We start from the raw sequence: 55,194 nt of genomic DNA on the forward strand, positions 1-55,194 counted from the left end.
TATGGCCTGGTAAGAGGCATCGACGGTGAAGGCCCGGCACAAGTTCTGACCGGACGTGTCAGGGTCGATGACCTGAATACGGAAGCTGGAATCCAAAAGCTCAACCAATTGGCTGAGGTGATAGACCATATGGACAGCGAAAGGCTGAAATTCCTCGGCGGGGCGCTGGCGCTGGAACGAGTTGATAATTTAAATGATGTTCTGCGCATCATAACTGGCCTGGATCAGTACGAAATATTTCCCAGGATCAAGACAGATGAGGACTTGGGGCATTTTTTGGTGGACACCGCACCCATTACCGGGAAATTTTCCTTTCCCGAGGAGACCCAGCCCTATCTGGACTACGCCAAGATCGGCGCGGAACAGCGGAATGTCCTTGGCGGGATGCACACATCCAATGGCTTCATTAAACGGCGGGAACAAGCCCCCGTACAGGCCGAAGCGCCAAAAGCCATCGTCCTGACGCTCATGTCTTTGAAGCAAAGTGATACCCTGATCCTTCCCGCTTCCGAGGAACAGCTGGAGCAGGCAAAAAGGGCGCTGGATGTGGAGGACTTCTCCCAGGCGGTGATCGCCGGCGTTGATTATGTAGTCCCCAGTTTAGACCGGTTGATCCCCAGAGACTGCATCAGTGTGGAGGACGCCAATGAGATGGCCTTTTGTCTCCGGCAGCTAAAGGCACACGGCGAGGTGAACAAATACTGCGCCGCGCTGGAGGTAGAGGAGCCGTCCACCTTCACCGTGGCTCTTGATATGGCCATAGACATCGATGACTATGAGCTGATCTCTGGCAGTGAGCGTGAGTATGGCCGTCAGGCTCTGCGTCGGATCGGTGCGGATGACGAACTGCTGGATACCATAGACGGCTATATGGATTTCGACCAGTTTGGCAGAGCCATGATGGAGGAGGATGGGGTCCGTCAAACCGGATTCGGCCAGGTGCGCCGTTTGAGCAAGCCTTTCCCGCCCGAGCCGGAGTTTGAGCAGATGATGGTGTAAAAAAGCTGGACTTTCCAGCAAAGGTGTGGTATTTGTGATTGCTGCAAAATCTAAGAAAGGAAGTGAATCCATTGCAGATTAACATCTACAAGGACAAACTGCTGGGCGCTCATCTGTTTGGGGCCTCAGTGTTGTACAGTACCAAGCCCATCCCCCGTGAGGATGTGCCCCAGAGCTGGTACTGTTACGACCTACGGGGTACAGCCCGGCATCCGGACGAGCCTCATGCCCTGGTGGACAAGGCAGAGGAAAACCATTTTGGTTCGATCCTCTCCTACCTGCCGCTGAAAAACAGGCGTTCTCAATTCCGGCTGGTCAAAAATATGTTCCAGATGACCGGGACAAGCCCCACTCTGGCAGAGTTTTGCGCTGAGGAAAAAATCCGCTGCCCCGAAACTCCCATCCGTCATCTGCTGCGCCCCGCATCCCCCGAGGATGCGGGGCTTTTGTACGAGTTTTTCAAAAGCCAGGGGACGGTGGTAATCAACGAGGCGGCGGACTTCGCGGGGACAAACGGCTGTTATCTCTACCAGGGCCGGGACGTGCAGGAACGAAAAAACAAGCACCTGAAAGACCAGATCCTTGTGGTGGCCCCCAGCGAGGGGCTGGTATCGGCGGATGTGTGGCTCCGCTGTCGGAAAAAGCTGATGGCGAACACCACGTTCCAGAACGGACGCAAGGCGAAAAATACCTGGCTGGCCGGGAAAGTGAAGTGTGGCCGCTGTGGGTACGCCTTAATGAGCGTAGGGAACCCGTCAGGCGTTCAATACCTGCGATGCTCCAAGCGGGCGGACAACAAGAGCTGTCCGGGCTGTGGGACGCTCCGCACCAGGGAATTTGAGCGGTTTATTTACGGCGAAATGGTGAAGAAGCTGGCACAATTCCAAACCCTGACGGGCAAGCGGGAAAAGGTCAATCCCAAGCTCACCGCCTTAAATGTGGAGCTGGCCCGTGTGGAGGATGAAATTGAAAAGCTGCTGAATACCCTGACCGAGGCCAGCGCGGTTTTGATCTCCTACGCCAACACCAAGATTGAGGAATTGGACGCACAGCGGCAGACGCTGTCAAAGGAAATCGCGGCCCTGTCTGCGGAAACCATGTCGCCGGAACAGATTGAGCGGTTGTCGGTGTACCTGAACCGCTGGGAAGAGATTGACTTTGACGATAGGCGGCAGGTGGCTGACGGCCTTATCTCTCAAATCCGCGCAACGGGTGAATGTGTCGCTATTGAGTGGAAAATCTGATTTTCAACTATCCATCGTACTTGACTATGGGCTGTGTGCCCTTGTCAAGAGATGTAAGTAAGGATGCTTTATTGCCCATATGACCTGGGGGAAGTGAATGGTGGCACAATTGAAATGAATATTAAGGAACGATTAGGCTATAAGGGAATCGCAAAGCCATATGTAGATTTTGACTTAAATATTTCAAAAATTATTTTTGGGGATAAATGTAATAGTAAATTGATAGAGGAATTGAAATCGTACCTGAATGCAAAGGGGATAGGCTATACATATTTATAAAAATGAGAAGACAAATAAATGCAGTAGTAAAACCTCCCAATTCTTACTACGTTTTTACTACGATTGATGGCTTCAACTTGCCACATTTTGCCTCGTTTTGCTCATTCTGTGATTTTTTTAACAATTTTCTTCGGAAAAATAAACCCCGCAAAACGTGCCAAAACACGGCAAATCAACGCATTTCAGGAGGAATTTTTATTATGATTAAGATACTTTTCGTCTGCCATGGGAATATATGCCGGAGCCCAATGGCCGAGTTCATCATGAAGGATCTGGTGAAAAAGCGGGTCTGGAGAGCCAATTTCACATCGAATCCGCAGCTACCAGCACCGAGGACTACGACCAATTCGATCTCCTGATCGGGATGGACAAAGCCAATATCCGGAGCATGTACCGCATCTGTGGCGGTGACTACGACGGCAAGATTCATCTGCTCTTGGAATATGCGGGCCGTCCCGGCGACGAGGTCGCTGACCCATGGTATACTGGGGACTTTGAGGCCACTTGGCAGGATTGCTGGCTGGGTGCCAGGGACTTCTGGAGGTTTTTGTGGGGATAGGAGGGGCGATGTAAATGCGGCTGTTATTCAAACAAAGATTCTTTTCCTGGTTTGACAGCTACGATATCTTTGATGAAAACGGGAACACCGTCTATGTGGTCAAAGGAGAATTGAGTTGGGGACACCGGCTCCAAATTTATGACGCAATGGGAAACCCGCTTGGGCGTGTGCAGGAGCGAGTTCTGACTTGGCTGCCTAAATTTGAACTATACATAGATGAACAGTTCGTTGGCGAAATTCAGAAGGAATTTACGCTGCTTCGTCCCAAGTTTCATCTGGATTGCAACGGCTGGACAGTGGAAGGAAACTTTTGGGAGTGGGACTACGCTGTTATGAACAGAGATCGGGTAGTTATGCGGCTGTCAAAGGAGTTTTGGAATTGGACCGATACCTACAGCATGGATATCAGCCGTCCGGAGGATGCGTTATACTGCCTGATGATTGTGCTGGCTATTGACGCTGTGAAGTGTTCGCAAAACAATTGAGAACCTAAAATATAACGAAAAACGCTAATTGCTGTTTCAGCGGCAATTAGCGTTTTTGCATAGACTTAAAATGAGATAAGGAGCGAAAGAACATGAAGAAGAATAGTTTTACGTCTGTGAAGGATTTGCCGATCATGCTGTCGGTCTCCCAAGTAGCGGCAGTGCTGAACATCTCCCGAGCCAGTGCCTACGAACTGGCCCACTGCAAGAACTTCCCTGCCATGCTGGTGGGCTGCCGGATCGTGGTCTCCAAGGACAAGCTGCTGGCCTGGATTGAGGCCAGGGTCGCTATGAACGAGCTGTGCAGTTAAGGAGGGGAGCAGGATGGCAAAGCGCAGAGCCAGGGGAGAGGGGAGCCTCCGCAAGCGCGGTGATGGCCGCTGGAAGGGCCGGTACACCACCGGACGGGACCCGGAGACCGGGAAGCTGATCTACCGTAACGTTCTGGCGAGGACGTAGACAGAGTGCAGGGCGAAACTCCGGGAAGCAATCAAAAACATGCGAATGGAGCCGGAAGAACTTCTGGCTGAGTCCGTCAAAGAACCGCCTCAGCCTGTCGTCAAGTATACGACAGGGGAGTGGCTCCGCACCTGGTTTGAGATGTACTCCAAGCCGAACCTCCGGGAGGCCACCCAGGATCAGTACACCAATTTTCTGGAAAAGCACCTGATCCCCAGTATCGGCGATGTCCCGCTGGAAAAACTGACCAGCCTTCGGATACAGAAGATGTATCAGGACCTGCGGACCAGTGGTTGCGTCGCTCAGAACAAGCGGGCCGGTACCGGACTGAGTCAAAAGACCGTCCGCAATATCCATATGATGTTCCACATCGCTCTGGACCAGGCTGTGAAGGAGGGCCTCCTAAACAAAAACCCCACCGACGGCTGTATCCCGCCGAAGGTGGAGAAAAAGGAGATGAAGGTCATCCAGCCGGAGCAGATCGGTGCCTATCTCCACGCTGCGGAAGAACACAACGTCCTGCCTATGTTCTACCTGGAGCTGACCAGCGGTCTGCGCAGGGGAGAACTTCTGGCTCTACTGTGGAACGACCTGGACCTGGAACAGCGCACTATTTCAGTGAGCAAATCCGTCTCGGGACGTCACGGAGAGCTGAAGGTTTCCGCTCCAAAAACGAAGTATTCCATCCGCAAGGTGGCCATCCCTCAACAGACGGTGGAACTGCTGTTCCGGGAACATGCGCTCCATCCTGACAGCCCGTACATGTTCCCGTCTCCAGTGACTGGGACCATGTACCACCCGGACACAGCAGGCCGTATCCACAAGAAGCTTTTGCAAGAATCCGGTATAGAAAGTGTTCGATTTCACGATCTGAGGCATACTTTCGCAACAGTTGCCCTGCAAAATGGAGTGGATATCAAGACGCTGTCCCAAATGTTGGGGCATTTTTCTTCTGGCTTTGCTCTGGACACCTACACTCACGTCACCGCAAAAATGCAGCAGGAGGCTGCAGAGAAGATGGGTAGTTTTATGGAGATGACGCTGTAAAGGCCGAACCGTCAAAACGTATCAGCAAAGACATCTTCCAAGGTGATCGTCAGATCATCATATAGGGAGAAGTAGAACTTGGTTGGAACAGCGGCTTTTTCCTCGTCGGACATTTTTTCCATAGGCTGCGTTGTTTTCCACTGAAAGAACCCCCATCATACCTAAAATCGTCCAATACATCCAGCTCCGTCTATCGCTGAATGGGTCACTTAATGGGTCAGATAATGGGTCAAAAAATTTGACTCACTGAAAAAGTTGCAAAAATCCGCTGAAATAATTAAATTTCAGCGGATTTTTGGTCCGAGTGGCGGGATTTGAACCCACGGCCTCTTGGACCCGAACCAAGCGCGATACCAAGCTTCGCCACACCCGGATTTAGTTAGCTAGGTTATTATATTTGTTTTTCCTTCATCTGTCAAGAAGAATATTCCGTATCTTTCCGGAATAGACTGGCAAAAAGAGCAGAGGAGGGACGGTCATGTACAACCAGGGTACACAAGCAATCAACCACAGAAGAAGCGTCCGGACTTACAGCAGCTCGCCAATGCGGAGCCAACGGCAGGGGACATCCAGCCAGGAGCGGGTTCGGCTGCTCCAGCTGGCGGTCTGTCTAGTGCTATTTTTGGCTGTCTCTGTGTGGAAAGGAATTTTTCCCCAAAGGCTGGAACAGGTACGGGATGATCTGCTGTCCCTTATTACTGCTGATCTGGATTTCCAGGAAGCTTTGGCAGAACTGGGGGAGTCTCTGGCTGCTGGGGACACCGTACTGGCCGACCTAGGGGCCTTCTGTATAGAGGTATTTGGTGCGGGCGGACAGGACGAGCCAGTGGAACAGGTTGCCTTTACACCCCCGCCGCTGACGTCGGATACACGCAGTGAAGAACTGCGGTTTCTCAGCCAAGGGGCAGACATTGCGGCTGGTACCATCCACTATGCCAGTACCAGCCAATATGGTTGGGAGGTAACGAGACCCGACACAGAAACGGTACCAGTCCTGGAGGAGCCAACGGATGAAATAGCTGCTCCGGAAGAAGCGCCTTCCGTTCCTGCGGTTGGAACAGTGATTATGGTTTCCGATTATAGTGGCGAGGCTCTGCCCAGCAATTATACAATGGACCAGCTGTCCCTGGGGGAGTTAGAGACAGTTACCCCGGTGATAGGCCATCTAAACTCTGAATATGGCTACCGGGACCACCCCATTAACGGACGCTACCAGTTCCATGGCGGGATCGATATCGGCGGACAAAATGGAGACCCTATTACCGCTTTCGCAGCTGGGACGGTGGAGTACATTGGTCAGGACGACTCCTACGGCCTGTATTTTCAGATAGACCATGGGAATGGAATTAAGTCTTTTTATGCGCATTGCAGCAAGATTCTGGTCTCCAAGGGGCAGACGGTGGAATTGGGGGAAAAGGTGGCCGAGGTCGGCTCCTCCGGTTCAGCTACCGGGCCCCATCTTCATTTGGAGCTGAAATACAATAAGCTGCATTTGAATCCTATCTATTATGTGGACTATCTGGAGCCATGATGAAATTGGGCAGGGTAGAGGTGACGGTTGGCTTTTTAATGATGCTGGCCTGGCTGAACTATCTGGATCGTTCGTTTTTAATCCCCATGGCGCTGACAGCGTGCGGGCTCCATGAGATGGGGCATGTGATAGCCATCCGTCGGCTTGGCGGAGATATCAAGGGAATTCGCTTGACAGCTGTTGGAGCGGAATTGGTTCTGGCTCGTCCGCTTGGCTACTGGCAGGAGGGATTGTCCGCCCTGGCAGGACCTGGAACCAACCTGCTATTTGCTCTTGTCTGCTGCCATGTTCAAAAGGGGCTGAACTTTGCCGGGCTCAACCTGGTGCTGGCGCTGTTCAATCTGCTGCCAGTGGGACGGCTGGACGGGGGGCGGGCGTTGTACTGCACCTTGACTTTGTTGGCCGGCCCTGACCTGGCGGACCGGGCGGGCAGATGGCTGGACTGTCTGTGTACTGCCGGGGCACTGGCAGCAGGGCTGTGTTTGGCCCTTTTTAGGGGGAATATAACCCTGCTGTTGGTGGCTTTTTGGCTGACAGCTGTCTTTCTGCGCCAAAATATTTATCAGTTTCCCAGAAATAAAGCTTGCCAGCGGGGCAGGAAAAAGGTACAATAACCCTTGTGTTTTACTTATGATCTGGGGGTTGCATGATGAACCGTACCTTAGAGCACATTCTGCCGAACGTGCAAAAGCCCGCTCGATACACAGGCGGGGAATATAACGCTGTGGTCAAGGACAGGAGCAAAGTGGATATCCGCTATGCCTTGTGTTTTCCTGACACCTATGAGATTGGTATGTCCAATCTGGGCTGCCGCATCCTCTACGGGGTGATGAATGAGCGGCCTGATATCTGGTGTGAACGCTGCTTTGCCCCCTGGGGCGATATGGAGGAGCAGCTGCGCCGTGAGGGTCTGCTTCTTTATGGGCTGGAGAGCGGCGACCCCGTTGCCGAGTTTGATATTATTGGCTTTTCCTTGGGCTACGAGATGGCGTATACTAATGTGCTCAATATGCTGGACCTGGCTGGTCTGGCCCTGCGCAGCGCGGACCGGCCCGACTTTTCCCCGCTGATTGTAGCGGGGGGGACCTGCTGTTACAATCCGGAGCCCCTTGCCCCCTTTGTTGACTTCTTTGTGCTGGGCGAGGGGGAAGAGGTTACCCTGGAATATATCGACCTGTACCGTCAGGCCCGGGACGAGGGCTGGTCCAAGGCTGAGTTTTTGCAGGAGGCGGCCAAAATTGAGGGTATCTATGTGCCTTCCCTGTATGAGCCAGTGTATCGGGAGGACGGTACACTGCAATCAGTTGACATAAAAGCGGGAAGTGGTGCTCCTGAAACTATCACAAAGCGGATTATTCAGGACATGGATCAGGCCTATTTTCCGGTCAAAACCATTATTCCCTCCACCGAGATCGTCCATGACCGGGTGATGCTGGAGCTGTTCCGGGGCTGTATCCGGGGCTGCCGGTTCTGTCAGGCGGGCTATGTCTACCGCCCTGTCCGCTCCCGCAGCCCGGAGCTGCTGGCCCAATACGGCAAGGCCGCCTGTGAGGACTCAGGCTATCAGGAGATGACCCTGTCATCCCTGTCCTCCACCGACTACCCCGACCTGCTTCCCCTGTGCGACGAGCTGCTGGACTACTGCGCCCCCCGGGATATCGGGCTGTCACTGCCCTCTCTGCGGGCTGACACCTTCTCCATGGGGCTGATGGAGCGGCTCCAGCGGGTGCGCCGGGGCGGGCTGACCTTTGCTCCTGAGGCAGGCACACAGCGTCTGCGGGACGCCATCAATAAAAATTTGCGGGAAGAGGAGCTGCTCCAGTCCTGCAAAACCGCCTTCGCTGGGGGCTGGAGCGGGGTAAAGCTGTACTTTATGCTGGGTCTGCCCACCGAGACTGATGAGGACGTGCTGGGCATTGCCGACCTGGCCCGGAAGGTCTACTTCACCTGGCGGGAGTATTCGCCCAACAAGGCCAGAGGGGTAAGGATTACTGTGTCCACCTCCTGGTTTGTGCCTAAGCCCCACACTGCTTTCCAGTGGGAGGCTCAAATTCCTGTGGAGGAGTACCAGCGGCGGGTAAACCTGCTTCGGGACGCCCTGAAACGGGACAAGTCCATCACCTATAACTGGCACGATCCCCAGACCAGCTACCTGGAGGCCATTTTGTCCCGGGGAGACCGGCGGCTGGCCAACGTGCTGGAGTGGGTATGGGAACACGGGGGAAAGATGGACTCCTGGACGGAATATTTTGACTACCAGCGCTGGCTGGACGGGCTGGCGGCCTGCGGTCTGGACGGGGATTTTTACGCCCACCGGGAACGGCCCCGGGAGGAGGTATTTCCTTGGTGCCGGCTGTCAACAGGGGTGGACACTGATTTCCTGTGGCGGGAGCGGGAGCAGTGCTATGCGTCTCAGACCACACCGGACTGCCGGACCCGCTGCTCCGGCTGCGGAGCCATTAAGTTGATGACAGGAGGTGGCCGCTGTGGCTGACCGGCTGCTGTTTACCAAAACGGGACGGGCCCGGTATATCTCCCATCTGGACCTGATGCGCACCTTTCAGCGGGCCTTTGCAAGGGCAAAGATACCGATCAAGCATACCGAAGGCTTCAACCCCCACCCCTTTGTGTCCATCGCTCTGCCCCTGTCGGTGGGATTTTCCAGCCAGTGCGAGATTCTGGAGTTTGGATTGCTGGAGGGGACAAGCTATGAGGAGGTGCCCCAGCGTCTCACCGCCGCCATGCCGGAGGGGATTATCGTCCACCAGTGCTATCCGGTGGAGCGGAAGCTGAAAGAATTGCGTTATGTCAACTATATCATGACCTTTGACTACCCTGAGGGCCGTCCGCAGGAGACAGAACCCGCCATGGCGGCCCTGCTCAGTAAGGAGAGCCTGGTGGTGAAGAAGAAGTCTAACAAGGCGAAAGCCGGCTTTACAGAGGTAGATATCATTCCATGTGTCCGCAGTTGGCACATTGAGTGTCAAAGCGATACCATGATGGTGGACCTGGTGACTTCCGCCCAGAACCCCGGCCTCAACCCAGAGCTAATCCGAGCCGCTTTTTGCGCGGAGTATCCGGAATATATCCCCGATTTCGTCACCTTCCACCGCCGTGAGGTACTGGACGGGGAGGGGAAGCCGTTTCGATAATTTGGTGAGCAATATGGAGAAGGGAAACCATTACAGAAAAAATTTCTATACTGACCGTTTTGCGCGGCACTGGTATTGCCAGCATGCACGCTTGAATCAGCTGAGAAGAGAGAAATGGGAGGCAAAACGCTTAGTATGGCGGATAAACAAAGATGAGCTGCACAAGCGTGAGATAGAAAACTGGTAGTGGCAAACATGCGGCATATGGAGAGAATTTTATGTATACCTATGAATATGAGAGAATCTATGTTGAGGGATTTATTAACTTAAAAGCAAAAGGCTATGAAGAAGTGATTGCTTGCCGGGCTGAGGATGGCTGGCGCTATGCGGGCTTTCTTCCGGTCGTGTGGAGAAACGGCGCTCTCACAGAACTGGACTTGATTTTTGAAAAGGAGATGTGACAAATGGAAAAACCCACTCAGCACAGTCTAACCTGGACGGTAGACGACACTATGACTGCCAAGCGCATTGGAACGGCGGGATCAAAGATTCTGTCCACCCCCAACATGCTGGCCCTGATGGAGGCCTGTGCCCTGGAGCTGGCCCAGGAGTATCTGGACGAGGGGATGACCACCGTGGGCGCGGAGGCCCACGTCCGCCATCTGGCCCCCACCCCTGTGGGTATGAAGGTGACCGCCACCGCCACCTTGCGGGAGATCGAGCGGCGGAAAATGTGGTTTGATATCCAGGTCCACGACGAGAAGGGCAAGTGCGGCGAGGGCTCCCATCTGAGAATCATGGTGCCCCAAAAAGACCGCAGTCAGGGTTAAGGGAAATTATATGAAAAATTTTCCTTGACAAACGAAATCACCTGTGGTAACATGCCCCATACAACAAAGGGGAGTAGTCGGCGCGTCCTGACCGGCGCGCGGCACCAGTCAACAAGCATGTGCGGCCCATGGAGGCCGTTCTGGCTGTGCCTGAAATGACCAGACCTGCGTTCCGACTGTTCGGGACGCAGGTCTTTTTTGATAGATATTCTAAAACTGGAAAGGATAAAGAAAAAAGGAGTGCATGAATATGGATTTTTCCTTCCTCTGGCAAGGACTTCTGTCCATCACTTGGCAGCAGCTGGTTATGTATGTTATCGGCGGTCTGCTCATCTATCTGGCTATCGAAAAGGGCTTTGAGCCGGCCCTGCTGATGCCCATGGGGTTTGGCGCCATTCTGGTAAATCTGCCTCTGTCCGGCGTCATCAACCAGTTCAGCGCCGGGATAGGGGAGACCCCAGGCATTATCCAGTGGCTTTTTGAAACGGGCATTGAGGCCAGTGAGGCCATGCCCCTGCTGCTTTTCATTGGTATTGGAGCCATGATTGACTTCGGCCCCCTGCTGGCCAACCCCAAGCTGTTCCTGTGCGGTGCGGCGGCTCAGGCGGGTATTTTCCTGACCATCATTATCGCCGTACTGCTGGGTTTTGACCTGAAGGACGCCGCTTCCATCGGAATCATCGGTGCCGCTGACGGTCCCACATCCCTGCTGGTGTCCCAGACCTTGAAATCCAACTACGTGGGCGCCATTGCGGTGGCCGCCTACTCCTATATGGCGCTGGTGCCCATCATCCAGCCTTTTGCCATCAAGTTGGTCACCACAAAAAACGACCGGGCTATGCGTATGCCTTACAGGCCCCAGGGGGTTACCCGGCGGATGCGTATTCTGTTCCCCATTGTGGTGACAGTTATCGCCGGACTGGTAGCTCCCGCTTCGGTGGCACTGGTGGGCTTTCTGATGTTCGGCAACCTGATTCGGGAGTGCGGCGTATTGTCCACACTGTCCAACACAGCGCAGAATGACCTGGCCAACCTGATTACACTGCTGCTGGGCATCACCATCTCCTTCTCTATGAAGGCGGATCAGTTTGTCCGGTGGGAGACCTTTATGATTATGGCGCTGGGCCTGGTCGCCTTTGTGCTGGACTCCGTAGTGGGCGTACTCTTTGTCAAAGTTTTGAATATCTTTACACCCCACAACAAGATCAACCCCATGGTGGGAGCTGCGGGCATCTCGGCATTCCCTATGTCCTCACGGGTCATTGAGAAGCTGGGCCAGGAGGCCGATTCTCAAAATCACCTGCTCATGCATGCTATTGCCGCCAACGTATCCGGTCAGATCGCCTCGGTGGTGGCCGGCGGCGTGGTACTGCAATACTTTGCCAACATAATCTGAGTATAGGAGGGATAGAATATGAGCGAAAATCTAATCCAGGCCTTTGCGATGCTGGGACAGGGAATGCTGGGAATCTTCGTTGTATTGGGCATCATTGCGCTGTTAGTTGTTCTGATGCAGAAGTTTGGCGAAAAGAAGCAATGAACTCCAGGAAAGTACTTTAACTTTACAGCCAATCGGCCACAACGTCGGCAAGTCCGGTGGGACCTACCTGGTTGTCCACCAGAAGGGTCATTAGCTCATCAATGCGCTGGGCGCTGGTGGTGATTCTGGGAATAGAGGTGGAGTCCCCATCCTCTTCGGCAATCCGTACACCGTAGTTTTCACAGAAGAAGCAGGAGGTCTCCTCCTGATCGACGGTGAGAAAATAGTGGAAACAGTGCTGGTTTCCAGTCTGGCCGGTATACCGGCGGGTAGCAATCTTCATTTCCATGATCTAGTAGCTCCTTTCCCGTAAACGGCTTTATGGGCACATTATATAGTGTTTTTCCCGGCAGGAAAAGAGAAAGATATCGCAGAAAAATTCCTCATGCGACTGCCTTCGTCACAGGAAATATCGACAGTTGAAAAATGCAGTCGCCACAGGGCAGAATATCGGGAAAAGTTTTTGGGATATTCCATGCCAGCCTGTAAAGGTTCTTGCTTTACGGATCGAAAATGAAGGAAATACTATTTTTGTAAACATTGTCGAAGCATCTGCAAATTCTTCATCCATTTTATGACAAAACCCGCCGTAAAGAAAATTACTTTACAGCGGGTTTGCTATGTGCTATAGCGTGAAATCTTCCTCAGACAGGCTGCTGGAAACCAGTTTACCGGGACGCGGGGGTACCCGCTTCAACGGATCATAGCGAAAAGACCCGCAATGAGAGCCGGCAGACATGACCCCCTTTTTCGGACAGACGATCTGGCCGTGATCCAATTCCCGTCCCCGGGCGCAGTAGGCGCACCGGGGTTCGATAGATGTTTGAAAGAGATTGATGGCAACTCACCCCCCGCTGTTATAGTTTTCTTGGGGCTATTATACTACATTCGGCCGCCCTTTTCCACTGTTTTTTTGTACCACATAGACGGTCAGCGCCAAAAAGACCAGCCATACCCCCCAGGAGGCCACGGCGGATATGGTGAGCGCCTGATGGAAGTCCAGATGAGCAATGGCCTCTGTCTGTTCAGTCAGGTAGAAGGAGGCCGGACTGCTCAGCGGAATGATTCGAAACAGCAGATGTGCCAGGAAGGCGGAGATACCTCCGTGGAGCAGCTTGCCCGCCACATAGGTGCGGATGGACAGGCCGCTGTCCCCCAGAAAGGCCAGCACCTGGCAGTGGACGGACACCCCTGCCCACCCCAGCATAAAGGCTGCCATGGACAGCCGCCCGGACAGCGTCCCATCGGTCAGGGAGGAGACCCCGGAAGACACCTCCACCAGACCGGTGAGCAGCCGTTCCGCCCAGGTCTGGTCCATTCCCAGCGGGGCCAGCAGAGCGGACAGGATGTGGGCCGCCGTAGTCAGAATACCTGCGTAGGCGAGAATTCGTAGAAATACGGTAAAGAACAGGATAAACGCGCAAATATTTAAGGTGGATTGCAGCGATCCGGCCACAGACGTGGTAAAGGCCTTGGGAAAGCTGGCCGCCTGAAATTCCGGTCCCCGCCGCCGTCTTGTCTGGGGCCGTTCACCGGGCTTGTAGAAACGGAACAGCACCCCTACCATTAGTGATGCCAGCAGATGGGCCAGGTAGAGGAGCAGTCCCGCTGTTCCGCTGCCAAATACTCCCGCTCCCACCACGCCCAAAATGAAGGCGGGGCCGCTGTTGTTGCAAAAGGCCAGCATCCGTTCCGCCTCAGTGCGGGAACATTGTCCGTTTTCGTAGATCTGAATGGCTGTCCGGGCTCCTACAGGATAGCCGCCGATAAAGCCCAGGGCCAGGGCGGCGGCACAATTACCGTTTACCCGGAACAGCGGCGCCATGACCGGCTCCAACAGCCGGCCCAGATAGCGGGACATTCCCAGCTCTACCACCAGAGAGGACAGCACAAAAAAGGGGAACAGGGAGGGCAGAATCACATTGCTGCACAGCTTGAGTCCATCCCGCATAGCACCCATAGCCTGTTCCGGCCACAGGACCAGGGCCATTGTGGCCCACAGCAGCCCAACGCCCAGCAAAATGTCCCGGCACTGGGATTTTCCTACAAGTTTCCCCATGCTGCACACCTCATTTCCCCAAAATGATCTCTGAAACTATATGCGGAAAAAAGATATTCCTTGCCTGTCCAAGAAAAGAATTGCAGAATGGAACATTTTACAGTATAATGGAAGAAATTTGACGTGCCGCCTGAGGCGGCCCACATTTTGACCCATAAGGGGGGGGGATATGGCCATGGAGCAGCACGAGATTACCACAGCCCAGCCTCTACTGGACGAGCAGGGGAACCTGCGGGAGGCGGGATATGCCAAACGGATGCTGCCAATCTATGACAGGAATATGATTAAGGGGGGTGCCCTGCGCATCAAAGAGTGGGACTACTACCTGGTGATGAACGGCCAGTTTGCTCTGGCGCTGACCATTGCGGACAACAGCTACATGGGGCTGGACTCCATTTCACTGCTGGATTTTTGGGAAAATACTCAGGTGACCAAAAGCCCCATGCATTTGCTGCCCATGGGAAACACCGGCATGCCCTCCTCTTCCATGGAGGGGGACAGCGCGTCGGGAGGGAGGGGCTATTCGCTGCTGTTCCGGAGGGAGGAGGACAAACGGTCCCTCTACGCCCACATGGAGCATTTTGACGGCAGAGCCCCTTTGGACGCCTATATTGAGCTCACTGATGAACCGGAGGAGTCTATGGTCATCTGCACCCCCTTTGACAAGCCGGGGCACTTTTACTTTAACCAGAAGATCAACTGCCTGCGGGCCTCAGGCAAGGTGACAGTGGGGGAGAAGGAGTATATGCTGGACCCCTCTGACACCTTCGCTGTGCTGGACTGGGGACGGGGGGTCTGGACCTACCACAACACCTGGTACTGGGCCTCCGCCTCCGGGATGGTGGACGGGGTGCGGTTCGGATTCAATCTGGGTTACGGCTTTGGGGATACCTCCGCCGCCACTGAGAACATGCTGTTCTACGACGGAAAAGCCCACAAGCTGTCCAAGGTGCGTTTCCGCATTCCAGGCCGCCGCCGCAAGCGGCGGTACATGGAACAGTGGGAATTCACCAGTGATGACGGCCGCTTTGAGATGCGCTTTGACCCCATTATGGACCGCGCTTCCTGCGCCAACGCCGGGGTAATCAAGTCAGATCAGCACCAGGTATTTGGAAAATTTACCGGCCTGGCCCTGCTGGATGACGGAACAGAAGTATTTGTCAAAGATTTTTTAGGCTTTGCTGAGGAAGTGGAGAACAAATGGTGACCAAAGGCCTGCCTCAGCTGCGCATGGTGGACACTCCAAACGGGCCTATTACCTATACCCTGACCCGGAAATCGGTAAAAAATCTGAACCTGCGTGTTGACGCCAGGGGAGAGATTATGGTCTCGGTTCCCCTGCGCTGCTCAGTCAAGCAGGCGGACAGCTTTGTCCAAGAGAAGAGCGGCTGGATTCTGGCCGCCATCCGCCGCCAGGACCGGAGGCAGGCGGAACCACTCCCGCCGGTGTCCCGGGAGGAATGCGCCCGCCTTCTGGGTGAGGCTCTGGTGCGGGTCTACCCCTTGGTGGAGCCCTGCGGCGTGGCGTTTCCCTCCCTGAAGCTGCGGGCGCTGAAAAGTCAGTGGGGCAACTGCCACTGGGCCCAGGGGTACATCACCCTGAATACCGCCCTGGCCCGGTGTCCGGAAGCGCTGCGGGACTATGTGGCCCTCCATGAGCTGGTCCACTTTCTTCACCACGACCATGGGCCGGGGTTTTATGCCCGAATGGATGCCCTCATGCCAGACTGGCGGCAGCGGAGAAAAACGCTGAAGCAATATAGCGGGGCCCTGGAAGGCAGAGCAAAAGGGAGCGAACACACATGAAAAATCCATATCGGTGGTTGATTTATGGGCTGGGTATGACAGTGCTGGCCCTGGGGATTACGCTGAACACCAAAGCGGGGTTGGGTGTTTCACCCATTGTCTCAGTGTCCTACAGTGTATCCAAGATATTTTCCTTGAACTTTGGCGATATGACCTTTTTGCTCTATGTTCTGTTTGTTGTGGTCCAGTTATTCCTGCGGAATAAAACAGAACGGGTGGCAACACTGCTTCAGATTGTGGTCAGCCTGATTTTCAGCCGCCTGCTGAACCTGTTTGATGTCCTGATCCCCTATATCTGTACAGATCACAGCCTGGGAATCAATCTGCTTGTGCTGGCCGCAGCCATTTTCCTGACTGGGCTAGGCATCGCCATGACGGTAAATATGCGCTTGGTTCCCAATCCGGGAGATGGAATTGTGCAGGCTATCGCGGAAAAAATAGGCCGCAGTCAAGGGTTCACCAAAAATATATTTGATGTGGGCTGCGTTTGCACTACGGTGGCAGTAGGGCTGTGCTGTGTCAGGGAAATTGTGGGAATTGGTATCGGAACCCTTGTTGCAATGATCGGTGTAGGACGGTCCGTTGCCTTAGTGAACCACTTTTTTAAGGAGAATATGCAGGCTGCCGCAGGAATCACAGTTTAAGGAAGGGAGTGAGGAACCATGGCATATCGCCCATTGGCGGATGAAATACGGCCCCAGTCGCTGGACGAGGTGGTGGGACAGACCCACATTTTAGGAAAGAACGGCCTGCTCCGCCGCATTGTGGAGGGGGGAAATGTTCCAAATCTGATTTTCTACGGTCCATCCGGTACAGGCAAAACCACTGTGGCCAACATCATTGCCCAGCGGACCAATCGTCCCCTTCACCGGCTCAACGCCACCACCGCCTCGATCTCTGACATCAAGGACATTATGGCGGATATCGGTACGCTTTTGGCTCCGGAAGGGGTGCTGCTTTACCTGGATGAGATTCAGTATTTCAACAAGAAGCAGCAGCAGTCTCTGCTGGAGTTTATGGAGGACGGCCGCATCACCCTTATCGCCTCCACCACAGAAAACCCATTTTTCGCTGTCTTTGGAGCAGTGCTTTCCCGGGCTAGCGTCTTTGAGTTCAAACAGATTACCGCTCAGGATGTACTCCCGGCCATTGACCGGGGTATCTCTATCATGGAGGAGCGGCTGGGTGCGGAGGTAATCTGTGAGGAAGGGGTTCGGGAGCACATTGCCTCCGCCTGCGGCGGAGATGTACGAAAAGCTATGAATGCTGTTGAGCTGCTCCTCACTGCTGCCAGACGTGAGCAAGGGAAATTACTTGTCACCTTGGAAGACGCTCACACTGCCGCTCAGAAGTCGGCTATGCGCTATGACCGGGAGGGAGACGCTCATTTTGATATCGCCTCCGCGCTTATGAAGTCCCTTCGGGGTTCTGATCCGGACGCCGCCCTCCACTACCTGGCCCGCCTGCTGGAGGCCGGGGACTTGATTACCGCCATCCGGCGGATTTTATGCTCTGCCAGCGAGGACATTGGCCTGGCGTACCCTATGGCTGTTCCCATTGTGAAGGCCTGCGTGGACAACGCCCTTCAGCTCGGCCTCCCGGAGGCCAAGCTGCCTCTGGCTGAGGCGGTGATCCTTCTGGCTACTGCACCCAAGTCCAATACCGCCTGCATGGCCATTGATGCCGCCTTGGCCGATGTCCGCGCCGGCCGTACAGGAAGTATCCCCCGTGAGCTGCAAAACGTCCACGCCGACTCCGCCGGACAGGAGCGGGAACAGGGCTACAAGTATCCCCACAGTTTTCCGCGGCACTGGGTGGCGCAACAGTACCTCCCGGACGAACTGGTGGGGACGCACTATTATCAATATGGCGACAACAAGACCGAACAGGCTGCCAGGCGGTACTGGGAGGAAATTAAAGGAGATTAGGAGAAAAACATGGAATTGTCTGAACTGGCACATATTTGGATGATTGTCTGTCCGCTGGTATTTTTGGGCGGATTGATTGATGCGGTGGCGGGGGGAGGCGGACTGATTACCCTCCCGGCCTATTTGATTGCTGGTCTGCCGGCTCATATCGCCTCAGGAACCAACAAGTGCGGCAATGTCTTTGGCACTCTTTTGTCCACAGGACGTTTTTTGAAGCGGGGAGATGTCCATATCCCCAGTGCCATCACGGGAGCGGCTGGCGCACTGGTAGGCGCTTGGATTGGCGCCCGTCTCAATTTGATTATGCCGGAGCGGATGCTGTACTATTTTATGCTGATTATGGTGCCAGTCATGGCCGTTTTTCTGCTGTTGAAGCGGAATTTTGGACAGGAAGACCGGTCCGGAGAGCTTAGCCGCCTTCAGTTGATGTCAATGGCCCTTGGAATCGGCCTGGTTATTGGGGGGTATGATGGTATTTTCGGCCCTGGAGCAGGCACCTTTTTGATGCTGGCCTTTACCGGGATGTGCCGGTTTGATCTGCTCACCGCCTCCGGAAACACCAAGGTTGCCAACTCAGCCAGCAATATGGCATCTCTGATTACCTTTGCCTTTGCGGGCAAGGTGATGTGGGTGGTAGGCATTCCCGCCGCTGTCTGTGGTATCGCTGGCAATTATGTGGGCTCCAGCCTGGCTCTGAAAGGTGGAGCCAAGGTTATTCGTCCCATGTTTTTTGTGGTACTGGCTCTGCTTCTGATTCGATTGATTTATGGTCTGTTTACATAAAAAAGCCGCCCAACGGGCGGCTTCCTTTATGAACGTTATAAGTATTTGCTGTAATAATTGACCAGAAGGTCCACACAGGCGCCATAGGAACGGATTCCCAGTTCCTGGTTGTTTCCCTTGAGAAAAGAGTCATACATGTCCCCGGCCACGTTCTCCACGGGGGACTCCAAGGCCTCCCAATAGGAGTTGTTGTCCTGCCAGTCGATGACCAGCTCCGGGGTGAAGGTGCGTTTCGAGATATCATACCAGGTTTCGGGGGAGACGGAGTAGAGGGCGTTGCACAGATTGATAAGGCCCATCAGATATCCGGAATACTGGAAGACCACGTCGTCACAGGCGGTAGAGGCGGCGATTCCCACAAAATTGGCTTCCAGCTCAGAGGACACCATCCGCTGATGGGCCATCTCGTGGGCAATGGTGGAGGGAAGCAGGCAGGCAGGAGCGTCCACATTTACATTTGCCTCTCCGGTAAAAGGAAAGTATATCCCCGTAAAGCCCAAGATGCTCTGGAATCTGGAGAAGAGCAAGGGTTTTGCCTTTACAGATTTTATATTTAGCGCGGGAAACTCTAAAGCGATATTTTGATAGATATCCACACCTGTGTGAAAGCAGTTGGGTACTTCTTCGGCGAAGTGGCCCTCCTCATCCCGGGGTACCTGAGCGGCCAGGGCGGCGGCCTGACAGGCAAAGTATTCGGTGACGGCGGCCAGCTCTTCAACAGAGTAGGGCTCTGTGTTCAGACCCGCCCTTTGGGCAAATGTGGGGATATAATAGGCGGCGTTCCACATCCAGCACAGCCCTGCCCACAGCCAGAGCCACACCGCCGCCAGAGCAATCAGCCGGCGCAGAAAGGGAACAATCGCCCTCTGCCGGAACACCAGCACAACCGCACGGATGACCCAAATCACACAGCCGGTCAGAAACAGAACGGTGAGGGCCTCCGCCACAGAAAAGGGAAAGACAGACCAAATACGCCCCAAAAGCCGCTCCAATGGGGCCATAATACCAAATACCCAGCCAGTCATCAGGGATTGCTTGTCCTTCAGCAGAGAAAAAAGAATGACCAGTGTCAAGGGGATCGTCACAGCGCCTAATTGAAGCCATATCCGGTTCAGATGTGTACCTTTCTTTTTGGTCTTCATGGAGCCTCCTTTGCTGTAAATGACGGCCAAAGGCCGCTCACTTTATAAAAACAGGGCTGGTGGTCCACTCCAGTCCGCTTGGCTTTGGAGTGGGGAAGCACAGGGCGAACAGATCTGTAAACCGTTCTTCCAGGGCAAACAGGGCCTGGGCCTGAGGGGAAAAGCGGCGGAAGGTCCTGTCGTGGATATGGGCGGCCTTGACAAAGAAGGGAAGGTCCGCTTTTTGATTCATTTCTTTCAGCAGCGCCTGTCCCCGACGGTTGAAGCCAAGCACACGAATATATGGGGGAGAGGCGGGACGGTCCCGTTCCCGCAGTCCCAGCAGAGCATAGAGGACCAGCCGCCGCACCCGGGAATGGGCGTAGGTTCTGGTTTTGGTCAGGGTGTACAGCTCCTCCAGACTGGCTGTCTGCCGGGCGGCGTACAGAAGTCGGGCGGCCAATCCATCCCCGCTGTCCGGGAGGGATTCCACCTCCTCCAGGGTCATGGCGCGCAGCCGGGCAATGACAGCCCGCTCCAAATGTCCTATATCAGCCGTCTCTCCCTTCCAGGGCAGAGACAGAAAAGGGGAAACACTTGACACATCCCCCGCCCGGAGCCAGCCGCGCAGGAGGGAGGCAGAGGGGCAGCCATCCCGCTCCTGACCGCTGTCATGAGCCGCACCCCGTCGGGCTACAGTAACCGCCTCCATCTCCGAAGGCAGAAAGCGCAGGTACTCTACGCCCAGATTATTATTGGGAAAGTCCAGCAGAGCGGCCCTTTCCGGACCAAGCAGCCGTTCCACCGCCTGACGGCGGCACTGGGCAAAGGACTTTTTCGGCTCAAGCTCCCGGCGCAAGCTCTGGGAGAACACCGGACTGTTAAGACACCGGGCCAGCTCCCACAGCGGAGCTGTATACCCGCATTCACTGCCAAAAGAGAGGACATCTACCACTCCGGTAGCCTGTAGAATCGCCATCGCACCCCTGGCAAAGCCTTCGGCGGAGGCGGAAGCCCATACTGTGGGCAGTTCCAGCACCAGATCAACGCCGCCGGACAGAGCCATTCTGGTCCGGGTCCATTTGTCCGTAATGGCACATTCCCCCCGCTGAACCCAATTTCCACTCATGACGGCCACAACGGCGGTCTCATCCTGAAAGAGCGCTTTGGTTTTCTCAATATGGTACGCGTGTCCGGTGTGAAAGGGGTTATATTCGGCAACAATCCCAACTGTTTTCAAGGGCGAGCCTCCCGATAAAAAATATTTGGATGAAATGTGAAAAAGTGGTTGTCCAAAGAGAGAAAAAGCGTTAAAATAGAAGTATCATCCGGGTTACCTCTATTGTAGTACATTCCGCGTTTTGAGGCAACCCAAATTTGATTTGAGAAGGAGACGATTCCCATGAATATTCTGGTAATCAACGCCGGCAGTTCCTCTTTGAAGTATCAGCTGCTCAACCCCGAGACCCAGCAGGTGCTGGCCAAGGGTTTGTGTGAGCGCATTGGAATTGACGGCAAATTTACCTACAAGCCCGAGGGCAAGGAGGCCGTCAAGGAGGCCGACGTGGCTATGCCCACCCACAACGAGGCCATCAAGGCTGTGCTGGATGCCCTTGTGGACCCCAAGAACGGCGTGATTGGTTCTATGAAGGAGATTGACGCTGTTGGCCACCGTGTGGTCCACGGCGGTGAGAAGTTTGCCAAGTCTGTCCTCATTACCGACGAGGTTATGGCCGCCATTGAGGAGTGTAACCCCCTGGCCCCTCTCCACAATCCCGCCAACATCATTGGAATCAAGGCCTGCCAGGCTCTCATGCCCGACACCCCCATGGTGGCTGTGTTTGATACCGCCTTCCATCAGACCATGCCCCCTGCTGCCTATATGTATGCTCTTCCCTATGAATACTACGAGAAGGACAAGGTTCGCCGTTACGGCTTCCACGGCACCTCCCACAAATACGTCACTCAGCGGGCTGCCACCATGCTGGACAAGCCCATTGAGCAGCTGAAGCTGATCTCCTGCCACCTGGGCAACGGTTCCTCTATCACCGCTGTGGACGGAGGCAAGAGCGTGGATACTACCATGGGCTTCACCCCTCTGGCAGGCGTCCCCATGGGCACTCGCTCCGGCGACCTGGATGCGGGCATTCTCCAGTACCTGATGAACAAATACAGTATGGGGATTGACGAGATGCTGAATGTGCTGAACAAAAAGTCCGGCGTGGAGGGCCTGAGCTGTGTCAGCTCCGATTTCCGCGATCTGGAGTCCGCCGCCGCCAAGGGGGATGAGAAGGCCGCTCTGGCCCAAAAGAAGTTTGCCTATGAGGTAAAGAAGTTTGTGGGTGCTTACGCCGCCGCCATGGGTGGGGTGGACGCTATCATCTTCACTGCCGGCGTGGGCGAGAACGACAAGGCCATCCGCTCCATGGTCTGCGAGGGCTTGGAGTACATGGGCGTAAAGCTGGATGCCGCCGCCAATGACGTCCGGGGCAAGGAGACCATCATCTCCGCCTCGGATTCCAAGGCTAAGGTCCTGCTAATCCCCACCAACGAGGAGCTGATGATTGCTATCGACACCGCCTCCCTGGCCAAGTAAATTGATTTACGTCAAAAGGCGGACGCAGCGCGTCCGCCTTTTTGTGTCATTGACAACCGGAGGGCCGATACATTATAATGATTCAAGAAAGGTGGGGCAAAGCATGTATCCCTTTTTGTTTTGGATACCTTATATTGCAATTATTGGTGTTATACTTTATTTTTTTGTCTACAAACGGAGTAAATTCAAAAACAGATCGGGCGCGGGAGCGTTTTTCTTTGAAAATGATTGTCTGGTGCTGAACACAGGCGTGCCGTACCCCATCCCTTTCGGTGAAATTGAGCGGGTGGAGCTGCACTATAACCAGCTGGAACTGGACCACCGGCTGTCATATAGCCTGTGGGTCTGGGTTGTCAGGAAAAACGGAAAAACCAAGCGGGTATACTACAAGGGCTATCGTACAGCCAAACTCGCCCTGCCGTCTGATATGAAAGCGGCTCTGGAGGAGAAGGGCCTTCATGTTTTGATGGTTGACCAGTAGTATGAATTTGAGGTGGACACCGCTTGGAAATGAAAATTGCTTTACAGGAAAGTTCTTTGACTGAATCAGCAAGGAGGCCAGCATGGATATCCACATCAACGATATACTAAAGATGAAGAAGCCACACCCCTGCGGCAGTCAAGAGTGGCTGGTTCTGCGGGTGGGGATGGACTTTAAAATGCGCTGCCAAGGCTGCGGGCATGAGGTCATGCTGCCCCGGAGCAAGGCGGAGAAGAACATTAAAAAGGTTTTCCGGGACGGTCAGCCGGTGGAAAATCTGTAAAGGAAAGGAGCCTTACTATATGCGCTACGACAGTGATTTGCTCTACCGTCCACCGGGGGAGTGGAAAAGCTACCTGCTGCAATGCACCATCGGGTGCTCCAACAACCAGTGTACCTTCTGCGGAATGTACAAAACGAAAAAATTCCGTATCCGTCCGGTGGCTGAGATTCTGGAGGACATTGATATGGCCCGGAATTACTACGGCCCGGAGCTGCGGCGGGTATTCCTTATGGACGGAGACGCTATTATTATGAAGACGGAGGAGCTGCTCCAGATTCTCCGCAAACTCTATGATCGGTTTCCCAAGCTGGAGAAGGTCACTCTCTACGCCGGGCCCAAGAGTACCCTGTCCAAAACGCCGGAGGAACTGCGTACTCTCCACAAGGCAGGGCTGTCCCGGGCCTATCTGGGGGTGGAGAGCGGCAGCGAGCAGGTGCTCCAGTTTATCCATAAGGGCTGTTCCGCTGAGCAGATGCTGCTGGCTGGCCAGCGGCTGGTGGAGGCGGGTATTGATCTGTGGGTCACCATCATCCTGGGTATGACCGGAGCCAACGGCGAAGGTGGAAACTGGGAAGAGCACATTTTATCTACAGCTAACATGATTAACGCCATGAAGCCCCGGCATCTGTCCGCCATGACCTTTGCCCCCGCCAAGGGGACCCCTCTGGGGGAGGACGTGCTGGCCGGACGGTTTGAGGTCTGCTCCGCCGACCATGTACTGGAGGAGTGCCGTCTGCTTATTGAGCATCTGGACGTGAATCCGCTTCATTTTACCAGCAACCACGCATCCAATTATCTGCCCTTGAAGGGCGGCCTGCCAGAGGACCGGGAAAAATTCCTGGATATGATCGATCAGGCTCTGGCAGGGAAGATCCGTCTGCGCAAGACGCTGAATCGGGGAATTTAAATACCGGAAAACGTCCGTCTCCAGTTTTTTACTTCTGGAGGCGGGCCTTTTTACAGATACAGATTTTCTGTCACAATATGGGAGCAACGGTAAAAAGAAGGGAAAGGACCGGTTATTCCTATGAATTTCTAACAATTTATACAATATCAGCCGGTCAATTCTAGGCAGTTTTGCCCTTGTTTTGCATATCAGAATTGGTTACAATGTGGTTACAAAAGTAACAGCGGTTGCTTTTGATTGTCATAATTCTGGCTCAGGTTGTCATAATTTTGACATAACTCGCAACAAAAAAGGAGTGCAGACAATGAAGCGAAAGCTGATTTCCGTTATGCTCAGCGTCTTTGCCATGCTCCTCCTGATGGGCGCCGCGGCCGATACTGAGCCTGCGGCCTCCCTCTTGGCAGAGGAGGAGAGCACCGTCTCTGACGAGACGGCGCTTGAGACTGAAGCGCAGTTACCCGAAGAAGTCACCGATCCGGCGGAGGAGGAGGGCTCCGCGAATACTCCGGCTGAGGAGGATGATTCCGCAAATACCCCCGTTGAGGAGGAAGACTCCACCAAAACCCCTAGCCTGGAAGGAAGCCCTCTGATCCCCTCTTTCACCACAGGGGACCCCAGCCTGCTTATCAACGGCGTGCCCGCCCCCTTGGAGCTGAACAAGGAGATGCAGGATGGCGTTACCTATGTGTCTCTGTCCGTTATGGCCCGTCAGTTGGCGCCCAACGCCCAGATCAGCTGGGACGGTTCCGCCGCCTCTGTGGTGACCGATCAGCTGACCTTGACTGCTGAGGTGGGCCAGCTCTATGTGGTGGCCAATGGACGTTACCTCTACGTGCCCGGACTGGTACAGCTGACCCAGGCGGGTCAGGTGATTGTCCCTTTGCGGGTGGCCGCCAAGGCCTTTGACGCCCAGGTGGGTTATGACGCCGCTACCGGCATGACCACTATAACCAGCGGAACCGGGGCGATCCAGCCTGGCGACACGTTCTACAATCAGGATGATTTGTTCTGGCTGTCCCGGGTCATTCAGCGGGAGAGCGGCAACCAGCCCATGGAGGGCAGGATGGCTGTAGGCAATGTGGTGCTCAACCGGGTGGCTGACCCTGTCTTCCCCGACACGGTGGAGGGCGTTTTGGCTCAGAAAAACCAGTTCAGCACCTATAAATCGGGTGTGCTGGCCGCTACTGACCCCTCCAAGTCCAGCACCATTGCCGCCAAGCTGGTAATGGACGGCGGCGTAGTGGAGGAGACGCGGGGTGCGTTGTATTTCGACTCCGGCATCAACAGCTGGGCCGCGCGGAATAAAGAGCTGATCGCTACTATCGGCGGTCACAAGTTCTATGGATAAAAAACAGGGACGCTGAAAAGCGTCCCTGTTTTTTGCTGGAAATCAAGCAGACTCTATCAGGTTGTTGATCAGCTCCCTAAGCTTTTGACAGGCGGCCGCCTGGCCACTGACAGGGGAGAAGTCCGATACTTGGGGGTGCCGTCCGGATTTTTCTCCACAGCCAGCTGATTGCCCCACTTGGTGAGCAGGAAGGACCCGGTGTCCGGAATATCCATGGGATGGCCTGTCCACTGGTTCAGCGCTCGGGAGGCCAGAACCATCTCGGCGGTGCCGCGGTACCGTACAAAACTTCCGTCGGAGTTGTGACAGCCCAGAGAAATCAGGCGGTAGTCCAGGTTGGCGCAGGCATACTCCGATTCTGTAAGCTGGCTCAGGTCCAGCAGCTCTCTGCACAGCCCCTTCCATGCTCGGGTCATGGACGCAGGATTGTATTTTTGAGCCAGCTCTTTGATATCCTCATCGGTCAGCTTGGCTCTGGGCGGGGCGTTCTTGGCCGCTTCGGCTTGTCTGGCTTTACAATGTATGCGTCAGGCATATCCGGATCATAGGGAGCCAGAGGCACACTGATCTCTCCACCTTGAAATTGGTCCGGCTGGTCCATCCCACCACGGACCAGCTCGTCCAGCGGGACGCCGTACACTTCGCTCAGGTTGATTAGATTGTCCAGCGAGGGGACCGCCGCTCCCACCTCCCATCTTGATATGGCCTGGCGCGAGACTGACAGCATCTCGGCCAGCTCCAGTTGGGTCAGACCCTTGCTCTTGCGCAGGTCCGACAGCTTTTGCTTCAATTCCATAGCATCTTCACCCCATCTATTTTAAGAAAAGCCATCCAAAAAGTAAACCGCATCCCCGTTGCATTGGGGAAACCAGTGGTTGCTCAGGCAATTTATATGTATATCGGCTGGACCTGCACAGGAAATGACAGGCCGTGAAAAGATTTTCAAAATAGGGCTTTTCTTTTTGTATATTCATGTATATAATACTTTAGGAAGTTTATGGACCAAGTATGGGAGGCTGTACCTATGACAAGAAGCAGCGCGAGAGAGATCGCCATGCATATCATTTTTTCTCTGGGCTTTAACAACCGCAGCGCTCAGGACATTCTGGACGCGGAACTGACCCGGGAGCGGTTCCAGGAATTGGCAGATGAACTGCCCCTTTATGAGCAGTTCCCCAACGAAAAGCAGGAGCGTTACATACGGGACCTGGTTCAGGGCGTGTTTGCCCACGGGCCGGAACTGGACGACTGTATTGGCCGCTACTCGGTAGGCTGGGCCTTTGCCCGCATTCCTCGTATGGCGGCGGCCATCATGCGTACCGCCATGTATGAGGTGCTGTACATGCCCGATATCCCCAACGCCGCCGCCATCAACGAGGCGGTGGAGATTGCCAAGAAGTATGAGCCGGCGGAGGTTGTTTCCTTCCTCAACGGTATTCTGGGCTCCTTTGTCCGGGCGGAATTTGAGGATACTCCGCCCAAACCGGAGAAAAAACAGAACCAGCCTGAGCAGGAGGGAGAGTAATGCCTGTCCTTGGGCTGGATACCAGCAACTATACCACCTCCGTCGCCCTTTTTGACGGGCAGTCAGGGGAGAATATTGGCCGCCTGCTGGACGTGCGGCCAGGCGAGCTGGGCCTGCGTCAGAGCGACGCCCTGTTTCAGCATGTGAAACGCCTGCCCGAGCTGCTGGAAGGATTACTGGGGGAGAGGCGGGATATCCGGGCCGTGGGGGCCTCTACCCGTCCCAGGGCGGTGGAAGGCTCCTACATGCCCTGTTTTTTGGCGGGGGAGTCTCAGGGACGGGGAATTGCCGCCACGCTGGGCGTCCCCTTTTACGCCCACTCCCATCAGCAGGGACACCTGGCCGCCGCCGCCTGGTCCGCCGGACGGATCGATCTGCTGGACGCGCCCTTCCTGGCCTGGCACCTGTCCGGAGGAACCACGGAATTGCTGCTGATCAGACCGGAGGGAGCCTCCGTTGCAGCTGAAATCATTGGCGGAACCAGCGACCTGTCCACCGGCCAGCTCATCGACCGGACCGGGGTGCTGCTGGGCCTCCAGTTCCCGGCGGGCAGAGCTCTGGACCAGATGTACAGCCAGGCAGATACTTGCTATGAGCCGAGAGTAAAGCTAAAAGGCCTTACATTTTCTCTGTCCGGAATGGAGAACCAGGTGAATGCCCTGAAAGCAAAAGGCGAGCGGCCGGCCAACATTGCACGCTTTACCATAGATGCGATTGTTAATGTAGTCTGGCGGGCCACCCAGGAGGCCCAGCGGCGCTATCCCGGTCTGCCGGTGCTGTGTTCCGGAGGAGTGGCCTCCAACAGCCAGCTGCGGGCGGGGATGACCCAGTTCCATGGAGCTGTCTTTGCGGAACCCCGATACTCCACCGACAATGCTATAGGGGCCGCTATCCTCACCTGGCGGGCACTAAAAGCGGAGGAGAAGCTATGAGAGAGGATACCATCCTGACCCCCAGCCAGGTGGGCCAGTACTTGAAAAATATGATGGACCGGGACCGGCTGCTGTCTGGTCTGCTGGTACGGGGAGAGCTGTCCAACTACAAAATGTACCCCTCCGGGCACCACTATTTTACCTTAAAAGATGGAGAGGGGGCCCTGCGGTGCGTCATGTTTCGGGGGGATGCCCAGTCCCTGCGTTTTCGCCCCCAGAATGGTATGCAGGTTATCGCCGCCGGCCGTGTGACTGTCTTTCCACGGGACGGGCAGTACCAGTTATACTGTGCCCGCCTTACGCCGGAGGGGGTAGGAGATCTGGCTTTGGCTTTTGAGCAGTTAAAGACCAAGCTGGCCCAAGAGGGGCTTTTTGACCCGGCTCATAAGCAGGATATCCCTGAGTTTCCGGAGAAAATCGCCCTGGTTACCTCCCCAGCCGGGGCGGCGGTGCGGGATATGATTCGTATTTTAGGCGCCCGTTGGCCTCTGTCTGAGATTAAGGTGATTCCGGTACGGGTTCAGGGGGCGGAGGCCCCCGGCGAGATTGCCGCCGCCATCCGCTGGGCAGACGCTCACCGTGTGGCCGACCTGATCATCACCGGCCGGGGGGGCGGCTCCATGGAGGACCTGTGGGCCTTCAATGAGGAAGTGGTGGCCAGAGCCATTTATGACGCCCAAACTCCCATTATCTCCGCCGTGGGTCATGAGCCTGATGTAACCATTGCCGACTTTGTAGCCGATCTGCGTGCCTCAACCCCCTCTAACGCCGCCGAGCTGGCGGTGCCTGACCAGAATGATATTTACGCGGTTCTCCTGGGTGACCGGGAGCGGCTGGAGGGCGGCATGTCCGTCCGTCTGGCCCGTTACCGCCAGGCGCTGGATCGGCTGGCCGCCAGCCGGCCCATGACAGAACCTGCATCCTATTTTCGGGAGAAACGGCTGCTGCTGGACTATCAGAGCAGCCGCCTGGCCCACGGCCTGCGGCGCTGTGCCTCCGGACAGCGGGAACGGCTGGGAAAGCTGTCCAATGCGCTGCCCGGTGGAGCGGAGCGTGTTGTCGCCAAACGCCGGGAGCGGTTGAAGGCTCTGGCCGCCTCGTTAGACGCCATGAGCCCTCTGAAAGTGCTGGGACGGGGCTACTCTATCGCCCGGCGGGAGGACGGAAAAGCCATTGTCTCTATTGGGGACGTTTCCACGGGCGACAAGCTGAAACTGACTCTGGCAGACGGAAATGTGGACTGCCAGGTATTATAAAGATGTAAAGAAAAGAGGAACATCTATGGCCGCAAAAAAGAAGCTGGATTTTGAGGGCTCCATGGCCCGTCTGGAGGAGATCGTATCTCTGTTGGAGAGGGGAGACGCCCCTCTGAACCAGTCCATGACCCTCTTTGAGGAGGGGGCCAAACTGCTTCGGGAGTGTACCAGGCAGCTGGATGAGGCGGAGCAGAAGGTGACCCTCCTCACAGCCGGGAAAGACGGAGAAATTGTGGAGGAGCCTTTTGGGGGCAATGACTGACATGGAAAAAGACTTTACAGAAATAATGGCGCGGGATCAGGCCTTGGTGGAGGACTATCTGGCCCAGGCGTTTGCCTCGCAGACCCGCCATGCCAATTTGCAGGAGGCCATGGAGTATTCTCTGCTCTCTGGAGGTAAGCGCATCCGTCCGGTGCTCACGCTGGAGACCTGCCGTCTGTGCGGCGGAGATGCTGAAGCGGCATTGCCTTTCGCCTGCGCTGTGGAAATGATCCATACCTACTCCCTGATCCACGACGATCTGCCCGCTATGGACGATGACGATCTGCGCCGGGGCCTCTCCACCAACCATGTTGTCTACGGGGAGGCCACCGCAATTTTGGCCGGAGACGCCCTGCTTACCGCCGCTTTTGAACAGCTCACCAGGGCCAATTTGCCCGCTGAGCGTATTGTAGAGGCTGTGCAGTGCCTGTCTCAAGCCGCTGGTTCCGCCGGTATGGTGGGCGGGCAGGCCTTGGATATGGCCGGGGAGGGCCGGGCCCTGGAGCGAGAGGAGTTGGAGCTGCTCCAAAGTCTGAAAACGGGTGCCCTCATCTCCGCCGCCGCTGAGTTGGGCTGCATTGCCGCCGGAGGGAGCCGGGAACAGCGGAATCAAGTGCGCTCCTATGCTCAAAATCTGGGCCGGGCTTTCCAAATTCGGGATGATATGCTGGATGTGACCAGCTCTGAGGAGGAGCTGGGCAAACCGGTAGGCTCCGACCAGGTCAATGAGAAAAGCACCTTTGTCACCGCGCTGGGGCTGGCTGGCTGTGCTACCCTGGTGGAGCAGCTGACCCGCCGGGGAGTGGACGCGCTCAGTGCCTTTGAGAACCCAGGCTTCCACATCTGGCTGGCCGAATCGCTGGCCACACGGACGAAATAAGTCCGATTTCCAGGAGGAATCACATTTTGACTGTACCCGATGTAAAAAAAGCGTATGAGCCAGTCCTCTCCCGCCTGTCCGACCAGGAGGGAGAGGCTTTGTGCGCCCAGCTGCGCCAAGAGCTGGTGGAAGAAGTGTCCCACACAGGAGGCCATCTGGCCTCCAACCTGGGCGCGGTTGAGCTGACGGTGGCCATCCACCGGGTCTTTGACACCTCAATAGACCGACTGGTCTTTGACGTGGGGCACCAGTGCTACACCCACAAACTGCTCACTGGCCGGCGGGAGAATATGTCCACCCTGCGGCAATATGACGGAGTAGCTGGCTTTCCAAAGCCGAGCGAGAGTATCCACGACGCGTTTATTGCCGGTCACGCCTCCAACTCGGTGGCGGTAGCTTTGGGTATGGCCAGAGCCCGGAACATACTCAGGGAGAACTATAAAGTGCTTGCCCTCATTGGGGATGGCGCGCTCACCGGAGGACTGGCCTATGAAGGGCTGTCCAACGCAGGTAAGTGCGGCCGGCAACTTCTGGTCATTTTGAATGACAATGGCATGTCTATCACGCCTAATGTGGGCGGGGTAGCTGACCATTTGGCCAAACAGCGGTTAAAGCCGCAGTACCTCACCTTTAAAAAGCATTACCGCCGAATTATGAACGCCACCGCTCCAGGAAGGGCAGTATACAAGGTAACGCACCGGCTCAAGCAGGCGCTGAAGCAGTCACTGCTGCCATGCAGTATGTTCGAAAATATGGGCTTTCGCTACCTGGGACCGGTGGATGGCCACAATTTATCCTTCCTGACCAAAATTTTACGATATGCCAAAGAGATGGATGAACCTGTTCTGATTCACGTCAAAACTGTAAAGGGAAAGGGTTTTTCACCAGCTGAGACAAACCCGGATGCCTTTCACGGTATTGCTCCCTTTGATCCCGTGACCGGAGCGCTGAAGCGGGAACCTGGAGAGAATTTCTCTGCCGTTTTTGGCAGGACGCTGACACGTCTGGCCGGGCAGGATAAGCGCATATGCGCCATTACCGCCGCTATGACTGGCGGGACGGGGCTGGAGCGCTTTGCCCAAAATTTTCCTGACCGCTTTTTTGATGTGGGCATTGCCGAGGGCTGTGCAGCCTCCATGGCCGCCGGTATGGCCAAACAGGGGGCGGTCCCCGTCTTTGCGGTGTACTCCACCTTTTTGCAAAGGGCCTACGACATGCTCCTCCACGACGCAGCCATTGATAACCTCCATGTAGTTTTCGGCGTGGATCGGGCCGGGCTGGTGGGAGACGACGGAGAGACCCACCATGGAGTTTTTGATGCGGCCTATCTGGATAGCATTCCCAACATGACGGTGCTGGCCCCCGCCAGCTTCGCCGAGTTGGAGGTTATGCTGGAAAGGGCTGTGCTCCATCTGCAAGGGCCGGTAGCGGTGCGTTATCCCCGGGGCGGCGAAGGTAAGTATGTGGGTACCAGCGGAGAGGAACCGGCGGTTGTCCTGCGCCCGGGAAACGACATTACACTGGTAAGCTACGGTATGGAGATCAATGATGTTCTGGATGCCGCCCAGCTGCTGGAGAAGCAGGGAGTTCTGGCGGAGGTTATAAAGCTAAATCAACTTACACCGCTTGTCCCTGAGGTGATTGAGGGATCCGTTCACAAAACAGGGTCCATGCTGGCAGTGGAGGAACATGCGGCACGGGGCGGTGTAGGCCAGCGGCTGGCTGCCCGGCTGGAGTTGGCCGGACTGTCTGCTCAGGTTGCTCTGATCAACTGTGGTGAGGGCTTTGTCCCCCATGGAGGGACCGCTTTGCTGAAACGGGATCTCTCTTTGGACGGGGCGGGAATCTGTAAAAAAGCGTTGGAGGTGTTGGGCCGTGGCCAAACGACGACTTGACGTTGCAATTACGGAGCTTGGTCTGGTAGAAAGCCGCCAGAAGGCCCAGGCGCTTATTATGGCCGGAGAGGTTTATGTCAACGGCCAAAAGCAGTTAAAGGCAGGGGCCTCTGTGGAGGCGGAGGACTGCATTGAAATACGGGAAAAAAAATCTCTCCGCTATGTGAGCAGGGGAGGTTTAAAGCTGGAAAAAGCCATGAGCTTATGGCCGATCGACCTGAAGAATAGGACCTGTGCTGACATTGGGGCCTCTACCGGTGGCTTTACCGACTGTATGCTCCAAAATGGGGCGCGCTTGGTATACGCTGTAGATGTGGGCTACAACCAACTGGACTGGCGGCTGCGCAGTCACCCTCAGGTAGTGTGTATGGAGCGGACCAACGCCCGCTATCTGACAAAGGAGCAGATCCCGGAACCGCTGGATTTCTTCTCTGTAGATGTCTCTTTTATCTCCCTAAGCCTGATTCTGCCTGCCCTGCGCCCCTTGATGAAGGAGGAGGGACAGGCGGTATGTCTGGTCAAGCCCCAGTTTGAGGCAGGAAAGGACAAAGTGGGTAAGAAGGGCGTAGTTCGGGACCCAGCAATCCATTTAGAGGTGCTGGAACACTTTTTGAATCACGCTGTCCAGGCGGGCTTTTCTGTAAAGGATATTACCTTTTCACCTATAAAGGGCCCGGAGGGCAACATTGAATATCTGGGTTATCTCCAGACTGGAGAAGGCTCCCCTTACAGTGGAGATTTGAATGCTCTGGTGGAACAGTCCCACAGCGCATGGAAGGAGGAGCAGGCATGAAAATTGTACTCAGTTCCAATCCCTACCGGGATAAGGGAATGCGGGTAGCCCTTGAGGCCCGGCGAATACTGGAACACGCTGGAGCCCAGACGGTGTTGTGCTTGCCCTTCCAGCCCAAAAAGGGGGACCGGCTGGATTTGCCCCGGCAGGTGGCCCTTTCTATGATGGAAAAGGAGCTTCCCTCCGCCGATCTGCTGATCTGCTTCGGCGGGGACGGTACTATCCTTCACGCCGCACGGGATGCCACCCTCCACAATGTACCTATTCTAGGTGTCAACACAGGCAGCGTGGGGTTCATGGCAGAGCTGGAGCGCAGTGAACTGCCTCTTTTGGCTCCTCTGGCCCATGGAATGTATACTATAGAAGAGCGCATGATGCTGGATGTCAAGGTACTTCGGGGAGACAAGCTCATCAGCCAGGACACCGCCCTGAATGACGCGGTTATCTCCAAGGGATCCATGGCCCGTGTGGCTGAAATGGAGGTACTGGCAGACCGTGTAAAGGTAACTTCCATTACAGGGGACGGCGTCATTGTCGCCACTCCCACTGGCTCCACCGCCTACTCCATGTCGGCGGGCGGTCCCATTGTGGAGCCCACCTCCAGGAGCATTATTGTCACCCCCGTCTGTGCCCACCAGCTGGCCGTTCGCGCTATGGTGCTGGCCCCGGAACGGGTGGTCACCGTTCAGCTTCCCAGAGGGAATAGAAAGTATTTATACTTGTCAGTAGATGGCGGCAAGGCAGTCCGGCTGACGGGGGGAGACCGGGTGGAGGTCAGGCAATCAGAGCGTGCCACCCAGCTGGTCCGTCTGGCTGACCGCAGCTTTTATCAGGTTGTCAATCAAAAACTGGGAGGGTTGAGCCAATGAAAAATGTCCGGCAGAGTGAAATTTTAACTATTGTCCAATCCAAGGATATTGACACCCAGGAGCAGCTGCTGGAGGAGCTGCGTGCCCGGGGGTTTAGCACTACACAGGCCACCATTTCCCGGGACATCAAGGAACTGCGTCTGGTAAAGGAGCTCACCAGCTCTGGAGGCTACCGCTATGCTCCGTCGGAGCGAAAGCCCTCCTCCACTTCTGATACCCGGCTGCGCAATATTTTTAAAGAAGGCGTTATTTCAGTGGAGGTGGCTCAAAATATTGTGGTAGTCCGCACTATGCCCGGCCTGGCCTCCGCCGCCTGCTCCGCACTGGACGCAATGGAGATTGACGGTATGGTAGGCAGTCTGGCCGGAGATGACACCGGAATCCTTATCATGCGGGATAACTCCTTAGCCCAGCAATTCAACAGCGAGGTACACAAGCTTTTGCGCTAAAGAGAGAAAGAGGGGAATAGCATGCTCTCACTGCTTCACATTGAAAATATCGCCATTATTGAGTCGGCGGACATCAGCTTTGACGGCGGCTTCAACGTGCTCACCGGTGAGACGGGAGCCGGTAAGTCCATTGTCATAGATGCCATCAGCGCCGTATTGGGGGAGAGGACCAGCCGGGAGTTGATTAGAACCGGGGCCAAGTCGGCGGTGGTCAACGCTGTGTTCACCGGCTCCCTGCCCGCCAAGTGGCTGGAAGACAACGGTTTTCCTGTTACTGATGAAGAGCTGATGCTCCAGCGGGAGATCCAGGGGGATGGCCGGAACGCCTGCCGGGTCAATGGACGTCCGCTTACAGTGGCCCAACTGCGAGAGCTGGGGCGGCAGCTGTTGAACATTCACGGCCAGCACGACGGCCAGCAGCTGCTGGACCCGGACTGCCACCTGGGTTATCTGGACAGTTTTGGCAAAACCGGACCTCTGCTGGAGGATTACCAGACCGCTTACCGCTCTATGGCCAGCCTGCGCAAACGAATTGCTGAACTGGAGATGGATGAGGCGGAGCGCTCCCGGCGTGTAGACACCCTGGAGTATCAGATCAAGGAGCTGGAGCGCGCTGAGCTGCGGCCCGGCGAGGATGAGGAGCTGGACGCCAGAAAGACGCTGCTCCGCAGCTCCGGCAAGCTGATGGAGGCCATCCAGGAGGCACAGTTTGCCCTGTCCGGAGGGGAGGACAACCAGGGGGCCTGCGATCTGATCAGCGAGGCGGAGGGCGCCATCCGCTCTGTGACCCGTCTGGGTCCCCAGCTGGAGGAGCTGGGGGAGAAGCTGACCAATCTCCGCTATGCGGCTGACGACGCGGCGGAGGTTCTGCGGGACTTTGCCGACGAGTTTGACTTCTCCCCAGAGGAGCTGGACCGGCTGGAGAGCCGGTTAGATGTGATTTACCGTCTGAAAAAGAAGTATGGGCCCACAGTAGCTGATATGATTGACTATCTGGAGCGCTCCAAAGCGGAGCTGGAGCAGATTCAGGACGCTGACGACACCATCCAGCGGCTGGAGAAGGAGCTGGAGAAAGCCAAAAAAGAGGCGGCTAAACGGGGCGCGGCGCTGACCAAAGCCCGGAAAAAAGCGGCGGATAATCTCCAGAAACGGGTACAGGAGGAACTGCATCAACTGGATATGCCCAAGGTGCAGTTTGTCACCGACTTTGCCCCCAGTCCCGGACAGGACAGTATGGATGACACCGGGATGGATCAGGTGCAGTTTCTTATGTCCGCCAACCTGGGCGAGGCACTCAAGCCTATCCAAAAGGTGGCCTCCGGAGGCGAGCTGGCCCGCATCATGCTGGCTCTGAAAAACGTATTGGCGGAGGACGACGGCATTGGCAGCCTGGTCTTTGACGAGGTGGACACCGGCGTGTCCGGCCGGGCAGCCCAAAAAGTGGCTGAAAAGATGGCCGACGTAGCCCGGCGCAAGCAGGTGCTGTGCGTTACCCATCTGCCCCAAATCGCCGCCATGGCGGACACCCACTTCTCTGTGGAAAAGGGGGAGAAAAAGGGGCGCACCTTCACCAATGTGGCCCGTCTGGACCGGGAGGGCCGAGTGGAGGAGCTGGCCCGCCTGATCGGTGGCGCGGCGGTTACTGACGTCCTGCGTCAGAGTGCCTCCGAACTGCTGGAACAGGCGGAGGCATATCACAACAAGAAATGAGAGGGTCATTTTTATGTTTTATAAAATGCGCAGAAAAAGGCAGCTGCTGTCTCAGGAGGAGACCACAGCCGTTCTGAATCGGGGGACTTCCGGTGTATTGGCACTGTCAGGCGACGATGGCTACCCCTATGCGGTTCCCCTCAGCTATGTATATGACGGGGAAAAGATCTATTTCCACTGTGCCAAAAATGGTCATAAACTGGATGCTGTCCGGAGAAATGAAAAAGCCTCCTTCTGCGTTGTCGACAAAGATGAGATTGTTCCTGAGGAATACACTACCTATTTCCGCAGCGCTATTGCATTTGGACGGATTCGTATTTTGGAGGAGACAGGGGAGAAGTGGGCGGCTATGGATAAGCTGGCCCTCAAGTATGCTCCAAACAGCACAGTGGATGACCGGCAACAGGCCATTTGTCGGGAATGGGCACCCCTTTGTGTGCTGGAGATGACGATAGACCACGTGACGGGCAAGGAAGCAATCGAACTGGCAAAAGCAAAGCAGGTGTAAAAAGCGGCCGGCGTCTCATCAGACGCCGGCCGGCTTTTCATGTTGTGTTAGACAGGGGCAGTAAAGGTCATGATCTGGCCGTAAAGAATAAAAGCCATGGCAATAGGGGTGATAACACGGACGCAAATGGTGAAAAAGAGATACAGCCCTCTGCTCATCTGGTGGCCTTCCAGGCTGGCCTCGTCCCGAATGACCTTGGGGCCGATCACCCAGCCAACAAGGACAGACATAATCAGCGCGCCCAGGGGCATAGCGATACCCTCGGAGATGAAGTCCATAAACTCCAGCCAGCAGCTGCCAAAATCCAGGCCAGTGGACTGGAAGGGGACCCACATGCCAGTGGAACCTAGCCCGTCGGCGGCTACCAGGGCGGCCTCGGCAAAAATCACCAGACAAATCACCGCCACTACCATATTGCGGCTGGAGGTCTTGTTGGAGGCGGTCCGACGATCAATGACAAAGGTGACCAAAACCTCAATCAGGGCAATGGCGGAGGTAATAGCTGCCAGCGTTACAAACAGGAAGAACAAAATGCCGAAGATGGGACCAAACGCACCCATAGAGTTGAACACATCCTGAAGGGTAATAAACAGCAGCTTGGGGCCGGAGAGGGCGGCACTCTCGCCTCCGCCCAGGGCGAAGGCGGCGGGCAGAACAGCCATACCGGCCATGATGGCCACCAAGGTATCAGAGATGATGATAATCAGGGAGTTCTTTACTAGGCTTTCTTTCTTGCTCAGGTAGGAGCCGTAGGTCACCGTAATGCCCATGGCCAGAGAGAGGGAGAAGAACATCTGACCTCCGGCGGCGGAGAGAACGCCGATAAAGTTGGTCTTGACGGGCTCAAAGTTGGGGGCGAACATAAACTTCAGACCCTCAACTGCCCCAGGCAGGGTGACAGATCGGATAATAACAATGACCAGCATGATAAACAGGGCGGGCATACCGACCTTATTAAACTTCTCAATGCCGTCCTTGATACCGCCCCGGATGATGAGGAAGCACAGGGCGATAAAGAGGAAGGTAGTGCCAATGGCCAGGGGCTGGTTGGTGAGCATGGAGCCGAAGGAGTCCGCGCCGGAAACGCTGGACATGCTGAAAATGCCCAACAGCTCCGCAAAGTTCAGGCCCAAATACTGGATGCAATAGGCGCCCAGCACAGTGTAGAAGCTGAGGATTAGGAAGGGGGAGAGCAGGGCCAAAAAGCCCACAAAGCTGCCCGCCTTGCCGGCAACTTTCTGGTAGCTGACCAGCACACTGCTGTTGGCCATACGGCCAATAGCCAGCTCGCACAGCATAATGGTAAAACCTACCAGAACTGCCAGGACCAGATAAATAATCAGGAAGGGGAAGCCTCCGTTGGCCCCCATGCGGAAGGGGAAAGACCAGATATTGCCCAAGCCTACGGCGCCGCCCACGGTAGCCAGCAGAAAGCCCAGGTTACTGCCCCATTGTCCTCGGTGATGTTGTTCCATAATTTCCTCCTAAATACAGATTTTTACACACATCTAAGGGTAGATAAGCGCCATTTTACCAGAAAGTGCCCTGTCCGTCAACATAAAAATGAAAAAACAGAGCTAAATATACATAAGATGGACGAAAAAAGGGGGGCGAGCCCAAACTTTTCATTGCCTTTTTTCCAGACTTTAGTATAATAGGTTCAGTAAAAACTATTCTTATTTTGTAATTATTAAGGGGAGAGCACATATGGATTACGCAAAGGAAAGCCTTCGTCTGCACAGAGAATGGAAGGGAAAAATAGAAGTGGTGGCCACAGTGCCCGCCAACGACAGGGAATCGCTATCCCTGGCCTATACGCCGGGAGTGGCTCAGCCCTGTCTGGCCATCCAGGAGGACATCACCAAAAGCTATGAGCTGACCCGGCGGCACAATTTGGTGGCCGTCATCACCGATGGCTCCGCCGTTTTAGGGCTGGGGGACATTGGCCCTGAGGCCGGTATGCCTGTGATGGAGGGCAAATGCGTCCTGTTTAAGGCCTTCGGCGGGGTGGACGCCTTCCCTTTGTGCGTAAAAACCAAGGATGTGGATGAGTTTGTCCAGACGGTGTATAACATCTCCGGCTCCTTCGGCGGCATCAACCTGGAGGATATCGCCGCCCCCCGGTGCTTTGAGATTGAGCGAAAGCTGAAGGAGAAGTGCGATATTCCTGTTTTCCACGACGACCAGCACGGCACCGCCATTATCGCCCTGGCCGGGCTGACAAACGCCCTGCGGGTAGTGGGAAAGAAGAAGGAGGAAGTCCGGGTGGTCTTCTCCGGAGCGGGCTCCGCCGCCATCTCCATCACCAAGCTGCTGCTGCTGGCAGGCTTTCAGGATATTACCCTGGTGGACAAGTTCGGCGCGGTGTATGAGGGCTGCCCACAGCTGAACTGGGCCCAACAGGAGATCGCCAAGGTGACCAACCGGGACAAACGTCAGGGCACACTGGCCGACATGATGGTGGGTGCCGACGTGTTTATCGGTGTCTCCGCCCCCAATCTGGTGACCTCAGAGATGGTGTCCACCATGAACAAGGACGCAATCGTCTTCGCCTGCGCAAACCCCACCCCTGAGATTTTCCCCGACGACGCCAAGGCGGGCGGGGCCCGGGTTGTGTCCACCGGCCGCAGTGACTACCCCAACCAGATCAACAACGTGCTGGCCTTCCCGGGACTGTTCCGTGGGGCTCTGGACGTCCGGGCCAGCGATATCAACGAGGAGATGAAGCTGGCCGCCGCCCACGCCCTGGCCGACCTGATCCCTCCGGAGGAACTGCGGGACGACTACATCATCCCCCAGGCCTTCGATCCCCGTGTGGGTCCCGCCGTGGCCAAAGCCGTGGCCGAGGCCGCCCGCAGATCTGGCGTAGCGAGGATTTAAGTATGGCGGAAGTCCGGTGTATTACTTACAGTGCCGAGGAAAAAGCAATCGTCCGCAAGGGGACAGGGGCCATCCGGGAAGTACTTTTGGGTCCGGACAACAACCGGAAGCTGAGCCTTCTGTTTGCCTTGGACTGGTTCATGGACCCATATTTTCAACAGGATATCTCTGATATAAAAGAAGATTTGAAAGAACTTCTGCAAACTGTTGTCGTTTCATCCGGAGACTATGACGTGTCAGATGATGCGCTGAACCTTTTAATCTCCTACACCTGGCCTCCTTTTCCCATTCTGGAGCAAAATCTGGACCGGGTACCGGAAAAGTTAAAAGCGGATGCGCTGTACGCAATCAATATGGAGGAAGAAATCAGAAAAGAGATGCGGGAATCTTCAACATCGAAGGAGAAATCATGAGCGTATATTTCTACGGCTGTATCACTCTGGACGGCTACCTGGCCGACAAAAATCACGGCTTGGACTGGCTCCACGAGACCGGCAGTGCGGAGGACACCGGCTACGATGCTTTCTATCAAAAGATGAACGTCACCATTATGGGCAGACGGACCTATGATGAGATCGCCAAGCTGGAGGACACTGCCAGCGTCTATCCCACCACAGAAAACTATGTGTTCACTCACTCTGCCAGCCTGTCTCAGAAGGGATTTGTCCCAGTAAGCGAAGATGCGGTGGAGTTTGTGAGGGGAATTCACTCAGAAAAAAATATCTGGGTCGTGGGCGGGAATACCGTGCTGGCCCCGCTGCTGGACGCAGACCTGGTGGACCACCTGATCGTTCAAATTGCCCCTGTGCTGCTGGGGGAGGGGATACCCCTGTTCGCACAGAAAGAGGCCCTGCGCCGCTTCCATTTGGACGAGATAAAACGGTACGGCCAGTTTGCGGAGCTGATCTATTCGAGAAGGTGAAAACATGTTGACAAAACCTCAAGCTGGCTGGTCAGATTTTCACTTGGAGGGTACATCTGTATACGGTCTGAGCTATCTTGATGACATTGGGATTGAATGGGTTGAACAGGCGATCCACGGATTGGAGACGCTGTGCCCTTTCTGCGTTCATGGAAACTTGGAGCCGGGCAGGATGCTATGCGTTGTAAGCTATTGGAATTGCTATATTTTTTATGAACATGAGGGGAGCGGCCCAATCAAAGAAAATAAAGATAAGGTGTTTGAATACCTTTCACATACCAGCATGATTGATTTTTGCCAGTGTCTATATGACGACATAAGCGGAAGTTTGAACGAATGGGCCTCTTTTGTGGATTATGACCATAAGGATTTTGACGAGAAGAGACAGAGACTTGCCCAACGTTTGGAGAGACTGCGAGAGCTGATTGAAGAGAAACGGGTGAATTTTGGTCCAAACCGGTTCTTTACTTAAATCGTCTTTTTTCGGTTGACAACCGGGCAAAACTGTGGTAGAGTGTGTGATACTGCGAAGAAAAGGACAAGTAACACAGTGACCTTCCGCACAGAGAGCCTCCGGGTTGGTGGAACGGGGGAGGGGAGCGCCGTGTGAATACCCCTTGGAGCAGCCGCCCGAACCGCGAAAGCACAGTAGGGGACAGGCCGGGCTGCGCCCGTTACCGCGCCGGAGCCATGAGCTCCCTAAGGTCCGCCCCGCGAGGGACGGGCGAACCAGAGGTGGTACCGCGTCATTACGCCCTCTGTCCGAATATTCGGGCGGAGGGCTTTTTGTAAGGAAGTGATTGTGTTGTCAGCGCGTCAAAGGGGAACGCTGTGTGTGTTCCTGGCCGCTGTATTGTACAGCATTGGGGGACTTTGCATCAAGCTGATCCCCTGGAGCGGGATGTCCATTAACGGCGCCCGCACTGCCATTGCCTTGGTGGTAATCGGCCTGTATTTGAAGGCCACCAACCACAAGCCAAAAATGAATCTGTGGGTACTGGTGGGGGCGCTGGCCGTCTGCGGCACCAATATCCTGTTTTCCATTGCCAACAAACTGACCACCGCCGGCAATGCCATTGTCCTCCAGTTCACCGCGCCTATTTTTGTAATCCTGTTCTCCGTTCTCTTTTTTGGCAAACGGCCCCAAAAATTGGATCTGGCGGCCTGCGGACTGGTGCTGGGCGGCGTGCTGCTGTTCTTCATTGACAGCCTGTCGGCAGGGGGGATGTTGGGTAATATTCTGGCTCTGCTGTCCGGGATATCCTACGCCGGTGTATTTTTAATGAACGATATGCCTGACAGCGACCCTATCTCTTCCGTTTTTTGGGGAGATGTTATCAGCGCGGTGGTAGGCCTGCCTTTTCTGGGGTATGAGACTGAGTTTTCCGGAAACACGCTGATTGCGCTGGTGGTACTGGGTGTGTTCCAGGTGGCGGTGGCTTATATCCTGATGGTAGAGGGACTGAAAACTACCCCGCCTGTCACGGCCAGCCTGGTATCAGGCATTGAGCCGGTGCTCAACCCCATACTGGTGGCAGTGTTTTATCACGAGATGATTGGCCCTATTGCCCTGGTAGGCGCAATGATAGTGGTGGGCAGTGTGGTGCTTTACAATGTGATTTTGGCCCGGCAGACAAGTCCGACTGAGACGGGAGGGCCTCTATGAACAAACCGCAAGGCTTTTGGGCTGTGATGGAGCTGTGCGACTGGTCCCACGAAGGGGATGATAACAAGGTTCTGGCACCACTTATCCAATATCTGTCCCAGCAGGAGGACGAAATAATTTTTCAGTTTGACGACCAGATGTCGGAGCTTCTGTATCAGCTGGACACCCGGAAACTGGCTGCCCAATGCGAACAGATGGAGCCCAACATGAGCGGCGATTCCTTCCTATATTCCCGCTGCGTGGCCCTGCTCAACGGGTCGGAGTACTATGAACAGGCCCGTTTGGGGAGGCGGAAGGAGATATGGACCATGGAGTTTGAAGCGCTGTTGTACGTTCCGTCACGCGCCTGGGCCAAAAGGCACAAGAAGCCGGAGGAAGAATATCCGCATATACCGCCCCTCAGCTATGAGACGGGCATCAATCAGGAACAATGGAAGTAAGACGCAAATAATAAAGGAGAGATCACTATGACCTGTTATGAGGAATTGAAGGCCCGTGGGCTCATTGCCCAGGTGACCAATGAAGAGGAAATTTCCAAGATGGTGAATGAAGGAAAGGCGGTATTTTATATCGGTTTTGACCCCACCGCTGACTCCCTCCATGTGGGCCACTTTATGGCGCTGTGTCTGATGAAGCGGCTGCAAATGGCGGGCAACCGGCCTATCGCTTTGATCGGCGGCGGCACCGGCATGATCGGAGACCCCTCCGGCCGCACCGACATGCGCTCTATGATGACTCCGGAGACCATTCAGCACAACTGTGACTGTTTTAAAAAGCAGATGGAGCGCTTCATTGAGTTCGGCGAGGGCAAAGCCATGATGATTAACAACGCCGACTGGCTGCTCAAGCTGAACTATGTGGAGGTCCTGCGTGAGGTTGGTGCCTGTTTTTCTGTAAACAACATGCTCCGGGCGGAGTGCTACAAACAACGGATGGAAAAGGGACTGTCCTTCCTGGAGTTCAACTACATGATTATGCAGTCCTACGACTTCTACTACCTGTTCCAGCATTACGGCTGCAACATGCAGTTCGGCGGCGACGACCAGTGGTCCAATATGCTGGGCGGCACTGAGCTGATTCGCCGCAAGCTGGGCAAAGATGCCCATGCCATGACCATCACTCTGCTGCTCAACTCCGAGGGTAAGAAGATGGGCAAAACCGCCAAGGGCGCGGTATGGCTGGACCCCAACAAGACCAGCCCCTATGAGTTCTACCAGTACTGGCGCAACGTGGGGGACGGTGATGTACTCAAGTGCCTGCGTATGCTCACCTTCCTGCCTCTGGAGCAAATTGACGAGATGGACCAGTGGGAGGGCAGCCAGCTGAACACCGCCAAGGAGATTCTGGCCTTTGAACTGACCAAGCTGGTCCATGGCGAAGAGGAGGCTGTCAAAGCCCAGGAGGCCGCAAAAGCCCTGTTTGTAGGGGGAGGGGACATGTCCAACGTGCCCGCTACCCAGATTTCCGCCGGTGATCTCACCGACGGCGCCATAGGCGTGCTGGACCTGATGGTCAAATGCAAGCTGGCCCCCTCCAAAAAGGAGGCTCGCCGTCTGGTTGAACAGGGCGGGGTAGAGGTCAATGGTGAGAAGGTGGCCGCAGCTACCGTCAGCTACACCGCCGCCGACCTGTCTGGCGACGGACTGATGGTCAAGAAGGGCAAAAAGGTGTACCACCGGGCGCATATGTGATTTGAGGGGAAGCCTTTAATGGGACTGTCTTTAATATTCTGTGCCGGGGCGGATGCAGAGGCCCCAAAGAAAATCCTTAAGGCACTGGAAACGGTGGATTATGAGGCGCTGGAGCCGTTGATTGCCCGGAAGGCGGATTTTTCCCTGCATCTGATACCCCGGGACCTGGAGCTTCTTTCCCAATGTGCCGCTCCCTTTTCTGCCCGGAAGGAAGCCCCCTTTCGGGCAGGGTTGACCTGTTATCTGGATGAGGCAGACCGGGGACTGTTCATTGTCTCCGAGGAGTGGGAGCAGTATATGGCCGCCATTGACCCCGCAAAGGCCAAAGCACTGACCGAGACGTGGTTCCAGGCTATGGGGCCAGAGGCTGTGTCTCCTTCGCCAGACGCGGTGGCTGCTGTGGAAGACTTAATCGCTCTGTGCCAATATGCGGGACAGACTGGAAATCCGGTGCTGCACATGTGGATGCTATAAAAATCCAAGAAGGAGCCCAACGGGGGCTCCTTCTTCATAGGTTTATGGAGGTAAGCTTATGAAAAGAATTATTGTGATTGGAAGTCCCGGGGCTGGAAAGAGCACGTTAGCTCGAAGGCTGAGAGATATAACAGGCATTCCGCTGTATTATCTGGATATGCTTTGGCACAAGGCAGACGGAACACATGTTTCCAAGGAAGAATTTGACATACGGTTAAATGAAGTTGTCCAAAAGAACAGATGGATTATAGACGGAAACTATCAGCGTACTCTTAAATTTCGGCTGCAAGCCTGTGATACGGTTTTTCTGCTGGATTTTCCGCTGAACATCTGTCTGGCGGGCGCAGAGGCCCGTATTGGCCAAGCACGTGAGGATTTGCCATGGCTTGAAACGGAATTTGATCCGGAGTTCAGGCAATGGATTGTAGATTTTCCGAAAAATGAACTCCCTCAGATATATGAATTGTTAGAGTATCATGGAGGCGGCAAAAACATAGTAGTCCTCAAATCAAGGAAAGAGGCAGACGACTATTTAAAAGCCCTTTGTTGACCGGATTTTTAAATCGTGCTATACTGTTCTAAAATTACTACCGATATATTGGAAAGGAGGGACGGCAGTTCCTCAAATCAGTCTTTACTATTAGGTAAGCAAAATAAAAATTTTGTTTACCTGAGTGGAGGCAAAACGCTGCTTTGAGGGCTCCTGGCCGTTTATGGACTACCGTACCGAAGCGCCGCCTATCCTGCGGGATTTCCTGGTCTACCATGAGACCATTCAAGGACATTCCCGGCGGACGGTTGACGAGTATTACTTAGACCTGCGGAATTTTTTTCGCTTTCTCAAGCATGAAAAAAATCGTGTGCCCAAAGATATACCTCTGGATGATATCTCTATCGACGACGCGGACTTGTCTCTGGTCCGGGATGTCACACTGACCGATATCTATTCTTATATGAATTACCTCTCCCGTGACCGTGGCCTGAACAACACGTCCCGGGCCCGCAAGGTGGCCACCATTCGGTCGTTTTATAAGTACCTTACCAACAAGGCTAAATTGTTGGAGCTTAATCCAGTCCAGGATCTGGATTCGCCCAGGTTGAAAAAATCCCTGCCCAAGTACCTGAATCTGGATGAGAGCCTGGATCTTTTAGACAGTGTGGACGGTAAAAATTCTGTTCGGGATTACTGTATTTTGACGCTGTTTCTCAACTGCGGACTGCGTATTTCTGAGCTGGTAGGACTGAACAAAACGGATGTTCGAGGCGATCAGCTGCGTGTGTTGGGCAAAGGCAACAAGGAGCGTATGCTGTACCTGAACGACGCCTGTCAAAAGGCATTGGCGGACTGGATAACGGAGCGGGATACCTTGACGCTGGTGGATCAAAACGCGCTGTTTGTTACCCTTCAGAACCGCCGGCGTATTTCTACAGCTGCGGTTCACAAGCTGGTAAAAAAACACCTGGCCGCTGCCGGACTGGACAGTTCCCAGTACTCCTCCCACAAGCTACGCCACACCGCTGCTACGCTGATGCTGCAAAACGGTGTGGATGTACGTACTCTCCAGGAGGTTCTTGGCCACGATCATCTGAACACTACGCAGATCTACACCCATGTGGACAACGACGACCTGCGGGCCGCCGCCAAAGCCAACCCGTTGGGTGGCGCAAAACAGCGGAAAAAGCAAAAAAAAGATAAGAAAGAGGAATAACTATTCCAAAAAAGAGGTATTTGCCATGTATAAGTTATATTTTATTGTGGTCATGATTGCCCCGGCAGCTATGCTGTTAGTTGCCCTGCTGTGGAAAATTTCCCCTCCCCCCTATCAGTCCAACGGGTTGGCCTACAGCACTGAGCTGACACGGAAAGACCCGGACGCCTGGACCATGGCTCACCGGCACTGCGCCAGGCTGTGGACACGTATCGGAATCATCAGCGGTGCGGCCAGTGCGGCCCTGATGGTTTTGTTCAGAGAGAGCTATGCCTCCTTTTGGGTGTGGATTATTGTAGGCCAAATGGCACTGTTCTGTGTGTCGGTGTTTATGATTGACCTGCTGCTGAAAAACACCTTTGGTGACGATAAATAAGCAATACCCGCCTGTCTGATTTGACAGGCGGGTCAATTTTGCCCTGAATTATATTTACAGACGGATCAGCTCATACTTTCTGGAGCCCAAACCAATCTTCTCGGCGTGGGCCAGGCAGCTGCGCCACTCCGACTCTGGGGTGGAGTTGGTGAAGTGGTCATGATGGTCGTGGAAGCTAGGGTCAGCCAGATGCTGGGCCAGTTGACTGCCCGGCATGGGCTCGGCGGCCAGGCAGGCGTCCACACAGGCCTGATCCAGAGCCAGCGGGTCAGTGGATACAAACATTCCCAGATTGGGCAGGATGGGAACGTCGTTTTCCGCGTGACAGTCACAGTTGGGGGACACATCCACAATCAGGGAGATGTGGAACTGTGGCCGGCCGGCCACAACTGCCTTGGTGTACTCCGCCATGCGGCAGTTCAGCGCCGCCTGGGCGTTGTCGTTTTCAAAATAGATCGCGTCGAAGTTGCAGGCCCCCAAACAACGGCCACAGCCTACACAGTGAACGTCATCCACAGTCATTTTTCTGGCCTGCTCATCAAAAACCAGACCGCTGTTGGCACACTCCTTTTGGCAGCGGCCGCATCCCCGGCAGGCGCTGGCGTTGATCTTGGGTTTTCCGCTGGCATGCTGCTCCTTCTTCCCTGCCCGAGACCCGCAGCCCATGCCAATATTCTTGATGGTGCCGCCAAAGCCGGTCATTTCATGGCCCTTAAAATGGGTCAGGCTGATGAATACGTCGGCATCCATAATGGCCCGGCCAATTTTGGCCTCGGTTACATACTCGCCGCCCTCCACAGGAACGGCCACATCGTCTGTCCCCTTCAGCCCGTCGCCAATCAGGATCGGACAGCCTACCGTCAGCGGAGTAAAACCGTTCTGCCAGGCGCATTCCAGATGCTCCAGGGCGTTTTTGCGGCTGCCAGGGTACATGGTGTTGCAGTCGGTGAGGAAGGGTTTTCCCCCCAGCTCCTTGACCACATCCACCACGGCGCGGGCATAGTTAGGCCGCAAAAAGCTTAAATTGCCCAACTCTCCAAAGTGCATTTTGATGGCCACAAATTTGCCGTCCAAATCCAGATCTTGAATTCCCCCACGCTTCATCAGCTTTTTCAGCTTGGTAGGCAGGCCGTCACCATAGGCTTGGGTGTGAAAATCGGTGAAGTAAACCTTGGATACTTCCATGATTATCTCTCCTTTTAAGTAAATGATATCCAAACTATACCACATAAAGGGTACTTTAAGTCAATAGTAAATTACGTTTTTCCCCTTTTAGACTCAATAATTCCCGGAATGATGGAACACAGAGAACCGGCCACAATGAACACAATACCAATAAACATACTTTGGGAGATCTCCTCCCCGTGGACCATCCAGGCCAGAACCGGAGACAGGGCAGGCTTGAAGAAGTAGACCAGAGATACCACACTGGCCGGCTGATATTCCATAGCCAGAAAATAGGCACAAAAGCCGATTCCTGCCACCCCCACCGACACAAAGAGCACATAGGGCAGATTATGCAGCGTGTAGCCTGCGAAGACAGGAACATTGGCAAAGCCGTCCAGGCCCATGCCTTGGAACAACTGGGCCACCGCCGGAACATGGCTGAAAAGGATAAACACCAATACGATCAAACTGCCGAACAGAAAACTGAAGCAGGTGACCACAGCCCCGCCGAACTGAGCCACCTTCCGCTTGCCCATTACGCCGTACAGGGAGAACAACAGAGTAGCCAGCAGGGCCAAAAGAACACCTGTCATATTCAGCTTGGTATCCCAAGGGCTGATGATAACCACTGTGCCCAAAATTTCAAGGGCAAGTGCCGCAATGTGGCGGGGTTTAATGGGCTCTTTCAACAGAAAATAGGCTAAAAAAGTAACAAATACCGGGTTGCAGCTGAACATCACCGCCGCCACGGAGGAATTTGTGTAGCTCACCGCCATGTGAAGGATTGGCATGCACAGGGCAATGCCGATAAAGCCCAACAGAGCGAAGTAGGCTACACTTCTGCGGTCCAGCCGGTTCCCTCTCTTTTTCAGCGTGCGCAGAGCGACAGGCAGCAGGAAGAGAAAGCCAATAGAAAACCGGCACAAGGTCAGCTGCACAGAGTTGATCTGTCCCGCCACAAATTTCAGCACTACTTCAAAGGAAGTAAACATCACCACCGCTACGGCAATGTAAAAATAGCCTTTTTTCACAGGGCCTCTCCCCTTCTTTCTCTCTATTTCAGCAGTTCCAAAAATTCATCCTCAGTGAGAACCGGAACGCCCAGTTCCTGAGCCTTGCGAAGCTTGGAACCGGCTGCCTCCCCCGCCACCACATAGGTGGTCTTTTTGGACACGGAGCCTGCGGACTTCCCCCCCCGGGCCTCAATGATCTCGCTGGCCTCATCCCGGGTAAACTTTTCCAGGGCTCCGGTAAGAACAAAGGTCATGCCGGCAAAACGTCGGTCACTCCCCTGTTCCGCAGCCGTCATGTTTACGCCGGCTTCCTCCAGGCGCTGAATGAGATGTTGGCTTTGAGGGCTGGCCATCCAGTCCAAGATACTTTGGGCAGTGATCTCGCCAATGTCGTCAACAGCGGTAAGCTCTTCCAGGGTGGCCCTTTGCAGGGCGGACAGGGTTTGAAACCGGGCAGCCAGAATCTTTCCCGCCTTCTGCCCCACTTGACGGATCCCAAAGGCATAAATCAGACGGGATAAGTCCTGTTTTTTGGATTTCTCCAAGGCAGCCAGCAGCTTTTTTGCGGATCTTTTACCCATCCGTTCCAGCTGAGCCACATCTTCTTCTTTTAAGAAGTACAAATCTCCCGGTGTTTTCACCAGGTTGGCGCCTAACAAATTTTCCACCACAGCGATACCCAGACCATCAATGTCCATGGCGTCCCGGCTGGCAAAGTGGGCCAGATTGCGCAGCAGCTGGGCAGGACACTCCGCGCCGGTACAGCGGATGTGTGCACCCTCTTCATCCCGTTCCACCGGGGCGCCGCACACAGGACAGATCTTCGGGAACTCATAGGGCTGAGTCCCCTGGGGCCGTTTTTCCAACACAACGGACAGTACCTCGGGAATGATCTCTCCCGCCTTGCGCACCAGAACAGTATCACCAATACGGATATCCTTTTCGGTAATAAAATCCTGATTGTGGAGAGTGGCATTGGTGACGGTGGTACCGGCCAGACGGACGGGAGTGAGCACCGCCTTAGGGGTAAGCACCCCGGTGCGGCCCACCTGGACTACGATATCCACTACCTGAGAAGGTTTTACCTCCGGAGGGTACTTGTAGGCGGCGGCCCAGCGAGGAAATTTCGCCGTAGAGCCTAGAGTCTCACGCTGCGACAGGTTATTTACCTTTACAACAGCACCGTCAATATCAAAGGGAAAGCTCTCCCGATTCTCTCCAATCTCAGCAATATGCTCAGTAGCTTGGGCTACCTGGGAACAGCTGTAATGTGGTATCACTTTAAATCCTTTGTCCCGCAAGTAATCCAGCGTCTCCAGATGTGTGGAAAAGGTCTCCCCCTCCACAAATTGAACATTGAAGACTGCAATGTCCAGCTTTCGGGATGCGGCTACCTTGGGGTCCAGTTGACGCAGAGAGCCGGCGGCGGCGTTGCGGGGATTGGCAAACAGTGCCTCTCCCCTGCGCTCACGCTCCTCATTCAGGGAATGAAACACCTTTTTGGGCATATACACCTCCCCCCGGACAATAAGCCGGGGCGGAGCGTCCGCAATTTTCAAAGGGATAGACCGGACAGTCCGCAGATTTTCTGTGACATCCTCCCCTACCTGTCCGTCTCCCCGGGTGGCACCCCGGATGAACAAGCCGTTTTCGTACTCCAGCGCAACAGACAGCCCGTCCACTTTGGGCTCTACCACATAGTCCGCCTCGGGGACCACACCCTTTACCCGCTGGTCAAAGGCCTCCAGCTCCTCAAAGTCGAACACGTCCTGGAGGGATTCCAGCGGGACCCGGTGGGTTACTTGGGTGAATGCCTCCAAGGCCTGGCCCCCTACCCGCTGGGTGGGCGAATCCGGTGTGACTGTCTCCGGGTGGATCGCCTCCAGTTCCTCCAGGCGGCGCAGCTTGTGGTCGTAGTCGTAGTCGGACATATTGGGGTTGTCCAACACATAGTACTCATAGCCCGCCTGGGTCAGCTCCTGCCGCAGCGCCTCAATTTCCTTCAAATCATCCATAATAATACCCTCCTCTGGGCTGACATTGAAACTTTTCAATCAAATTAGGAAGAATTGCCCGCAGCAGCCAGAAGATCCAAAATCCTGCCAGAGCCCCGGTGGTATTCAGGATCACATCATCAATATCTGTACTGCGGCCAATAAAAAACTGAATACATTCAATACTGACGGAGGAGCAGAAACCCAACAGAAGGGACTTCCACCACCTCCATTTTCTCCACAGCAGGGCAGGAAAAAAGCCGACAGGCATAAACATGATGATATTGCCCAGCAGCATAAACAGCAACCAGTAGCTTTTTCGGTTCAACGCCCGGGATATCTCCTCAAACGGTGTGAGCATGTTGGACAGGTAAGGTATCTGAGATACGGTCTCCTCCCAAGTGGGATAGAAATCAGTTGGAGTCCAATTTCCCCAGGCCCAGCGGAAATATTCCTCACTACAAAACAGCCGGTCGAACACATAGCCCCAAAAATTAGCGGGGAACAAAGTCAGCGCCGCCAAACCTGCGGTAAAAATCACAAAAAGTGCCAAAGCTATTTCCCGTCTGAAGGAGCTGACCAGATTCAACCTCTCCAGCCGCCTTTTCCGCAGGGGACGCAGAAGCAGCAGGACAATCAGGGCAATCAGTCCTAGAGGGATCATCTGCCTTCCATATCTTAAAATGTCCTCGATCATGTCCACAATTCTCCTGTCTTTTGTTTATAGCCGGTCCAGCTGCAAATAGGTATCTGGCACTTTGCCCACAATCACCGTTTCAGCTACGCAAAGACGGGTGTGGAGGGTGGTCTCCACCTCCCCGCCGGGAAGCAGCAGGGTCATGGGGACGTCCACCTCCAGCCAGATGCGGTGGAGGGTCTGGTTCACCCCGGCGGAGGTAAGCTGGCTGTCAAACTCGGTACGCACTGTCCCCAGGGTCATAGCCTTTGCTCTGAGGGCGGGGCCCTTGGCCCACAGAGGCTCCAGATCGAACAGAGTGCCCAGAGGCACCTGAACGTCGGACACATCCACCCCCTCCAGCGCCTCCAGAATGGCGGTGGTGAGCTCCGCCCGGAGCAGGTTCATCCGGGCCATGTCGGTGGTCAGGGCGGCAATGGCACCTCCCTCGTCCCGCTGGATGGTAACAAAATCCCCGTAGCTGACCTGACGGGCGGCTAAATCGGCGGTGACGGCATTTTCCACCACGGCGGTCATGGTGTTCTGGGCCTGGGCGGCGGCAGCCTCCGCCACTACCGGCCTCAGCTTGGCCTCCAGCAGGGCAATCACCGACGCCGCCACCGCCAGCGCCACTGCCAGGGTGAGAAGCGCCGGGGGAATCTTCATCTCAGGGCCGGAGCCTGTCCAGACTGACCGCCGCCGGCGCGCCGGCCTGCGCATATACCGGACAAACTCCCGCCTCCAGGGCCCCATACCCTCACCCCCTTATGGGTCAGGATATTCCAAAAGCAGCTTGGCCTATTCCTTATCAGAATGTGTGTTTTGATTGAGTTTGGTTACAATGATTCCTGTACAAGTCACAATGATAACACACAGATACATACAAATACCTAAAATACATCCAAAGCCATAGCCCCCCATACCATTGAAAAAATGTCCTGCGATGTCGGACACAAACATTCCACCAATGGCTACCGCAATTCCCAATAACATGTATTGCCAAATATTTTTCATGTTCGTTCCTCCAAAATTTTAGTTTGGTCTTAATCAGAGGATTCCATCAGTTCCTGGACGGCCAGCAGGACGCCCAGCTTGCCCGACTCGAAGGTCAGTCCCCCCTGGAGATAGACGGTGTAAGGCTCCCGCATGGGGGCGTCGGCGGACAGCTCGATAGACGCCCCCTGGATGAAGGCTCCAGCGGCCATAATCACCTGGCAGTCGTACCCCGGCATGTCCCAGGGCTCCGGAGTGACATAGGAGTCCACCGGCGCACCGAACTGGATGCCCTTGCAGAACTTCCGCAGGGCATCCGGCTCCCGCATGTGGACCATTTGGATAATATCGTGGCGGACTGCCGAGGAATGGGGCTGTGTCTCATAGCCCAGCAGCTCCATCACCTTGGCGGCGAAAACAGCTGTCTTTACCGCCTGGGCCACAGTGTGAGGAGCTAAAAACAGCCCCTGATAGAGCAGGCGGTTTTGTCCCAAAGTACAGCCGCACTCCCCCCCAATTCCCGGCACGGTGAGCCGCATGGCGGCCCCCTCTACCAAATCTTTTCGACCGGCGATATAGCCTCCGGTTGGCGCCAGCCCGCCCCCCGGATTTTTGATCAGAGAGCCCACCACAAGGTCGGCCCCCACATGGGTGGGCTCTATGGTCTCTACAAACTCACCGTAGCAGTTGTCCACCAAAATTGCCGCGTTGGGATTGGCCTTTTTAATCACACGGCACATCTCCCCGATTTCCGCTACTGACAAAGAGGCGCGGGTAGAGTACCCTTTGGAACGCTGGATAAGCACCGCCTTCACCCGAGGGCCGGCGGCGGCTTTTGCCATTCCCTCCAGGTCAGGCTTGTTGTTCTGGAGTTCCACTTGCCGGTACTCCACCCCGTAGTCTTTCAGAGAGCCATGCCCTTTGTCCACCGCCCCCACCACACCCAGCAGCGTGTCGTAGGGCGCACCCACAGCAGACACCAGTACATCCCCACTTTTCAGTGCGCCAAACAGAGCACAGGCAATGGCATGGGTGCCATTGACAAACTGAATGCGCACCAAAGCGGCCTCAGTACCAAAGAGTTCAGCATAAATCTCATCCAGCTTATCCCGGCCCAGATCGTCATAGCCGTAACCGGTTGTCCCGGCAAAATAGCCGTCAGCCACCCGGTGCTTCTGGAATGCTGCCAGCACCCGGGCAGTGTTTTCCTCAGAAATTGCGTCAATGCGGGCAAATTCCTCCGTCAGTTGGCCTTGGGCCTGAGCACCCAGGGCTCTGACGCGGTCGTTTATCTGTAAGGTCATTTAGTGTGTCATTCCTATCTGTTTCAGTATTTTGATGCGGTCCTTCTCCAAAAGCGAAGTCATGCTGTCCGGATAAGCAGAAAAATCTGCGTTTTCTAAAGCTGTCCGGATCTTTGGTGCAAGATCAGGCCGGGCTGTTACAATATGGCTCAGATTTTGGACGCACTGGCGGGCCGTGATTGGTTTTTCGTCCAGGATGTGTGCCAAGTAGGTATTCAGTGCCTTGTCCAGCTTTCTATCGATATCCCAACGGGCGTTTTGAGCGATCAGCACCAGCCCGCGGTTGCGAACCAGAGAGTTCTTTTCCTCCAGCATGGACACAAACTCGTCAAAGAAAGGATAAACCCGGTCTGTGTCCAAGGACTGTGCTGTCAACTCTTTTAACGCGGCATAGGCAACCTTATCCTGGGAAAACCGCAAATTGTGCACCAATTCTTCTATATCCATATTTTCACCGCTTTTACAGCTTATTCACCAGCTGCTTGAACACCTTGCCCCGCTCCATAAAGTTCTTAAAACGGTCGAAAGCGGCGCAGGCCGGAGACAGCACAACCACGTCCCCCTCCTGGGCGATATCCCGGGCGGCGGACACGGCGGCGGACAAATCCTCCGTTTCGATCAGCTTCAGGCCGCTTTCGTCAAAACCTTCGGCCTCCTCCACCGCTTTTTTGATGGCGGGGGCGGTATCGCCGGTGAGAATCAGTCCCTTCACCTGACGGACAATCTCCACTCCAAGCTGGGTAAAGGGGACACCTTTATCATATCCTCCTGCAATCAGAATCAGCTTTTGCTCAAAGGAATCCAGGCAGGCCATAGTCCGAGTGGGACTGGTGCCAATAGAGTCGTTGTAGTATTTTATCCCGTCCAGCTCCCGCACCAGTTCAATGCGGTGCTCTACCCCGGTAAACCGCTGGGCCACCGAGCGGACACATTTGTCCGGAACAATACCATCCACCGCCGCAATAGCGGCCATATAGTTTTCGATGTTATGAACTCCCGGGATGTGGATATCAGCCAGCGGAAGAACCTCCCGGCTCCCCATATCATTGGTCAGCCAGATAGCGCTGTCCCGGAGGTATACCCCCTCCTCCAGCCGCTGCTTGCGGCTGAACAGCATAGCCCGCCCTACAGCGGCTTTGGCCAGCGACCGTGTGATATCGTTGTCATAGTTAAAGACAGCCCGGTCCTGAGGGCTCTGGTGGCAGAAGATGTTCAGTTTGGCCTCGGTGTACTCCTCCATGGTGTGGTGGTAATCCAGGTGATTGGGGGACAGATTGGTAAACACTGCCACATTGGGACTGCGGTCCATGCTCATCAGCTGGAAAGAGGACAGTTCCACCACAGCGATATCATCAGGAGTCATGCCATCTACATCAGGGAGCAGAGGCCGGCCGATATTGCCCCCCAAGTAAACATTGAGCCCCGCTTCCTTTAAAAATTCACTGATTAAGGTGGTAGTGGTGGTCTTGCCGTCACTGCCTGTTACTCCGATAATTTTGCATGGGCACAGCTTGAAAAACAGTTCCATTTCAGAGGTAAGGATACTTCCCCCCTCTACCGCCTTCAACAGCTCAGGCGTGTTGGGGCTCAGGCCAGGGGTGCGGAAGATGAGGTCAGCCTTGTGAATCCGGGCCAGGTAATCAGTCCCCAGCCTCAGTTTAGCCCCCAGGCTTTCCAGCTCTGAGGCCAGCTCCTCCACCCGTTCTCTGGGGGATTTATCGCAGACAGTAACTTTTAAGTTTGCCCGCAGCAGGGTGCGGATTAGAGGGGTGTTGCTTACTCCCATACCGATGACAGAGATGGATTTGCCCCGCAGGGTTTCCAAATATTCAGACATGGTGGACATAGAATGTCCTCCTTCCATTATTTTCTT

At 55.0% G+C, this 55,194-nt stretch carries 62 protein-coding genes, 1 tRNA gene and 2 pseudogenes; 48 read left to right on the forward strand and 17 right to left on the reverse strand.

The window, feature by feature from the left end; genetic code table 11:
- The 7 genes and pseudogenes from NFS22_RS12370 to NFS22_RS12395 all read left to right on the forward strand — a co-directional run.
- Window positions 1-999, forward strand: a 999-nt coding sequence (locus NFS22_RS12370) for a DUF6329 domain-containing protein (RefSeq protein ID WP_251318067.1), incomplete at its 5' end; no start/stop codon positions are given.
- Window positions 1,000-1,100: 101 nt separating this feature from the next.
- Window positions 1,101-2,243 (forward strand): annotated as a pseudogene (locus tag NFS22_RS12375) (LPD28 domain-containing protein); the annotation flags it as partial.
- 479 nt (window positions 2,244-2,722) lie between these two features.
- Window positions 2,723-3,095, forward strand: a pseudogene (locus NFS22_RS12380) (low molecular weight protein-tyrosine-phosphatase).
- Window positions 3,096-3,566 carry an LURP-one-related/scramblase family protein gene (locus tag NFS22_RS12385; RefSeq protein WP_251318069.1) on the forward strand — a complete coding sequence of 157 codons (471 nt, stop codon included), beginning with the start codon at window positions 3,096-3,098 and terminating at the stop codon, window positions 3,564-3,566.
- 92 nt (window positions 3,567-3,658) lie between these two features.
- Entirely contained in the window at window positions 3,659-3,877 is a 219-nt protein-coding gene (locus tag NFS22_RS12390) for a helix-turn-helix domain-containing protein (RefSeq protein ID WP_251318070.1), read from the forward strand.
- Window positions 3,878-3,890: 13 nt separating this feature from the next.
- Window positions 3,891-4,025: a hypothetical protein gene (locus NFS22_RS23740; protein ID WP_277614770.1), complete on the forward strand. Its 135-nt coding sequence runs from the start codon at window positions 3,891-3,893 to the stop codon at window positions 4,023-4,025.
- Between the two features lie 39 nt (window positions 4,026-4,064).
- Window positions 4,065-5,072, forward strand: a complete 1,008-nt coding sequence (locus tag NFS22_RS12395; RefSeq protein WP_251318071.1) for a tyrosine-type recombinase/integrase — start codon at window positions 4,065-4,067, stop codon at window positions 5,070-5,072.
- 296 nt (window positions 5,073-5,368) lie between these two features.
- Here the strand turns inward: NFS22_RS12395 and NFS22_RS12400 are convergent.
- Window positions 5,369-5,445: transfer RNA gene (locus tag NFS22_RS12400), tRNA-Pro, on the reverse strand.
- A gap of 105 nt (window positions 5,446-5,550) precedes the next feature.
- On the opposite strand from NFS22_RS12400, the gene NFS22_RS12405 reads away from it, so the two are divergent.
- From NFS22_RS12405 to NFS22_RS12440, 8 genes are all read left to right on the forward strand, one after another.
- Window positions 5,551-6,603 (forward strand): M23 family metallopeptidase, encoded by a 1,053-nt coding sequence (locus NFS22_RS12405; protein WP_251318072.1) that lies wholly within the window; start codon window positions 5,551-5,553, stop codon window positions 6,601-6,603.
- The gene (locus NFS22_RS12410; protein ID WP_251318073.1) at window positions 6,600-7,217 is read left to right on the forward strand and encodes a metalloprotease; all 618 of its coding nucleotides are present in this window, start codon (window positions 6,600-6,602) and stop codon (window positions 7,215-7,217) included. The genes NFS22_RS12405 and NFS22_RS12410 overlap by 4 nt, the downstream gene beginning before the upstream one ends.
- Before the next feature lie 35 nt (window positions 7,218-7,252).
- Window positions 7,253-9,097 (forward strand): TIGR03960 family B12-binding radical SAM protein, encoded by a 1,845-nt coding sequence (locus NFS22_RS12415; RefSeq protein WP_251318074.1) that lies wholly within the window; start codon window positions 7,253-7,255, stop codon window positions 9,095-9,097.
- On the forward strand, window positions 9,090-9,755 hold the full coding sequence (locus tag NFS22_RS12420; RefSeq protein ID WP_251318075.1) for a TIGR03936 family radical SAM-associated protein: 666 nt from the start codon (window positions 9,090-9,092) through the stop codon (window positions 9,753-9,755). Before NFS22_RS12415 ends, NFS22_RS12420 begins: the two co-directional genes overlap by 8 nt.
- A gap of 218 nt (window positions 9,756-9,973) precedes the next feature.
- Window positions 9,974-10,156 (forward strand): DUF4177 domain-containing protein, encoded by a 183-nt coding sequence (locus NFS22_RS12425; RefSeq protein WP_251318076.1) that lies wholly within the window; start codon window positions 9,974-9,976, stop codon window positions 10,154-10,156.
- 3 nt (window positions 10,157-10,159) lie between these two features.
- The gene (locus NFS22_RS12430) at window positions 10,160-10,525 is read left to right on the forward strand and encodes a thioesterase family protein (RefSeq protein WP_251318077.1); all 366 of its coding nucleotides are present in this window, start codon (window positions 10,160-10,162) and stop codon (window positions 10,523-10,525) included.
- A gap of 250 nt (window positions 10,526-10,775) precedes the next feature.
- A complete protein-coding gene (locus tag NFS22_RS12435; protein ID WP_251318078.1) occupies window positions 10,776-11,921 on the forward strand; it encodes a sodium ion-translocating decarboxylase subunit beta in 1,146 nt (381 codons plus the stop codon).
- An 18-nt stretch (window positions 11,922-11,939) separates the two neighbouring features.
- Window positions 11,940-12,065, forward strand: a complete 126-nt coding sequence (locus NFS22_RS12440; protein WP_251318079.1) for a sodium pump decarboxylase gamma subunit — start codon at window positions 11,940-11,942, stop codon at window positions 12,063-12,065.
- Between the two features lie 22 nt (window positions 12,066-12,087).
- Here the strand turns inward: NFS22_RS12440 and NFS22_RS12445 are convergent, their stop codons facing one another.
- A complete protein-coding gene (locus tag NFS22_RS12445) occupies window positions 12,088-12,354 on the reverse strand; it encodes a DUF6514 family protein (RefSeq protein ID WP_251318080.1) in 267 nt (88 codons plus the stop codon).
- 130 nt (window positions 12,355-12,484) lie between these two features.
- On the opposite strand from NFS22_RS12445, the gene NFS22_RS12450 reads away from it, so the two are divergent.
- Window positions 12,485-12,643: a hypothetical protein gene (locus NFS22_RS12450; protein ID WP_251318081.1), complete on the forward strand. Its 159-nt coding sequence runs from the start codon at window positions 12,485-12,487 to the stop codon at window positions 12,641-12,643.
- Window positions 12,644-12,942: 299 nt separating this feature from the next.
- Here the strand turns inward: NFS22_RS12450 and NFS22_RS12455 are convergent, their stop codons facing one another.
- Window positions 12,943-14,124, reverse strand: a complete 1,182-nt coding sequence (locus tag NFS22_RS12455) for a nucleoside recognition domain-containing protein (protein ID WP_251318082.1) — start codon at window positions 14,122-14,124, stop codon at window positions 12,943-12,945.
- A 169-nt stretch (window positions 14,125-14,293) separates the two neighbouring features.
- Between NFS22_RS12455 and NFS22_RS12460 the strand changes: the two genes are divergently transcribed.
- Genes NFS22_RS12460 through NFS22_RS12480 form a run of 5 tightly spaced genes read left to right on the forward strand, consistent with a single transcriptional unit; the run spans window position 14,294 to window position 18,641 of the window.
- Window positions 14,294-15,331, forward strand: a complete 1,038-nt coding sequence (locus NFS22_RS12460; protein ID WP_251318083.1) for a DUF2804 domain-containing protein — start codon at window positions 14,294-14,296, stop codon at window positions 15,329-15,331.
- The gene (locus tag NFS22_RS12465) at window positions 15,325-15,930 is read left to right on the forward strand and encodes a M48 family metallopeptidase (RefSeq protein ID WP_251318084.1); all 606 of its coding nucleotides are present in this window, start codon (window positions 15,325-15,327) and stop codon (window positions 15,928-15,930) included. The genes NFS22_RS12460 and NFS22_RS12465 overlap by 7 nt, the downstream gene beginning before the upstream one ends.
- Window positions 15,927-16,574 carry a YczE/YyaS/YitT family protein gene (locus tag NFS22_RS12470; protein ID WP_251318085.1) on the forward strand — a complete coding sequence of 216 codons (648 nt, stop codon included), beginning with the start codon at window positions 15,927-15,929 and terminating at the stop codon, window positions 16,572-16,574. The genes NFS22_RS12465 and NFS22_RS12470 overlap by 4 nt, the downstream gene beginning before the upstream one ends.
- Window positions 16,575-16,592: 18 nt before the next feature.
- Complete coding sequence (locus NFS22_RS12475; RefSeq protein WP_251318086.1) at window positions 16,593-17,858, forward strand: replication-associated recombination protein A; 1,266 nt, start codon at window positions 16,593-16,595, stop codon at window positions 17,856-17,858.
- A 9-nt stretch (window positions 17,859-17,867) separates the two neighbouring features.
- A complete protein-coding gene (locus tag NFS22_RS12480) occupies window positions 17,868-18,641 on the forward strand; it encodes a sulfite exporter TauE/SafE family protein (protein ID WP_251318087.1) in 774 nt (257 codons plus the stop codon).
- Between the two features lie 35 nt (window positions 18,642-18,676).
- Here NFS22_RS12480 and NFS22_RS12485 read toward each other — a convergent pair whose 3' ends face one another.
- Window positions 18,677-19,783: a DUF3810 domain-containing protein gene (locus NFS22_RS12485; protein ID WP_251318088.1), complete on the reverse strand. Its 1,107-nt coding sequence runs from the start codon at window positions 19,781-19,783 to the stop codon at window positions 18,677-18,679.
- A gap of 37 nt (window positions 19,784-19,820) precedes the next feature.
- Complete coding sequence (locus NFS22_RS12490) at window positions 19,821-21,002, reverse strand: tRNA(Met) cytidine acetate ligase (protein ID WP_251318089.1); 1,182 nt, start codon at window positions 21,000-21,002, stop codon at window positions 19,821-19,823.
- Between the two features lie 162 nt (window positions 21,003-21,164).
- On the opposite strand from NFS22_RS12490, the gene NFS22_RS12495 reads away from it, so the two are divergent.
- The 5 genes from NFS22_RS12495 to NFS22_RS12515 all read left to right on the forward strand — a co-directional run bounded on the left by NFS22_RS12495 (window position 21,165) and on the right by NFS22_RS12515 (window position 25,377).
- Window positions 21,165-22,358, forward strand: coding sequence for an acetate/propionate family kinase (locus NFS22_RS12495; RefSeq protein ID WP_251318090.1), 1,194 nt, complete (start codon window positions 21,165-21,167; stop codon window positions 22,356-22,358).
- 235 nt (window positions 22,359-22,593) lie between these two features.
- Window positions 22,594-22,839: a hypothetical protein gene (locus NFS22_RS12500; protein WP_251318091.1), complete on the forward strand. Its 246-nt coding sequence runs from the start codon at window positions 22,594-22,596 to the stop codon at window positions 22,837-22,839.
- 82 nt (window positions 22,840-22,921) lie between these two features.
- Window positions 22,922-23,122, forward strand: a complete 201-nt coding sequence (locus tag NFS22_RS12505; protein WP_251318092.1) for a DUF951 domain-containing protein — start codon at window positions 22,922-22,924, stop codon at window positions 23,120-23,122.
- A 19-nt stretch (window positions 23,123-23,141) separates the two neighbouring features.
- Window positions 23,142-24,029, forward strand: a complete 888-nt coding sequence (locus tag NFS22_RS12510; protein ID WP_251318093.1) for a B12-binding domain-containing radical SAM protein — start codon at window positions 23,142-23,144, stop codon at window positions 24,027-24,029.
- A gap of 304 nt (window positions 24,030-24,333) precedes the next feature.
- Complete coding sequence (locus tag NFS22_RS12515; protein ID WP_251318094.1) at window positions 24,334-25,377, forward strand: cell wall hydrolase; 1,044 nt, start codon at window positions 24,334-24,336, stop codon at window positions 25,375-25,377.
- Between the two features lie 68 nt (window positions 25,378-25,445).
- Here the strand turns inward: NFS22_RS12515 and NFS22_RS12520 are convergent, their stop codons facing one another.
- Together NFS22_RS12520 and NFS22_RS12525 are read right to left on the reverse strand one after the other, a co-directional pair.
- Complete coding sequence (locus NFS22_RS12520; RefSeq protein WP_251318095.1) at window positions 25,446-25,793, reverse strand: hypothetical protein; 348 nt, start codon at window positions 25,791-25,793, stop codon at window positions 25,446-25,448.
- Between the two features lie 47 nt (window positions 25,794-25,840).
- Entirely contained in the window at window positions 25,841-26,173 is a 333-nt protein-coding gene (locus NFS22_RS12525; protein WP_251318096.1) for a helix-turn-helix transcriptional regulator, read from the reverse strand.
- Between the two features lie 228 nt (window positions 26,174-26,401).
- Here NFS22_RS12525 and nusB point away from each other — a divergent pair, with 228 nt between their 5' ends.
- The 11 genes from nusB to NFS22_RS12580 are packed head-to-tail and all read left to right on the forward strand — an operon-like array spanning window position 26,402 to window position 36,456.
- Complete coding sequence (nusB, locus tag NFS22_RS12530) at window positions 26,402-26,902, forward strand: transcription antitermination factor NusB (protein ID WP_251318097.1); 501 nt, start codon at window positions 26,402-26,404, stop codon at window positions 26,900-26,902.
- Window positions 26,902-27,834, forward strand: coding sequence for a tRNA (adenosine(37)-N6)-threonylcarbamoyltransferase complex transferase subunit TsaD (locus NFS22_RS12535; RefSeq protein WP_251318098.1), 933 nt, complete (start codon window positions 26,902-26,904; stop codon window positions 27,832-27,834). Before nusB ends, NFS22_RS12535 begins: the two co-directional genes overlap by 1 nt.
- Window positions 27,831-29,090 carry an exodeoxyribonuclease VII large subunit gene (gene xseA / locus NFS22_RS12540; protein WP_251318099.1) on the forward strand — a complete coding sequence of 420 codons (1,260 nt, stop codon included), beginning with the start codon at window positions 27,831-27,833 and terminating at the stop codon, window positions 29,088-29,090. Before NFS22_RS12535 ends, xseA begins: the two co-directional genes overlap by 4 nt.
- 25 nt (window positions 29,091-29,115) lie before the next feature.
- Window positions 29,116-29,352, forward strand: coding sequence for an exodeoxyribonuclease VII small subunit (locus NFS22_RS12545; RefSeq protein ID WP_251318100.1), 237 nt, complete (start codon window positions 29,116-29,118; stop codon window positions 29,350-29,352).
- Window positions 29,345-30,232, forward strand: a complete 888-nt coding sequence (locus NFS22_RS12550; RefSeq protein ID WP_251318101.1) for a polyprenyl synthetase family protein — start codon at window positions 29,345-29,347, stop codon at window positions 30,230-30,232. Before NFS22_RS12545 ends, NFS22_RS12550 begins: the two co-directional genes overlap by 8 nt.
- A gap of 26 nt (window positions 30,233-30,258) precedes the next feature.
- Complete coding sequence (gene dxs / locus NFS22_RS12555) at window positions 30,259-32,127, forward strand: 1-deoxy-D-xylulose-5-phosphate synthase (protein ID WP_251318102.1); 1,869 nt, start codon at window positions 30,259-30,261, stop codon at window positions 32,125-32,127.
- Window positions 32,108-32,920: a TlyA family RNA methyltransferase gene (locus tag NFS22_RS12560; protein ID WP_251318103.1), complete on the forward strand. Its 813-nt coding sequence runs from the start codon at window positions 32,108-32,110 to the stop codon at window positions 32,918-32,920. Before dxs ends, NFS22_RS12560 begins: the two co-directional genes overlap by 20 nt.
- Window positions 32,917-33,789, forward strand: coding sequence for an NAD(+)/NADH kinase (locus NFS22_RS12565; RefSeq protein WP_251318104.1), 873 nt, complete (start codon window positions 32,917-32,919; stop codon window positions 33,787-33,789). The genes NFS22_RS12560 and NFS22_RS12565 overlap by 4 nt, the downstream gene beginning before the upstream one ends.
- A complete protein-coding gene (locus tag NFS22_RS12570; RefSeq protein WP_251318105.1) occupies window positions 33,786-34,238 on the forward strand; it encodes an arginine repressor in 453 nt (150 codons plus the stop codon). Before NFS22_RS12565 ends, NFS22_RS12570 begins: the two co-directional genes overlap by 4 nt.
- Window positions 34,239-34,259: 21 nt before the next feature.
- Window positions 34,260-35,948 carry a DNA repair protein RecN gene (recN, locus tag NFS22_RS12575; RefSeq protein ID WP_251318106.1) on the forward strand — a complete coding sequence of 563 codons (1,689 nt, stop codon included), beginning with the start codon at window positions 34,260-34,262 and terminating at the stop codon, window positions 35,946-35,948.
- Window positions 35,949-35,961: 13 nt separating this feature from the next.
- Complete coding sequence (locus NFS22_RS12580; protein WP_251318107.1) at window positions 35,962-36,456, forward strand: pyridoxamine 5'-phosphate oxidase family protein; 495 nt, start codon at window positions 35,962-35,964, stop codon at window positions 36,454-36,456.
- A gap of 47 nt (window positions 36,457-36,503) precedes the next feature.
- Here NFS22_RS12580 and NFS22_RS12585 read toward each other — a convergent pair whose 3' ends face one another.
- Window positions 36,504-37,931, reverse strand: a complete 1,428-nt coding sequence (locus NFS22_RS12585; protein WP_251318108.1) for a sodium-dependent transporter — start codon at window positions 37,929-37,931, stop codon at window positions 36,504-36,506.
- 232 nt (window positions 37,932-38,163) lie between these two features.
- Between NFS22_RS12585 and NFS22_RS12590 the strand changes: the two genes are divergently transcribed.
- The 11 genes from NFS22_RS12590 to NFS22_RS12640 all read left to right on the forward strand — a co-directional run bounded on the left by NFS22_RS12590 (window position 38,164) and on the right by NFS22_RS12640 (window position 46,174).
- Complete coding sequence (locus NFS22_RS12590) at window positions 38,164-39,336, forward strand: NAD(P)-dependent malic enzyme (RefSeq protein WP_251318109.1); 1,173 nt, start codon at window positions 38,164-38,166, stop codon at window positions 39,334-39,336.
- 2 nt (window positions 39,337-39,338) lie between these two features.
- The gene (locus NFS22_RS12595; protein WP_251318110.1) at window positions 39,339-39,749 is read left to right on the forward strand and encodes a hypothetical protein; all 411 of its coding nucleotides are present in this window, start codon (window positions 39,339-39,341) and stop codon (window positions 39,747-39,749) included.
- Window positions 39,746-40,258: a dihydrofolate reductase family protein gene (locus tag NFS22_RS12600; protein ID WP_251318111.1), complete on the forward strand. Its 513-nt coding sequence runs from the start codon at window positions 39,746-39,748 to the stop codon at window positions 40,256-40,258. The genes NFS22_RS12595 and NFS22_RS12600 overlap by 4 nt, the downstream gene beginning before the upstream one ends.
- 4 nt (window positions 40,259-40,262) lie before the next feature.
- Entirely contained in the window at window positions 40,263-40,730 is a 468-nt protein-coding gene (locus tag NFS22_RS12605) for a hypothetical protein (RefSeq protein ID WP_251318112.1), read from the forward strand.
- A gap of 333 nt (window positions 40,731-41,063) precedes the next feature.
- Entirely contained in the window at window positions 41,064-41,924 is an 861-nt protein-coding gene (locus tag NFS22_RS12610; RefSeq protein WP_251318113.1) for a DMT family transporter, read from the forward strand.
- On the forward strand, window positions 41,921-42,364 hold the full coding sequence (locus tag NFS22_RS12615; protein ID WP_251318114.1) for a DUF4240 domain-containing protein: 444 nt from the start codon (window positions 41,921-41,923) through the stop codon (window positions 42,362-42,364). The genes NFS22_RS12610 and NFS22_RS12615 overlap by 4 nt, the downstream gene beginning before the upstream one ends.
- 27 nt (window positions 42,365-42,391) lie before the next feature.
- A complete protein-coding gene (gene tyrS, locus NFS22_RS12620; RefSeq protein WP_251318115.1) occupies window positions 42,392-43,615 on the forward strand; it encodes a tyrosine--tRNA ligase in 1,224 nt (407 codons plus the stop codon).
- An 18-nt stretch (window positions 43,616-43,633) separates the two neighbouring features.
- Window positions 43,634-44,089, forward strand: coding sequence for a hypothetical protein (locus tag NFS22_RS12625; protein ID WP_251318116.1), 456 nt, complete (start codon window positions 43,634-43,636; stop codon window positions 44,087-44,089).
- 58 nt (window positions 44,090-44,147) lie between these two features.
- Complete coding sequence (locus NFS22_RS12630; protein ID WP_251318117.1) at window positions 44,148-44,639, forward strand: P-loop NTPase family protein; 492 nt, start codon at window positions 44,148-44,150, stop codon at window positions 44,637-44,639.
- A gap of 163 nt (window positions 44,640-44,802) precedes the next feature.
- Window positions 44,803-45,798: a tyrosine recombinase XerC gene (locus tag NFS22_RS12635; protein ID WP_251318118.1), complete on the forward strand. Its 996-nt coding sequence runs from the start codon at window positions 44,803-44,805 to the stop codon at window positions 45,796-45,798.
- A 25-nt stretch (window positions 45,799-45,823) separates the two neighbouring features.
- Window positions 45,824-46,174 carry an SdpI family protein gene (locus NFS22_RS12640; RefSeq protein WP_251318119.1) on the forward strand — a complete coding sequence of 117 codons (351 nt, stop codon included), beginning with the start codon at window positions 45,824-45,826 and terminating at the stop codon, window positions 46,172-46,174.
- Window positions 46,175-46,228: 54 nt separating this feature from the next.
- Here the strand turns inward: NFS22_RS12640 and NFS22_RS12645 are convergent, their stop codons facing one another.
- The 9 genes from NFS22_RS12645 to murD all read right to left on the reverse strand — a co-directional run bounded on the left by NFS22_RS12645 (window position 46,229) and on the right by murD (window position 55,167).
- Complete coding sequence (locus tag NFS22_RS12645; protein ID WP_251318120.1) at window positions 46,229-47,359, reverse strand: DUF362 domain-containing protein; 1,131 nt, start codon at window positions 47,357-47,359, stop codon at window positions 46,229-46,231.
- Between the two features lie 71 nt (window positions 47,360-47,430).
- A complete protein-coding gene (locus NFS22_RS12650) occupies window positions 47,431-48,372 on the reverse strand; it encodes a DMT family transporter (protein WP_251318121.1) in 942 nt (313 codons plus the stop codon).
- Window positions 48,373-48,395: 23 nt separating this feature from the next.
- Window positions 48,396-50,369, reverse strand: a complete 1,974-nt coding sequence (gene ligA / locus NFS22_RS12655) for an NAD-dependent DNA ligase LigA (RefSeq protein WP_251318122.1) — start codon at window positions 50,367-50,369, stop codon at window positions 48,396-48,398.
- The gene (locus NFS22_RS12660) at window positions 50,362-51,045 is read right to left on the reverse strand and encodes a VanZ family protein (RefSeq protein WP_251318123.1); all 684 of its coding nucleotides are present in this window, start codon (window positions 51,043-51,045) and stop codon (window positions 50,362-50,364) included. Before NFS22_RS12660 ends, ligA begins: the two co-directional genes overlap by 8 nt.
- Window positions 51,046-51,069: 24 nt before the next feature.
- Window positions 51,070-51,777, reverse strand: coding sequence for a sporulation protein YunB (yunB, locus tag NFS22_RS12665; RefSeq protein ID WP_251318124.1), 708 nt, complete (start codon window positions 51,775-51,777; stop codon window positions 51,070-51,072).
- A gap of 45 nt (window positions 51,778-51,822) precedes the next feature.
- Window positions 51,823-52,038: a hypothetical protein gene (locus NFS22_RS12670; RefSeq protein WP_251318125.1), complete on the reverse strand. Its 216-nt coding sequence runs from the start codon at window positions 52,036-52,038 to the stop codon at window positions 51,823-51,825.
- A 29-nt stretch (window positions 52,039-52,067) separates the two neighbouring features.
- Window positions 52,068-53,321, reverse strand: a complete 1,254-nt coding sequence (locus NFS22_RS12675; RefSeq protein WP_251318126.1) for a methionine gamma-lyase family protein — start codon at window positions 53,319-53,321, stop codon at window positions 52,068-52,070.
- Complete coding sequence (locus NFS22_RS12680; protein ID WP_251318127.1) at window positions 53,322-53,768, reverse strand: SufBD protein; 447 nt, start codon at window positions 53,766-53,768, stop codon at window positions 53,322-53,324.
- Window positions 53,769-53,781: 13 nt separating this feature from the next.
- Window positions 53,782-55,167: a UDP-N-acetylmuramoyl-L-alanine--D-glutamate ligase gene (gene murD / locus NFS22_RS12685; RefSeq protein WP_251318128.1), complete on the reverse strand. Its 1,386-nt coding sequence runs from the start codon at window positions 55,165-55,167 to the stop codon at window positions 53,782-53,784.
- Window positions 55,168-55,194 lie beyond the last annotated feature (27 nt).

The organism is Flintibacter muris, from assembly GCF_943192995.1.
Lineage (GTDB): Bacteria > Bacillota > Clostridia > Oscillospirales > Oscillospiraceae > Lawsonibacter > Lawsonibacter muris.

Bases quoted from the DNA above. Each gene is read 5' to 3' on its own strand.
- NFS22_RS12455 (WP_251318082.1), bottom strand. From the start codon at position 14,124: ATGGGGAAACTTGTAGGAAAATCCCAGTGCCGGGACATTTTGCTGGGC.
- NFS22_RS12640 (WP_251318119.1), top strand. From the start codon at position 45,824: ATGTATAAGTTATATTTTATTGTGGTCATGATTGCCCCGGCAGCTATG.
- xseA (WP_251318099.1), top strand. From the start codon at position 27,831: ATGAGAGAGGATACCATCCTGACCCCCAGCCAGGTGGGCCAGTACTTG.
- NFS22_RS12580 (WP_251318107.1), top strand. From the start codon at position 35,962: ATGTTTTATAAAATGCGCAGAAAAAGGCAGCTGCTGTCTCAGGAGGAG.
- NFS22_RS12405 (WP_251318072.1), top strand. From the start codon at position 5,551: ATGTACAACCAGGGTACACAAGCAATCAACCACAGAAGAAGCGTCCGG.
- NFS22_RS12605 (WP_251318112.1), top strand. From the start codon at position 40,263: ATGTTGACAAAACCTCAAGCTGGCTGGTCAGATTTTCACTTGGAGGGT.
- NFS22_RS12395 (WP_251318071.1), top strand. From the start codon at position 4,065: ATGCGAATGGAGCCGGAAGAACTTCTGGCTGAGTCCGTCAAAGAACCG.
- NFS22_RS12625 (WP_251318116.1), top strand. From the start codon at position 43,634: ATGGGACTGTCTTTAATATTCTGTGCCGGGGCGGATGCAGAGGCCCCA.
- NFS22_RS12460 (WP_251318083.1), top strand. From the start codon at position 14,294: ATGGCCATGGAGCAGCACGAGATTACCACAGCCCAGCCTCTACTGGAC.
- NFS22_RS12495 (WP_251318090.1), top strand. From the start codon at position 21,165: ATGAATATTCTGGTAATCAACGCCGGCAGTTCCTCTTTGAAGTATCAG.
- tyrS (WP_251318115.1), top strand. From the start codon at position 42,392: ATGACCTGTTATGAGGAATTGAAGGCCCGTGGGCTCATTGCCCAGGTG.
- NFS22_RS12445 (WP_251318080.1), bottom strand. From the start codon at position 12,354: ATGGAAATGAAGATTGCTACCCGCCGGTATACCGGCCAGACTGGAAAC.
- NFS22_RS12630 (WP_251318117.1), top strand. From the start codon at position 44,148: ATGAAAAGAATTATTGTGATTGGAAGTCCCGGGGCTGGAAAGAGCACG.
- NFS22_RS12535 (WP_251318098.1), top strand. From the start codon at position 26,902: ATGCCTGTCCTTGGGCTGGATACCAGCAACTATACCACCTCCGTCGCC.
- NFS22_RS12515 (WP_251318094.1), top strand. From the start codon at position 24,334: ATGAAGCGAAAGCTGATTTCCGTTATGCTCAGCGTCTTTGCCATGCTC.
- NFS22_RS12410 (WP_251318073.1), top strand. From the start codon at position 6,600: ATGATGAAATTGGGCAGGGTAGAGGTGACGGTTGGCTTTTTAATGATG.
- NFS22_RS12430 (WP_251318077.1), top strand. From the start codon at position 10,160: ATGGAAAAACCCACTCAGCACAGTCTAACCTGGACGGTAGACGACACT.
- NFS22_RS12585 (WP_251318108.1), bottom strand. From the start codon at position 37,931: ATGGAACAACATCACCGAGGACAATGGGGCAGTAACCTGGGCTTTCTG.
- NFS22_RS12475 (WP_251318086.1), top strand. From the start codon at position 16,593: ATGGCATATCGCCCATTGGCGGATGAAATACGGCCCCAGTCGCTGGAC.
- NFS22_RS12425 (WP_251318076.1), top strand. From the start codon at position 9,974: ATGTATACCTATGAATATGAGAGAATCTATGTTGAGGGATTTATTAAC.
- NFS22_RS12595 (WP_251318110.1), top strand. From the start codon at position 39,339: ATGGCGGAAGTCCGGTGTATTACTTACAGTGCCGAGGAAAAAGCAATC.
- NFS22_RS12510 (WP_251318093.1), top strand. From the start codon at position 23,142: ATGCGCTACGACAGTGATTTGCTCTACCGTCCACCGGGGGAGTGGAAA.
- NFS22_RS12550 (WP_251318101.1), top strand. From the start codon at position 29,345: ATGACTGACATGGAAAAAGACTTTACAGAAATAATGGCGCGGGATCAG.
- NFS22_RS12480 (WP_251318087.1), top strand. From the start codon at position 17,868: ATGGAATTGTCTGAACTGGCACATATTTGGATGATTGTCTGTCCGCTG.
- recN (WP_251318106.1), top strand. From the start codon at position 34,260: ATGCTCTCACTGCTTCACATTGAAAATATCGCCATTATTGAGTCGGCG.
- nusB (WP_251318097.1), top strand. From the start codon at position 26,402: ATGACAAGAAGCAGCGCGAGAGAGATCGCCATGCATATCATTTTTTCT.
- NFS22_RS23740 (WP_277614770.1), top strand. From the start codon at position 3,891: ATGGCAAAGCGCAGAGCCAGGGGAGAGGGGAGCCTCCGCAAGCGCGGT.
- ligA (WP_251318122.1), bottom strand. From the start codon at position 50,369: ATGGATGATTTGAAGGAAATTGAGGCGCTGCGGCAGGAGCTGACCCAG.
- NFS22_RS12440 (WP_251318079.1), top strand. From the start codon at position 11,940: ATGAGCGAAAATCTAATCCAGGCCTTTGCGATGCTGGGACAGGGAATG.
- NFS22_RS12465 (WP_251318084.1), top strand. From the start codon at position 15,325: ATGGTGACCAAAGGCCTGCCTCAGCTGCGCATGGTGGACACTCCAAAC.
- NFS22_RS12415 (WP_251318074.1), top strand. From the start codon at position 7,253: ATGAACCGTACCTTAGAGCACATTCTGCCGAACGTGCAAAAGCCCGCT.
- NFS22_RS12470 (WP_251318085.1), top strand. From the start codon at position 15,927: ATGAAAAATCCATATCGGTGGTTGATTTATGGGCTGGGTATGACAGTG.
- murD (WP_251318128.1), bottom strand. From the start codon at position 55,167: ATGTCCACCATGTCTGAATATTTGGAAACCCTGCGGGGCAAATCCATC.
- NFS22_RS12635 (WP_251318118.1), top strand. From the start codon at position 44,803: ATGGACTACCGTACCGAAGCGCCGCCTATCCTGCGGGATTTCCTGGTC.
- NFS22_RS12385 (WP_251318069.1), top strand. From the start codon at position 3,096: ATGCGGCTGTTATTCAAACAAAGATTCTTTTCCTGGTTTGACAGCTAC.
- NFS22_RS12485 (WP_251318088.1), bottom strand. From the start codon at position 19,783: ATGAAGACCAAAAAGAAAGGTACACATCTGAACCGGATATGGCTTCAA.
- NFS22_RS12565 (WP_251318104.1), top strand. From the start codon at position 32,917: ATGAAAATTGTACTCAGTTCCAATCCCTACCGGGATAAGGGAATGCGG.
- NFS22_RS12525 (WP_251318096.1), bottom strand. From the start codon at position 26,173: ATGGAATTGAAGCAAAAGCTGTCGGACCTGCGCAAGAGCAAGGGTCTG.
- yunB (WP_251318124.1), bottom strand. From the start codon at position 51,777: ATGGGGCCCTGGAGGCGGGAGTTTGTCCGGTATATGCGCAGGCCGGCG.
- NFS22_RS12570 (WP_251318105.1), top strand. From the start codon at position 33,786: ATGAAAAATGTCCGGCAGAGTGAAATTTTAACTATTGTCCAATCCAAG.
- NFS22_RS12520 (WP_251318095.1), bottom strand. From the start codon at position 25,793: ATGACCCGAGCATGGAAGGGGCTGTGCAGAGAGCTGCTGGACCTGAGC.
- NFS22_RS12680 (WP_251318127.1), bottom strand. From the start codon at position 53,768: ATGGATATAGAAGAATTGGTGCACAATTTGCGGTTTTCCCAGGATAAG.
- NFS22_RS12545 (WP_251318100.1), top strand. From the start codon at position 29,116: ATGGCCGCAAAAAAGAAGCTGGATTTTGAGGGCTCCATGGCCCGTCTG.
- NFS22_RS12615 (WP_251318114.1), top strand. From the start codon at position 41,921: ATGAACAAACCGCAAGGCTTTTGGGCTGTGATGGAGCTGTGCGACTGG.
- NFS22_RS12600 (WP_251318111.1), top strand. From the start codon at position 39,746: ATGAGCGTATATTTCTACGGCTGTATCACTCTGGACGGCTACCTGGCC.
- NFS22_RS12435 (WP_251318078.1), top strand. From the start codon at position 10,776: ATGGATTTTTCCTTCCTCTGGCAAGGACTTCTGTCCATCACTTGGCAG.
- NFS22_RS12670 (WP_251318125.1), bottom strand. From the start codon at position 52,038: ATGAAAAATATTTGGCAATACATGTTATTGGGAATTGCGGTAGCCATT.
- NFS22_RS12590 (WP_251318109.1), top strand. From the start codon at position 38,164: ATGGATTACGCAAAGGAAAGCCTTCGTCTGCACAGAGAATGGAAGGGA.
- NFS22_RS12660 (WP_251318123.1), bottom strand. From the start codon at position 51,045: ATGATCGAGGACATTTTAAGATATGGAAGGCAGATGATCCCTCTAGGA.
- NFS22_RS12390 (WP_251318070.1), top strand. From the start codon at position 3,659: ATGAAGAAGAATAGTTTTACGTCTGTGAAGGATTTGCCGATCATGCTG.
- NFS22_RS12675 (WP_251318126.1), bottom strand. From the start codon at position 53,321: ATGACCTTACAGATAAACGACCGCGTCAGAGCCCTGGGTGCTCAGGCC.
- NFS22_RS12505 (WP_251318092.1), top strand. From the start codon at position 22,922: ATGGATATCCACATCAACGATATACTAAAGATGAAGAAGCCACACCCC.
- NFS22_RS12645 (WP_251318120.1), bottom strand. From the start codon at position 47,359: ATGGAAGTATCCAAGGTTTACTTCACCGATTTTCACACCCAAGCCTAT.